General features: G+C 58.8%; 48 protein-coding genes (1 of these 48 only partly in view). 26 read left to right on the top strand and 22 right to left on the bottom strand.

Annotation, left to right across the window (positions count from 1 at the left end):
- Window positions 1-517: 517 nt before the first annotated feature.
- On the top strand, window positions 518-880 hold the full coding sequence (locus Q0864_RS05585) for a DUF1801 domain-containing protein (protein WP_298566777.1): 363 nt from the start codon (window positions 518-520) through the stop codon (window positions 878-880).
- 38 nt (window positions 881-918) lie between these two features.
- Window positions 919-1,890 (top strand): NAD(P)-dependent alcohol dehydrogenase, encoded by a 972-nt coding sequence (locus Q0864_RS05580; RefSeq protein ID WP_298566776.1) that lies wholly within the window; start codon window positions 919-921, stop codon window positions 1,888-1,890.
- A 12-nt stretch (window positions 1,891-1,902) separates the two neighbouring features.
- Here the strand turns inward: Q0864_RS05580 and Q0864_RS05575 are convergent, their stop codons facing one another.
- Window positions 1,903-2,856: an NAD(P)-dependent alcohol dehydrogenase gene (locus Q0864_RS05575; RefSeq protein ID WP_298566775.1), complete on the bottom strand. Its 954-nt coding sequence runs from the start codon at window positions 2,854-2,856 to the stop codon at window positions 1,903-1,905.
- A 555-nt stretch (window positions 2,857-3,411) separates the two neighbouring features.
- Here Q0864_RS05575 and Q0864_RS05570 point away from each other — a divergent pair.
- The 3 genes from Q0864_RS05570 to Q0864_RS05560 all read left to right on the top strand — a co-directional run bounded on the left by Q0864_RS05570 (window position 3,412) and on the right by Q0864_RS05560 (window position 11,763).
- A complete protein-coding gene (locus tag Q0864_RS05570) occupies window positions 3,412-6,966 on the top strand; it encodes a hypothetical protein (RefSeq protein ID WP_298566774.1) in 3,555 nt (1,184 codons plus the stop codon).
- Window positions 6,967-6,980: 14 nt separating this feature from the next.
- Complete coding sequence (locus Q0864_RS05565) at window positions 6,981-11,111, top strand: hypothetical protein (RefSeq protein WP_298566772.1); 4,131 nt, start codon at window positions 6,981-6,983, stop codon at window positions 11,109-11,111.
- Between the two features lie 286 nt (window positions 11,112-11,397).
- Entirely contained in the window at window positions 11,398-11,763 is a 366-nt protein-coding gene (locus tag Q0864_RS05560; RefSeq protein ID WP_298566771.1) for a hypothetical protein, read from the top strand.
- Between the two features lie 13 nt (window positions 11,764-11,776).
- Here Q0864_RS05560 and Q0864_RS05555 read toward each other — a convergent pair whose 3' ends face one another.
- On the bottom strand, window positions 11,777-12,871 hold the full coding sequence (locus tag Q0864_RS05555) for a DUF6456 domain-containing protein (RefSeq protein ID WP_298566770.1): 1,095 nt from the start codon (window positions 12,869-12,871) through the stop codon (window positions 11,777-11,779).
- Window positions 12,872-13,114: 243 nt separating this feature from the next.
- On the opposite strand from Q0864_RS05555, the gene Q0864_RS05550 reads away from it, so the two are divergent.
- Complete coding sequence (locus tag Q0864_RS05550; RefSeq protein ID WP_298566769.1) at window positions 13,115-13,408, top strand: DUF6477 family protein; 294 nt, start codon at window positions 13,115-13,117, stop codon at window positions 13,406-13,408.
- 82 nt (window positions 13,409-13,490) lie between these two features.
- On the opposite strand, the gene Q0864_RS05545 is transcribed toward Q0864_RS05550, so the two are convergent.
- Window positions 13,491-15,032: a trimethylamine methyltransferase family protein gene (locus tag Q0864_RS05545; protein ID WP_298566768.1), complete on the bottom strand. Its 1,542-nt coding sequence runs from the start codon at window positions 15,030-15,032 to the stop codon at window positions 13,491-13,493.
- Between the two features lie 186 nt (window positions 15,033-15,218).
- Here Q0864_RS05545 and guaA point away from each other — a divergent pair, with 186 nt between their 5' ends.
- The 9 genes from guaA (at window position 15,219) to Q0864_RS05500 (ending at window position 23,874) form a co-directional block, all read left to right on the top strand.
- Window positions 15,219-16,778 (top strand): glutamine-hydrolyzing GMP synthase, encoded by a 1,560-nt coding sequence (guaA, locus tag Q0864_RS05540; protein WP_298566767.1) that lies wholly within the window; start codon window positions 15,219-15,221, stop codon window positions 16,776-16,778.
- 273 nt (window positions 16,779-17,051) lie between these two features.
- Window positions 17,052-17,870 (top strand): FkbM family methyltransferase, encoded by an 819-nt coding sequence (locus tag Q0864_RS05535; RefSeq protein WP_298566766.1) that lies wholly within the window; start codon window positions 17,052-17,054, stop codon window positions 17,868-17,870.
- A 59-nt stretch (window positions 17,871-17,929) separates the two neighbouring features.
- Window positions 17,930-18,214: a putative quinol monooxygenase gene (locus tag Q0864_RS05530; RefSeq protein WP_298566765.1), complete on the top strand. Its 285-nt coding sequence runs from the start codon at window positions 17,930-17,932 to the stop codon at window positions 18,212-18,214.
- Window positions 18,211-19,077 carry a DMT family transporter gene (locus Q0864_RS05525; RefSeq protein WP_298566763.1) on the top strand — a complete coding sequence of 289 codons (867 nt, stop codon included), beginning with the start codon at window positions 18,211-18,213 and terminating at the stop codon, window positions 19,075-19,077. Before Q0864_RS05530 ends, Q0864_RS05525 begins: the two co-directional genes overlap by 4 nt.
- Before the next feature lie 193 nt (window positions 19,078-19,270).
- Window positions 19,271-20,326 carry a hypothetical protein gene (locus Q0864_RS05520; protein WP_298566762.1) on the top strand — a complete coding sequence of 352 codons (1,056 nt, stop codon included), beginning with the start codon at window positions 19,271-19,273 and terminating at the stop codon, window positions 20,324-20,326.
- A 148-nt stretch (window positions 20,327-20,474) separates the two neighbouring features.
- Window positions 20,475-21,335 carry an ATPase gene (locus tag Q0864_RS05515; RefSeq protein WP_298566794.1) on the top strand — a complete coding sequence of 287 codons (861 nt, stop codon included), beginning with the start codon at window positions 20,475-20,477 and terminating at the stop codon, window positions 21,333-21,335.
- Window positions 21,336-21,381: 46 nt separating this feature from the next.
- Window positions 21,382-22,320 carry a homoserine O-succinyltransferase gene (gene metA / locus Q0864_RS05510; protein WP_298566761.1) on the top strand — a complete coding sequence of 313 codons (939 nt, stop codon included), beginning with the start codon at window positions 21,382-21,384 and terminating at the stop codon, window positions 22,318-22,320.
- A 74-nt stretch (window positions 22,321-22,394) separates the two neighbouring features.
- Window positions 22,395-23,264, top strand: a complete 870-nt coding sequence (gene ppk2 / locus Q0864_RS05505; RefSeq protein ID WP_298566760.1) for a polyphosphate kinase 2 — start codon at window positions 22,395-22,397, stop codon at window positions 23,262-23,264.
- Window positions 23,257-23,874: a TetR/AcrR family transcriptional regulator gene (locus Q0864_RS05500; RefSeq protein ID WP_298566759.1), complete on the top strand. Its 618-nt coding sequence runs from the start codon at window positions 23,257-23,259 to the stop codon at window positions 23,872-23,874. The genes ppk2 and Q0864_RS05500 overlap by 8 nt, the downstream gene beginning before the upstream one ends.
- A 26-nt stretch (window positions 23,875-23,900) precedes the next feature.
- Here Q0864_RS05500 and Q0864_RS05495 read toward each other — a convergent pair whose 3' ends face one another.
- From Q0864_RS05495 to Q0864_RS05450, 10 genes are read right to left on the bottom strand one after another with little or no spacing between them, the layout of a single operon-like run.
- Window positions 23,901-25,121 (bottom strand): cysteine desulfurase, encoded by a 1,221-nt coding sequence (locus tag Q0864_RS05495; protein WP_298566758.1) that lies wholly within the window; start codon window positions 25,119-25,121, stop codon window positions 23,901-23,903.
- Window positions 25,122-25,135: 14 nt separating this feature from the next.
- Entirely contained in the window at window positions 25,136-25,735 is a 600-nt protein-coding gene (locus Q0864_RS05490; protein WP_298566757.1) for a YIP1 family protein, read from the bottom strand.
- 3 nt (window positions 25,736-25,738) lie between these two features.
- On the bottom strand, window positions 25,739-26,227 hold the full coding sequence (locus Q0864_RS05485) for a YIP1 family protein (RefSeq protein WP_298566755.1): 489 nt from the start codon (window positions 26,225-26,227) through the stop codon (window positions 25,739-25,741).
- A gap of 18 nt (window positions 26,228-26,245) precedes the next feature.
- A complete protein-coding gene (locus Q0864_RS05480; protein WP_298566754.1) occupies window positions 26,246-27,535 on the bottom strand; it encodes a SufD family Fe-S cluster assembly protein in 1,290 nt (429 codons plus the stop codon).
- Window positions 27,532-28,296, bottom strand: a complete 765-nt coding sequence (gene sufC / locus Q0864_RS05475; RefSeq protein WP_298566753.1) for a Fe-S cluster assembly ATPase SufC — start codon at window positions 28,294-28,296, stop codon at window positions 27,532-27,534. The genes Q0864_RS05480 and sufC overlap by 4 nt, the downstream gene beginning before the upstream one ends.
- 10 nt (window positions 28,297-28,306) lie before the next feature.
- Window positions 28,307-28,618 (bottom strand): heavy metal-binding domain-containing protein, encoded by a 312-nt coding sequence (locus Q0864_RS05470; RefSeq protein ID WP_298566752.1) that lies wholly within the window; start codon window positions 28,616-28,618, stop codon window positions 28,307-28,309.
- Window positions 28,619-28,646: 28 nt separating this feature from the next.
- Complete coding sequence (locus Q0864_RS05465) at window positions 28,647-28,859, bottom strand: hypothetical protein (RefSeq protein ID WP_248362944.1); 213 nt, start codon at window positions 28,857-28,859, stop codon at window positions 28,647-28,649.
- A 36-nt stretch (window positions 28,860-28,895) separates the two neighbouring features.
- A complete protein-coding gene (sufB, locus tag Q0864_RS05460) occupies window positions 28,896-30,419 on the bottom strand; it encodes a Fe-S cluster assembly protein SufB (RefSeq protein ID WP_298566751.1) in 1,524 nt (507 codons plus the stop codon).
- Window positions 30,420-30,446: 27 nt separating this feature from the next.
- On the bottom strand, window positions 30,447-31,490 hold the full coding sequence (locus Q0864_RS05455) for a cysteine desulfurase family protein (RefSeq protein WP_298566793.1): 1,044 nt from the start codon (window positions 31,488-31,490) through the stop codon (window positions 30,447-30,449).
- Window positions 31,491-31,549: 59 nt separating this feature from the next.
- Window positions 31,550-32,011 (bottom strand): Rrf2 family transcriptional regulator, encoded by a 462-nt coding sequence (locus Q0864_RS05450; protein WP_298566749.1) that lies wholly within the window; start codon window positions 32,009-32,011, stop codon window positions 31,550-31,552.
- Between the two features lie 188 nt (window positions 32,012-32,199).
- Here Q0864_RS05450 and Q0864_RS05445 point away from each other — a divergent pair, with 188 nt between their 5' ends.
- From Q0864_RS05445 to Q0864_RS05435, 3 genes are all read left to right on the top strand, one after another.
- Complete coding sequence (locus tag Q0864_RS05445) at window positions 32,200-32,853, top strand: alpha/beta hydrolase (RefSeq protein WP_298566748.1); 654 nt, start codon at window positions 32,200-32,202, stop codon at window positions 32,851-32,853.
- A gap of 11 nt (window positions 32,854-32,864) precedes the next feature.
- Window positions 32,865-33,086: a hypothetical protein gene (locus tag Q0864_RS05440; protein ID WP_298566747.1), complete on the top strand. Its 222-nt coding sequence runs from the start codon at window positions 32,865-32,867 to the stop codon at window positions 33,084-33,086.
- 498 nt (window positions 33,087-33,584) lie between these two features.
- On the top strand, window positions 33,585-34,133 hold the full coding sequence (locus Q0864_RS05435) for a hypothetical protein (protein WP_298566746.1): 549 nt from the start codon (window positions 33,585-33,587) through the stop codon (window positions 34,131-34,133).
- A gap of 103 nt (window positions 34,134-34,236) precedes the next feature.
- Here the strand turns inward: Q0864_RS05435 and Q0864_RS05430 are convergent, their stop codons facing one another.
- The 3 genes from Q0864_RS05430 to ctaA form a co-directional block, all read right to left on the bottom strand.
- Entirely contained in the window at window positions 34,237-34,854 is a 618-nt protein-coding gene (locus Q0864_RS05430; RefSeq protein WP_298566745.1) for a transglutaminase-like cysteine peptidase, read from the bottom strand.
- Between the two features lie 401 nt (window positions 34,855-35,255).
- The gene (locus Q0864_RS05425) at window positions 35,256-36,734 is read right to left on the bottom strand and encodes a carboxypeptidase M32 (protein WP_298566744.1); all 1,479 of its coding nucleotides are present in this window, start codon (window positions 36,732-36,734) and stop codon (window positions 35,256-35,258) included.
- Window positions 36,735-36,743: 9 nt separating this feature from the next.
- Window positions 36,744-37,892 carry a heme A synthase gene (gene ctaA / locus Q0864_RS05420; protein ID WP_298566742.1) on the bottom strand — a complete coding sequence of 383 codons (1,149 nt, stop codon included), beginning with the start codon at window positions 37,890-37,892 and terminating at the stop codon, window positions 36,744-36,746.
- 234 nt (window positions 37,893-38,126) lie between these two features.
- Here ctaA and gyrA point away from each other — a divergent pair, with 234 nt between their 5' ends.
- The 4 genes from gyrA (at window position 38,127) to gluQRS (ending at window position 43,652) form a co-directional block, all read left to right on the top strand.
- The gene (gene gyrA, locus Q0864_RS05415; protein ID WP_298566792.1) at window positions 38,127-40,856 is read left to right on the top strand and encodes a DNA gyrase subunit A; all 2,730 of its coding nucleotides are present in this window, start codon (window positions 38,127-38,129) and stop codon (window positions 40,854-40,856) included.
- A 133-nt stretch (window positions 40,857-40,989) separates the two neighbouring features.
- On the top strand, window positions 40,990-41,379 hold the full coding sequence (locus tag Q0864_RS05410) for a VOC family protein (RefSeq protein ID WP_298566741.1): 390 nt from the start codon (window positions 40,990-40,992) through the stop codon (window positions 41,377-41,379).
- A gap of 43 nt (window positions 41,380-41,422) precedes the next feature.
- Window positions 41,423-42,769, top strand: coding sequence for a methylenetetrahydrofolate--tRNA-(uracil(54)-C(5))-methyltransferase (FADH(2)-oxidizing) TrmFO (gene trmFO, locus Q0864_RS05405; protein ID WP_298566740.1), 1,347 nt, complete (start codon window positions 41,423-41,425; stop codon window positions 42,767-42,769).
- Between the two features lie 19 nt (window positions 42,770-42,788).
- Entirely contained in the window at window positions 42,789-43,652 is an 864-nt protein-coding gene (gene gluQRS, locus Q0864_RS05400; protein ID WP_298566739.1) for a tRNA glutamyl-Q(34) synthetase GluQRS, read from the top strand.
- Here the strand turns inward: gluQRS and hisI are convergent.
- On the bottom strand, window positions 43,649-44,008 hold the full coding sequence (gene hisI / locus Q0864_RS05395) for a phosphoribosyl-AMP cyclohydrolase (RefSeq protein ID WP_298566738.1): 360 nt from the start codon (window positions 44,006-44,008) through the stop codon (window positions 43,649-43,651). The genes gluQRS and hisI overlap by 4 nt on opposite strands.
- A 73-nt stretch (window positions 44,009-44,081) precedes the next feature.
- Between hisI and Q0864_RS05390 the strand changes: the two genes are divergently transcribed.
- Both Q0864_RS05390 and Q0864_RS05385 read left to right on the top strand, forming a co-directional pair.
- On the top strand, window positions 44,082-44,522 hold the full coding sequence (locus Q0864_RS05390; protein WP_298566737.1) for an iron-sulfur cluster assembly scaffold protein: 441 nt from the start codon (window positions 44,082-44,084) through the stop codon (window positions 44,520-44,522).
- A gap of 54 nt (window positions 44,523-44,576) precedes the next feature.
- Window positions 44,577-45,989, top strand: coding sequence for a methyl-accepting chemotaxis protein (locus Q0864_RS05385; protein WP_298566736.1), 1,413 nt, complete (start codon window positions 44,577-44,579; stop codon window positions 45,987-45,989).
- A 187-nt stretch (window positions 45,990-46,176) separates the two neighbouring features.
- Here the strand turns inward: Q0864_RS05385 and Q0864_RS05380 are convergent, their stop codons facing one another.
- From Q0864_RS05380 to ligA, 3 genes are all read right to left on the bottom strand, one after another.
- Window positions 46,177-46,299, bottom strand: a complete 123-nt coding sequence (locus Q0864_RS05380) for a hypothetical protein (RefSeq protein WP_298566734.1) — start codon at window positions 46,297-46,299, stop codon at window positions 46,177-46,179.
- Window positions 46,300-46,435: 136 nt separating this feature from the next.
- Window positions 46,436-48,526: an ATP-dependent DNA helicase RecG gene (recG, locus tag Q0864_RS05375; protein WP_298566733.1), complete on the bottom strand. Its 2,091-nt coding sequence runs from the start codon at window positions 48,524-48,526 to the stop codon at window positions 46,436-46,438.
- Window positions 48,527-48,529: 3 nt separating this feature from the next.
- Window positions 48,530-50,659 carry an NAD-dependent DNA ligase LigA gene (gene ligA, locus Q0864_RS05370; protein WP_298566732.1) on the bottom strand — a complete coding sequence of 710 codons (2,130 nt, stop codon included), beginning with the start codon at window positions 50,657-50,659 and terminating at the stop codon, window positions 48,530-48,532.
- 199 nt (window positions 50,660-50,858) lie between these two features.
- On the opposite strand from ligA, the gene Q0864_RS05365 reads away from it, so the two are divergent.
- Both Q0864_RS05365 and Q0864_RS05360 read left to right on the top strand, forming a co-directional pair.
- The gene (locus Q0864_RS05365) at window positions 50,859-51,602 is read left to right on the top strand and encodes a DUF502 domain-containing protein (RefSeq protein ID WP_298566731.1); all 744 of its coding nucleotides are present in this window, start codon (window positions 50,859-50,861) and stop codon (window positions 51,600-51,602) included.
- Window positions 51,599-52,234, top strand: a complete 636-nt coding sequence (locus tag Q0864_RS05360; protein WP_298566730.1) for a LysE/ArgO family amino acid transporter — start codon at window positions 51,599-51,601, stop codon at window positions 52,232-52,234. The genes Q0864_RS05365 and Q0864_RS05360 overlap by 4 nt, the downstream gene beginning before the upstream one ends.
- Here Q0864_RS05360 and Q0864_RS05355 read toward each other — a convergent pair.
- Window positions 52,231-53,292 carry a patatin-like phospholipase family protein gene (locus tag Q0864_RS05355; protein ID WP_298566729.1) on the bottom strand — a complete coding sequence of 354 codons (1,062 nt, stop codon included), beginning with the start codon at window positions 53,290-53,292 and terminating at the stop codon, window positions 52,231-52,233. The two genes, Q0864_RS05360 and Q0864_RS05355, sit on opposite strands and share 4 nt — an antisense overlap.
- Window positions 53,289-53,399: the end of a 3-hydroxybutyrate dehydrogenase gene (locus tag Q0864_RS05350; protein WP_298566728.1), read on the bottom strand. 675 nt of this gene lie beyond the right edge of the window; only the last 111 of its 786 coding nucleotides appear in the window; its start codon lies beyond the right edge, outside the window — the gene reads right to left on this strand; the stop codon is at window positions 53,289-53,291. Before Q0864_RS05350 ends, Q0864_RS05355 begins: the two co-directional genes overlap by 4 nt.

Below are 53,399 nucleotides of genomic sequence, written 5' to 3'. Positions count from 1 at the left end.
CCAAGATGTCCACTATCGATGGTGGACACTATCAGCACTCTCCATTAGCCGTCAGAGCAGGCAGACCGGACGGATACGATTGAAGCTATCGCGGTGCATCAAAGACATCAGCGAACTCATCTGATGTGTCCTCGACCATGCAAGTCACGACAGCATTGCAGTGGGACGTTCCAAAAAATGACAGATGTGAAACGTTGCGCCAGCTGGCGGTTTGCAAGCTTCGGTTTGGTGGTGATGGAGAACATGCACGGTCGCTTACAACAGGATCACACCAAGCGACCAATCCAGACGCGAGATGCTTTCCCGACCCCCTACCCTTACCGACGCTGGATATGATCGTCCGAAATAAGTTAAGATCTTGATGAGTGCGGCTTGCTGATCGTGATGGTCACTGACGCGATCGCACCTTTTGGCCCGAAGCTTGACGCGTTTGTGGGTGACAGCCAGCCCGCCAAGGTCGTCGCACCTCCCGCAACTCTGGGTCGACGCAAACCGAAATCGCGACATGAGGCATCTAATGGCACACAAGCACGATACCATCGACGACTATATAAGCCGTTGCAATCCAGCGGTCAGGCCGTTGCTGGAAGAGTTGAGAAGCTTTGTTCTCACGACGCTGCCAGGCGCGACGGAAGGCATGCAATACGGCGCGCCGATTTTTCGAAACGCGCACGGGGTCCCGGTGATCTATCTGTTCGGTTCGGAAACGCACGCGAATTTCGGCTTCTTGAGAAGCTCTGATTTGACCGATCCCGACGGTATTTTGAAGGGGTCTGGAACGCCTAGCAAACATATCCGCGTGCAACTGGGCAAGCCATTCGACAAGGCCTTGCTGAGCGAATTCGTCAGGCAATGCGAAACCATAAAGACAAAGAGCTGACAGCCCAATCGGCCCAACAAAAAGATGGTAGAGAAGCAATGACCGACGCAGCGACAATGAAAGCCGTCGTCTTTCACCAATACGGCCCACCGCAAAAGCTTTCCGTTGGGCAGGTGCCTGTCCCGGCCCCGGCACCGGGTGAAATCCTGGTGCGCATTCATGCGACGACCGTTAACCGCACCGACACGGCCACGCTGCGGGCCCACCCGTTCTTTGCCCGCGCCATGACGGGGCTTCTGCGCCCGAAGATGCAGACGCTCGGGATGGATTTTTCCGGGACCGTCGAGGCACTGGGCGACGGCGTGACCGCCTTTCAGCTAAGCGACCGGGTGTTTGGCATCTCGCCAGACATGTTTGGCGCGCATGCCGAATTTCTTTGCCTGCTCGCTGACGGGATGGTCGCCCACATTCCTGAAAACCTTCGGTTTGACGAGGCTGTGGTCGGTGAAGGTGCATGGTATGCCAGTTCGACAACCGGACTGCTTTGCGAGGGGCAACGGTGCCTGATCTACGGCGCGTCGGGGGCCATCGGCACCGCTGCGGTTCAGCTTGCCAAATCACGGGGCGTGGAGGTGACGGCCGTCGTCGGCCAACGGCATCTGTTGCTTGCGGAGCGGCTTGGTGCGGACAGAATTATCAACTACGAACAGGAAGATTTCACACAGATCGGCGAAACCTTCGATTTGGTTTTTGATGCCGTGGGAAAAACATCTTGGTTCGCCTGCCGCAAGTTGTTGAACAAGAACGGAATTTTCACTGCAACCGATCTTGGCCCCTATTGGTCAAATATCCTTCTGGGTCTGTGGTGCACGATCACGGGCAGCCGTCGGGTGCGCATCCCATTCCCGCAAGTTTCACCGGAATTCATCCGACACCTCGCAACTCTGATGGCAGAGGGGCGGTTCAAGGGCGTCTTTGACCGCAGCTATCCTTTGGAAGACATCGTCGAGGCTTTTCGGTATGTGGAAACGGGGCAAAAGACCGGCATTGTCGTGATCAACATTCCGTAGCGTGGGCTCGTTTCAGGGCCTGATCACCAATTTGCCTTTCACGTCGCCAAGACCGGTGCGCCGCAAAGCTTCGGGAACCGACGACAGTGGCAAGGTGGCTTCCAGATGCGGCGTTAATTTACCTTCGACGGCCATTTGCGCGACCCTTTCGGTCAGGTTCCGGCCACTGGGAACAATCAGCATCCCGATGGATTTGTTCTGAAAACGAAAGCGCAGACCACCGAACACGAGGGGCAGCAAGGCACTCACATTGCCGCCGACCGCCCGGTAGACGCCGCCGTTGGACATAGCTTGGGCGATATTGCCCGGACCGCGCGTGGCGACCATATCCAAAATGCGGTTCCATTGCTGTCCTGAACTCGCGAAATCCTGCTCGCGATAGTCAATCACCTCATCGGCCCCCAAGGATTTGAGCCACTCGATCTTGCTGGCGTTGTCCACCGCCGTGACATGCGCGCCCGCCGCTTTCGCAAGTTGCAGCGCCATGGTGCCCGATCCACCGCCGGCGCCATTTATCAAGAACGCGTCACCGGGTTTGAGCCCTTCCGTTCCCGCAACCGCGATGCCACCAGCCTGCGGTAAACACGCGGCAACCTCGTCGCAGAGCTGGTCCGGAACCTTGGCCATCTCGGCGACAGACACGCAGGCATATTGCGCGAACCCACCGCGGTGCATGACCACATCGCCCATGACCCGGTCGCCGATCTGAAAGTCAGTGACATTCGGGCCAAGCTTGTCGACGACGCCAACAATGTCAGATCCCAGGACTTGGTGCTTCGGCTTCGTCAAACCGCCCACGAGGCGCGCATACAGGGGCGATCCAATCAGATATTCCCAGTCGGAAAGGTTTACAGCGCAGGCCAAAACCTTGACCCGGATCTGTGATTTGGCAGGTTCCGGGACCGGAATATCGGCAAGTTGCAGGTGTTCCGGCCCTCCATACCTATCCTGAATGATGGCTTTCATCGGGCCTCCTTGGCATCCGCGACGTTCGGCAAATGTGCTTGCATGACCAGAGTGCACTGGTTCAAGGGCGCGTTCAATCATTCTCCATCAAGGCGAGGCTCAGGCACAAGCCGGGACGCGGTGTGCTCTGATCAACTTGCCCCCCTCCGCCTGAATTCTCGTTCCGCGCAGCCGCCGGGCACAAGGTTTGGGCGCGCGCTTTCGGCCATAAACCGCCGACAGGGTTGCGGGAAAAGTTGACCGTTCAAGGAAATGCTGCGACACTTTTAGGTAGATTAGGCAATGCGGTAGCAACCACTGACTGAGCGCGAGAAGTTCTAAGGAAGTCAGTATGGACGCCGCATGACCGAGGGTTAAACCCGGTCAGATGATGCTTTTTCAACTCGGTGAGGCGTGTTCGAAGTTTTCGCATCATTCGCGGCGGTTTCCGCGTGCTTACTGGGCCCATTTGGTTTGAGTGCGGTTTCTTTGATGTGGTCCAGCCGTTTTGAAGAATGGAACAGGCCCAAATCTGCAGTTTCTTTTCGGGCCTCGTGATAACCGGGAGGACATCTTTTGGCCCGCAATCCAGTTTCCGGAAACATCATTGATCGCCTGACGACACTTGGCGATATCAGCACCAATCTTAGTTCTCTCGCGGTCGATTTGGCCGAGCTGATCAACCCGCCGCCGGTGCACCTTTCGGCACTCAGGATCGACGACTTCCTGTCGCTGGACTTCTTTCTTTACAACATGAGGCTTTCACCGGGCGACAACCCGATGGCGGTTCGCCGCAATCAAGCGCGCCCGGCCTATTTGGTGGCGCAGTTTCAAGGCCAGGCGTTCGGCGAAAAAGCCTATACCTGGTCCGGCAATCAAGCGACATCTGAAGTGCCCGATGCCCCACCCGAAACCCTGACCAAGGCGATCTTGGCGGGCCCAAGCCGGCTGGCCTTTCGCATGCCCTTGGTGGTGACAAAGCTACCACTGACCTTCGAGGCGTTCTTGCAAGCCTGCCGGACCTGGCCAATGAGCCTCGACAACCTCGCGGCACCCTTGCCACAAGGCTTTTCCGAAGATTTGCCAATTCCGGGCTTGTTGCTGGGCATTTTCAACAGCCTTGTCCTGTCCTCGGCAACCGCCCGCTCGGTGCTCGAGGGGGCAGGATTTCGTGATATGCGGCCCGGATTTGGCGAGGCCACAGTCGGTGACCGGGCGGCGGCTGTCGAACGCGCGGCACGTCTGGCCGGGCGCGCCGTTCTTGATCGGGTCCGTCGCGACCTTGCCGCTGGCGCATTGAACGAAAAAGACCTCGCGGCCTTTGCCGACCAGCAGGTTCGCATCGCCGCGCGAACAGCACGGCTTTCGCCGTCCGACCGCCCGGCCGTCCGCGCGCTGGTAGATCTGGAAGTCGCAGAAGAGGTCGCCCGGCCAAGTTTCGGCGCGGTGCGACCGCTGGTCGTGTCCGAGCTTGCCAGGATCCCTGGTTTTCTTCAGCTGTTTCTGAGACCACACAAGCCCGCATTGACCGTAACCGCGCTTGAACTGCCCTATCGCCTGTATCAAAGCCCAATCGAGCCGTCCGGCTGGACCCATGCGTTGACCCCGGTCAAACGCGGTCCGCGAACCGAACTGTGGCACACGCGGCTGGCGACGAAGGTGAACGGCACCGCAGACGAGGCCGCACCGGATCACCCGATGCTGCGGGCGATCTGGTCGCCCGACTACCAAAAACCGAACAATCCACAACCCTTCACGATGCCCATGACCGCCGAGGACCGGAGCGATATCGTGCGCCTGACCGCGGGCTTTGACGAACAAACCATCGAAGGCGACAGCACGACGCCGACGCCCTATATCCCGAAACCGGTTACGTCATACCGCACGATGCTGACGGCGCTAGGCGCCTGGCTCGACAGCGAAGGCATTTGGTCACGAGCGCCCGAGAACCCCTTGGTCACGACAGAAGCCTGGCGTCACCTCTCTGCGATGGGCCGCGACTATTACGTGCGCATCATCAAGCGCGGCTCGCTTTACGGTTTTGGCCACGGAGCGTCGATCGTGACGGTCAGCGAACGCATGTTCGAACACATCCCCGGATCAAGCGATCGGGCGGCCTATTTGCGCAAATACGACTTTATTATCGTGCGCGAACCCGTGCGCCTGTACCCCGGTGATGGTCAATTGTTTGAAGGGCGCGATTTCCCGTTTCGCAAGGTCGAGATCCTGACCCAAGTGACCCCGCTTCTGCTGCCGCCGGGCTCGCATCCAGACCAGGTGGTCGGGGCGTTGTCCGCACAAGCCAATGGCAAGAAATTGTTCTGGCCGATGTATGATCCAGGCAACGGATCTAAGCAGCATGTGAAGTTCAAAATCCGCGCGACGGATATGTCGGGGCGCGAAGTGTCGTTCTCCATGCCCCTGATCTTTGTGCGCAGTGACATGAACAATTCGGCGATCTTGACCCAAGTTCACCCGGCCTACGGTGCCGACCCACGTGCCACGGTGCCGCTGGACGGTCAAATGGTCGAACTGGCGCCGCAGGTGGTCGGTGGTGACACAGAGGGCGACACGATCTTTCCAGTGCGTTCTATCACCTTCGGCGGCGCGGCACCCTCAAAGCCACTGCCACCAAACCGGACGCAATATTTCCCGATGGCGGCCGAACTCTCGGTGAATGCCCCGGCGCTTGACCAGCTCGCCAAGTTCGGCAAGCCGCTTTCGGTCGCGTTTGCCGACATTTACAAGTCGAGCGGGTTCGCAACGCCGCAAAACACCGGTCAGGTGTTCCTGAAAAAAATTGGCGGCGACACCGATCTCAGCTTCGGCGGTGGTGGTTCAGGGTCAGATGGTGTCGGCGGCATGGTGGCCCCGAACATGGAAATTACCGCGCTGTCGCGCAGCTTTGGCCCGGTCGGTGGTAACGACAGCGCCTTTGCCGGTGGCAGTTTCGATCCCGCCGACTTCTTTCCCTCGGCCAAACTGTTCGGAACCATTGATCTGAAGGACATCATCGCACCGGTGGCGGTGAGCCTGATTGGCGCAACGGTGCCCAAACTCAAGAAGGTCGAGTTTCCGGACCGGATTGAGGTTGGTTTCGAGTTCAAGCGCGAAGACATTTCGTCACCCCTGCCGATCCTTGTGACCGGCGCTGGTGGCGGCACCGATTTGACCATCAGCGCCAAGGCCGTGTCGCATTTCACCGTTGATGATCCAACCAACCCGGTCGGCACTTTCAACGGCGGCGCGCCTGATCCGGGCCTGAAAGACCCAGAAGTGATCGTCAACGCCGAGCTTACCAATTTCAAGCTGAACCTCTTTGGCTGCGTGATCATCTGGTTCGACAAATTACAGTTCAAGATGAAGGCGGGCGAGAAACCCGATGTCGACCCAAAACTGCATGACAGCGACCCTGTGGTCTTTGGCGGGCCCCTGGAATTTATCAACGCCTTGTCGGATGTTATTCCGTCAAACGGGTTCTCTGATCCGCCGATGATCGATGTAAGCCCATCGGGGATCGGCGTGGGCTATTCGCTTGCGATCCCGACTGTGGCGGTCGGTGTCTTCTCGCTGCAAAACATGTCGATCGGCGCGATGTTGCGGCTGCCCTTCGACGGCGATCCGGTCTCTATCCGCTTCAATTTTTCCGAACGCCAAAAGCCGTTCCTATTGACCGTCTCGCTCTATGGCGGCGGTGGCTTCTTTGCGCTTTCGCTTGACAATTCCGGGGTGCGGGAGGTCGAAGCGGCGTTCGAGTTTGGCGCCATGGCAGCGATCAACCTCGGGGTGGCGTCGGGCTCGGTCTATGTCAAGGCTGGCATCTATTACCACTGGGCAGATGATACGGTGGAGCTTGAGGGGTATCTCGAAATGGGCGGCGAGATGTCGGTGATCGGCATCATCTCTGTCTCGCTCAAATTCCACTTGTCCTTGGGGTATTACAAATCGGGCGGGAAGTCAGAAGTGAAGGGTCAGGCGACGCTGACCGTCGAGATCGAGATCCTGTTCTTCTCTGCCAGTGTGTCAGTGACCTGCGAGCGGCGCCTTGGCGGATCAGATGCAGACCCACTTTTCGTTGAATTTTATCCGGCGCAATCCGTCTGGGACGACTACGCAACCGCCTTCGCATAAACCGGGAGAGAGCTATGGCAGACAAAACCCAGCATATCATGTGGACGGCGCTTCCGAACGGCTATGAGCCGGGCAAAGGATACCGCGTATCGGTTCTGGTCACACCCGAATTGACGCGTGCGCCCGCCATCCCGGCGCGGCTTGACGAATTTCCGGATCTGATCGATTGGCCGGCGACGCTGGCCGGCATGAAGTTTTCCTTTCTCTACCACAACGCAGTGATCGAAAACCTGGCCCCTGTCAGCGCACCAAGCAGCACTGTCTGGGCAGCGGTGTTCCGGCCCGATACCTTCGTGCGCAGCCACCAGTTCGAAGACCGCCGCGGCACCGTGGTTCTGAGCTATCCGTTGAACACCGTGCACGATTTCGTGCGCGAAACCTATGCCAGCCTGGCATCGAGCGCGGGCACCGAATTGCCCGAAAGCACCGAGCATTTCAAGAACCTGCGCAAGCTTGCCGAGCCGCTTGCACACCCGGCTCAGGTCATAGAGGCGCTTCGCAATAAGGAAATTCCGCACGATACAAGCGATCCACGCACCGCGTGGGCATTGTTGCAGGCCTATCACCGTCCGCTTTCGGCAGAACAGACCGTCAATTACGTGAAAGACACATCCGGACCTGAAGAGGATCCCCGTGAGGACGCGCATTGGCGCACTCACAAGCTGATTGATCTTCCCAAGGAAGATGAGATCAAGGACCTGATCGATTTCCACCAGATTGTGGCCTCGACCAACCAGTATCACGGGTTCTTGCGTGATCTTGGGCTTGTGCTTGATTTCGTGCTGCCCGAAGACCACATGCCGGGCGGCGCGATGACCGACCGATTGCGGGTGCGCGTCAACTGGGCGCCGACACCCGAGGCGGCAAGTGGTGTCGAGACGGTGAAAGACACGCGCCCCTTCACCGTCACAAGGTTAGAGCCCGGCAAGGCGTTCCGCCCGGTCAATGCCTCTTCCGCGACGCCGATCATCGACGGCTATCTAAAGCTAGCAGACCACTACCGGCTCATTCAGGTCGATGTCGACGGCGCGGGCATCAAGACCAAGAACTTTGCGCAGTCTCTGATGACCATGCGGGGCGCGGCGAAACGCGAGCCTGATCCACGCGTCGGCGCGCCCGCGCTGCAGACCGGTGGGATCTTGCTGGCCGAACCGAAGCGCGCCGAAGGCCTGACCCAGGCCATTGACCGGTCAGGCAAGCATTTCGATGCTGAAACCGCAGGCGGCGACATCGACCTGTTCCAAGAGGATGTGATCCGCGGCTACCACCCGGAAATCTTCGACGAACATAGCGGCCAATGGCAGTCACTGTGCCGGCGCGACGGGTTGATCGACCTTGTCGACACCATGGCGGATATTTCGGTGAAAGATGAAGAAGGCGCGGTGCGGCTTGGCGTGACGCAGGCAGCCGATGGCAGCGACCCGGATGTGGTAAAGCTCTACGAAGGGCTTTTTGCGTGGAACGGCTGGAGCTTGTCGGCGCCACCACCGGGCTTAGGTATTCCCATCGATGATGATGCAAGTCAGGCCGAACCCCTGTCCAACAAAGCCCCGATGGGGATGCCATTCCAAGCCAATTTCACAGCACATCCAAGGTCCCTTCCAAGCTTGCGATATGGGCGCACCTACCGGATGCGGGTCCGGGTCAGCGATTTGGCGTTGAACGCGGCTGCCTGGACAACCTCAAAGACCGACCCCAAACAGGCGGTCAGCCAGCCGCTGACCTATCGGCGCTTTGAACCGGTGGAGCCGCCAGCTTTCGCATTGGGTCAGACCGGCGGCGTTGCTGAGAAACCTGGCGAGGGCGAGGCGATGGCACGGATCGCCATCCGCAGCTTCAATGAAATGCCCGCCGACAACACCGTTGCGATTGCGGCGACCGCGCGCCGGCAGGTCGTGGCCAACAGAACCTCGGTCAAACAGGCCGAGACGCACGGCATGTTGGACGATCCCGCCGGTCGGCTTAACCCGGCAAGCTACGGTATGCTTGCCGCGCTTGACGCGCCCTTGGATAAGGTCACGCTGAGCTTCGACGGCGTCGATCAAGACTATCCGGTCGCGGAAGACGGGTTTTCCCTGCCCTACCTTCCGGATCCTTTCGCCGAGAAGGTCGCGCTTCGGTTTCTGGGCCCTGCCGATGTCGGGGTGGGTGCGCTTGCCGATGTGGCCTACTACCCGACATCTGCCGCGACCGATTGGCCCAAGGCGGCCCCGTTTGAGATTGTCATCAAGGAAGATCCGGGCGCCCTGCCCTCCTTCAACAAGACAAAACGTATTCTGACCGTCCCGCTGGCCAAGGCCGATATCGTCCGCTTGCGGCTTTCCCATGTTCTCCCAAAAGGTGGGCTTGATCAGATGGGGATCTGGCAGTGGTTCGCGGATCGGTTTGGCTCGAACCCAGACTTGGTGGATCAGGTTCGCAAACTGGCGCTAGCAGGCGGCCATTGGATGCTGACGCCCTGGACCGAGATCGAACTTGTGCATGCGGTTCAGAAACCGTTGGTCCTGCCCGCGGTTCAAAAGCTCTTTGTGTCGCGCGGGCTTGGCCGGACCTATGCGCGGCTCAATTTCAACACGCCGGTTGACAGCCATTCGACGGACAAGCTCGACCTGTTTGGCCGGTGGAACGAGCCGACGGATCCGTTGAATAAAGACCGACCGCGCAACGTTATTCGCCGCGGCCATGCCAACGAACGAAAGCTTGACTATGCGGATGCGCCGGGCATGTCACCTCCGGGACGCAGCGACTATGTGCGCATCAAACACGAGTTTGGCGATACGAAATATCGGCGGGTCCTCTATCGGCTGGAGGCAACGAGTCGGTTCCGCGAATTCATGCCGGCGGCCGTCCGTGAACCGTTGGTTTCGGGTGAAACCAATCCGCAGATCAAAGTGATTTCCGACGAAGCCACCGGGTGGATTCCAAACAGCGCGCCGCCTCCGGCGCCAGAGGTGCTTTACGTGATCCCGACCTTCGGTTGGACCCGCCGCAAATCCGGCAAGTCGCGATCAAGCTGGCGCGACGGCGGCGGATTGCGGGTCTATCTGAACAGGCCGTGGTTCGTCAGCGGCCACAACGAAATGCTGGCGGTCGTGCTTCCGCCTGACAACGCGACCTCCGCCAAGATCGATGAAGAGCTCAAGTCCTTCGTGACGCAGTGGGGCACCGACCCGATCTGGTCAAGCACCAACATCGCCACCCCGTCGCCAGGGCTGGGCGCTTTCCCACTGGCCGTCAAACAGGGCCCGCTTGATCCTGCGCGCCTGCCCAAATTCGTGCCCGAAGAGGAAGCGGATCTGCCGGCAGGTCCATTCCAGCTTGATGGTCTCGTCAATCCAACGCGGCCCGGGGTGGGATCGGGTGGTTCATCCCCCTTGCCTACACCCATTCCGACCCGGCTGAACGTCGCGCCACATCTTGTCGGATACGACACCGATCGGAAACTGTGGTTCTGCGATATCGTGGTCGAACCGGGGCGCAGCTATTACCCGTTCATCCGGCTGGCGCTGGCGCGCTATCATCCGATCTCTGCCCCCGGCGCGCATATCTCGCCTATTGTAACGACTGAATTCGTGCAGCTTACCCCCGATCGGTTGGCCACGGTGGCACGCGGGGCCGGCAGGGTTCTGAATGTTGGGCTTTATGGCCACGCCTACACAAAGGGTCCGGCGGCAAGCGGATCCACGTCGATCGTAGCTCGCAGAAGCAATCCGGTGGTCAAGATCAGCGTCGAGTTGCTTGATGAAACGCTTGGCCCGGATTTCGGTTGGTCGGAGTTGACATCGGCTGTGGTGAAGAAAAAAAGGGCCAGCCGCAGCGCCCCGTCAGGCGACAAAACGCTGGATCGCGATGGATCACGGGGAAAGAAATCTGCAATGACCCTCGCGGCGCGTTCAGAGGAACTGCTCACAGCTCGCGATTTCACGGCTATCCTTGCGAACCCCGATTTGGTTGCGTTGTTGCGCCCGCCGGCGATCTGGGAAGGGACCGTGACGCTGCCGAAGCAAATGAAAAGAGGCTCCAAGCTGCGTCTGGCCATTCGCGAATACGAACCCCACCGCGTCGATACTGACCATGTATCGGTCCCGAAAGGCGCCCCCGATCCGCGCCTACGCCTTGTCTATGCGGAGTTCATCAAAGTTTGATCCATTAGGCGCCGGCGGTTGGGCCGCTTGGCCCCCGGTCCTATCAACATCATCGGATAGCCCACCCGTGCCACGAACGGTGCGCACTCGAACACCCCCAACCAGCGCAGAGGCCCGCGCGGTCAAAACGCGACGTCAATTTCAAATAAATGGGAAAAGCACCTTCTGGGTTAATTGAATAACCCTCACTCTCCTTATATGTGTAGGGTGATTGAAAATGAGCTTTCGCGGTTGTGCAATCTGCAACCGTAAAACAGCCAAAATTGTCCCTAGCGGGAAACGGGTAATGAAACACACCATGGTGATCAAGCCAACAACGCTGGTGCTTGGGGAACTGAGCGCACAAACCACATCTGCCTTTCAATTCGAAGGCTTGATGCAGCTTTCCTGCGATGAGATTACGCAATTGGATCGCAGCGCCTTTGAGGCGTTTGCGCCCAAAGTGGTGCTGTCACCCCTGTTTTGCGAGGGATTGGACTGTATCGACTTTGGTCAGTTTTTGACCGACATGAAATTTGACGGTCGCTATCTGATCCTTGCCGACGATCTGCCCAATCCCACGATGATTTCGCGCGAATTTAAGCAGCTTTACCCGACCCTTGAATTCGAGATTCTGACGACGAAGGAAATTTTCGCGCGTCTGGATCGGTAACGCCAAGCTGCGATCAATAGATCAGTTCATGTTCGTCCCCACCGACGCTGTCATAATACCGCGACAGATAGTTCAGAGCCACGCGAAGCATGTATTTACCCGACCGCGCAGGCATCGCCATGTCCGCCTCGATCCGCTCCATGCCCTTTTCGTGACAACACACAGCGATCGCAATCTGGCCAAGTTCCGGCCCAAGCGCCTGCATTGCGCTGGCGAACCGTTTGCGGGCGTCCAGTTTGCGGTCTGACGGATGCGTGGTTGTCAGTGCCGATCTGACCGCATCTTGAAGCCTGTCCCATGTGGCAATGCCGCTCAGTTCAAACTGCCCCAGAGCGAAATCACGGTGCAGGCGTTCGGCGGCACTCACAAGTGTCGGCGCAAGGTAAGGTTGCCCACGCCCGGTCGACCGCCCCAGCACCCGCACCGGGCTGTCAGCACCAATCGGACGCCCGGACCGCGTTCTTGCCTTGGCCGCCTTTGCCGCACCGACAAAGCTGGCGCCGTCCGGAATGCCCGAAAACCCGGTTGAGGCTTCGGCGAACCCAGTCGCGCGCCCTTCTTGTTGTGCCAACATCTTGTTGAGCGCAAGTCGCCCCTCGGTGGTGATGTGATAGCGCACCACCCGACCCGACGCGCCGCCTTCGATCCAACCGCGCAATGCCATGACCTCGACAATTTCGGTCGGACCCTTGGCCACCGTCAGCGGGTCGCCGTCGTCTCGGGCGCACAACACCACGGCGGTGTCGACACCTTGGCTGACGGCCATGACGGCCCGGTCTTTCATCATGGCCCGCAACAGGCGCACCATATGTGGGGAAACAGTGTCGTCTGCGTCCGGGTCAATCGGGGCCGCGGTGGCATAAACAGGTTGGCCGTCGCGCACCCCTGCCCCCAGTCGTGTCAGCAGGGCATCGACCAACGGATCATCACGCAGAGATTCGGTCTTTCGCACCTGTCTGAGCACCGTCGAGGCGTGCACCCCCATGTCGCGGGCAAGGGAACGAATGGAGGCACCCTCTTCCGTGTGTTTCAGGTAAAGATGAACCTCATCGGGCAGCCACCGAACCATTTCATTGCTTTCGATCCCCGATGCCATCGCATTCTGCATAGAAGCCCCTTCCAATTGGCGTTCCGTGGACACACGACATCCCGACGCGCAACCACAGGTTGTGTGATAGCCGGTAACGAGTATCATTTGATTGGTTACCGGTTCGTTAATTGACCGTTGTCCAGACCAGTTTTGTTATTGCTTTGGCAATATTTGTTAAAGCGACCGTGCGCCGGAGGCGTTCGAACGCAACACCCGGTAAGGTTGAGTAATAGTCAGCGGGAATCACTGAAAGGGTATCCCATGACTGACGCAACATCACTTCTCAAATCACTTCGTCGCCCCCGTCTTCTGGTGCGCGCCGCCCGCTTCGGGCTGATGGATTACAACCGCGATAGGGATTTGAAAAAGCTTATGAAAACGCCTGCGACGCCCAGCCCGGCAAGGGCCATCGACGGGCTGTTGCAGGAAGAAGCACGGCTAGAGGATACACGGAAAGCCGGCGACGCCTCTTATTCCGTGTCCCACCATGTCGAGGTGCTGATCGCGCTGATGGCCGAAATGCGTCTGCTGCCAAAAGGGCCACGGGCGGTCTGAACGCCCCAAGACCGGTAAGAGGATCGTTAAATCCTCTTACCGTGTTCTTAATGTTGCTGAACAAAACCGGAACGGTTGAGGCTCAGCTAAAGGCGTCGGGCATCGAGTCCTTTTTTTCCTGAACGTAGTCGCGAAGCCCATCGGCAATACCGGGGTCAAGGGCGGGTTGTTGATAGTCTGCCAACAACTTCTCCACGCGGATCGAGGCCAGCGCTTGCGTGTCGCGCGCGCCTTCTTCGTCCCAGGTTTCAAACGGCTTGTAATCCAGCAGTTCGGTGCGCCAGAACGCTGACTTAAAGTTCGCCTGCGTATGGGCGCAGCCAAGATAGTGTCCGCCCGGCCCAACCTCGCGGATGGCGTCCATCGCTTGCGCATTCTCATCGACCGCAATGCCCTGGGCCAAATGGTGCAAGGTGCCCAGCTGGTCGGCATCCATCACGAATTTCTCGAAGCTGGCGACCAGACCGCCCTCCAGCCAGCCGGCCGCATGCAGCATGAAATTCACGCCGGACAGCAGCCCCGTGTTCAAGCTGTTTGCCGTTTCATACGCCGCCTGTGCGTCAGGCAGTTTCGATCCGTTGAACGACCCGGCCGATCGGTATGGCAACCCTAGCCGGCGGAACAATTGCCCGGCCCCATATGTGATATGGGCTGCTTCGGGTGTGCCAAAGGTTGGTGCGCCAGAGTTCATGTCGATCGAGGACACGAACGCCCCCGCAATGACCGGCGCGCCTTTGCGCACCAACTGGCTATAGGCCACACCCGCGAGCACCTCGGCCAGAACCTGTGTCAGCGTGCCAGCCACAGACACCGGCGCCATCGCGCCGCCCACGATGAAGGGCGAAATGATCGAGGCTTGGTTGTTGGCGGCAAACACCTCCATCGCGCCCATCATCACATCGTCATATTGCATGGGCGAGTTGATGTTGATGAGCGACGTCATCACCGTGTTTTGCTGCACGAAGTCTTTGCCGAAAAGAATCTCGGACATCTCGACGCTGTCTTGCGCGCGTTCAGGCGCGGTCACCGACCCCATATAGGGCTTGTCAGACAAGGTCATGTGGGCGAGCAGCATATCAAGGTGGCGCTTGTTCACCGGCACATCTGTCGGTTCGCACACGGTGCCGCCGGAATGGTGCAGCCATTTGGACATGTAACCCAGCTTCACGAACTTGCGGAAATCCTGCATCGTTGCATAGCGGCGCCCCCCGGCGGCGTCGCGCACAAAGGGCGGGCCATAGACGGGGGCGAGCACCAGATTGTTGCCGCCAATTTCAACGGATCGTTCGGGATTGCGGGCATGCTGGGTAAACTGGCTGGGCGCCGTTTTGCACAACTCACGCGCCAAACCACGCGGAATGCGCACCCGTTCCCCGTCAACATCGGCCCCCGCCTCTTTCCACCGCTCAAGCGCGGCCGGGTTTTCGACGAAATTGACGCCGATTTCCTCAAGCACCGTTTCGGCGTTGTATTCGATGATCTCCATCGCCTCTTCGTTGAGGATTTCGAGATTGGGAATGTTGCGCGTGATGAATTTCGCGCATTCGATGCGAACAGCGGTGCGTTCAGCGCGACGAGCAGCGCCGCCGCCCCCGCGACCACGACGGGTGGGTGCCTCGGTCATGGTAATCCTCCAAAATGTCCTGTTGATTTGTGAATATCCCGCGGCCCCCGCTAAATCCGCTCGCAAGCGTCCTTCAGGGGGCAAAAGCGACATCGGGCGCTGAAAGCCACAAAAAAATGCCGGATGGTTGGTGTAGATACGCGTGCGGGACTTGCTTTGCCCCGGCCCCTGCCCTAATCCGACGACATGACAGATCAAAGCCACGACCGCCTTCTTATCATCGACTTCGGCAGCCAGGTGACGCAACTTATCGCGCGCCGCCTGCGCGAGTTGAATGTCTATTGCGAAATTCACCCCTACCAGAAGGTCACGATGGATTTCGTGCGCGAGATGGCCCCGAAAGCGGTGATCCTGTCGGGCGGACCAGACAGCGTGACCCGCGAAGGGTCACCACGCGCGCCGCAAGAAATTTTCGACTATGGCGTGCCCATCCTTGGCATCTGCTATGGTCAGCAGACCATGATGACCCAGTTGGGCGGCAAAGTGGAAAGCGGACACGGCACAGCCGAATTCGGCCGCGCCTATGTGACCCCCAGCGCCAAGCTCGACCTGTTGGACGGCTGGTTTGACCAGGGCGTTGAGCAGGTCTGGATGAGCCACGGCGACCATGTCTCTGAAATCGCTCCGGGTTTTGAGGTTTATGGCACCTCGCCCAACGCGCCCTTCGCGATCACCGCCGACGCCAGCCGTCATTTCTATGCGGTGCAGTTCCACCCGGAAGTGCACCACACACCAAAGGGCGCGAAACTTTACGAGAATTTTGTGAAACTGGCCGGGTTCACGGGCGACTGGACCATGGATGCCTATCGCGACGAGGCGATCCGCGTCATTCGTGAACAGGTCGGTGACAAGAAAGTGATCTGTGGCCTGTCCGGCGGGGTCGACAGTTCGGTCGCCGCGGTTCTGATTCACGAAGCCATTGGCGATCAGCTGACCTGCGTTTTCGTCGACCACGGGTTGCTGCGCAAGGGCGAGGCGGAAGAGGTCGTCACCATGTTCCGCGACCACTATAACATGCAGCTGATCCACGCGGATGAGCAGGAGCTGTTTTTGGGCGAGTTGGACGGGCAATCCGACCCGGAAACCAAACGCAAGATCATCGGCAGACTGTTCATCGACGTGTTCCAGAAACATGCCGACCAGATCGAGGGCGCAGAGTTCTTGGCCCAAGGCACGCTGTATCCGGACGTGATTGAAAGCGTCAGTTTCTCGGGCGGACCGTCGGTTACGATCAAATCGCACCATAATGTCGGCGGCTTGCCTGAAAAGATGGGCCTGAAGCTGGTCGAGCCTCTGCGCGAGTTGTTCAAGGACGAAGTGCGCGCCTTGGGCCGCGAGCTTGGCCTGCCGCAAAGCTTCATCGGGCGCCACCCCTTCCCCGGCCCCGGTCTTGCCATCCGCTGCCCCGGAGAGATCACCCGCGCTAAGCTGGACATTCTGCGCGAGGCCGACGCTGTCTATATCGACCAGATCCGCAAGCACGGTTTGTATGACGAGATCTGGCAGGCTTTTGTCGCGATCCTGCCCGTGCGCACCGTGGGTGTGATGGGCGATGGGCGCACCTATGATTATGCCTGTGCACTGCGCGCCGTCACCTCGGTGGACGGTATGACGGCGGACTACTATCCGTTCAGCCATGAATTTCTTGGGGAAACCGCAACCCGGATCATCAATGAGGTCAAGGGCATCAACCGCGTCACCTATGACGTGACCTCGAAGCCACCCGGCACGATTGAGTGGGAATGACCCCGCAAGTATGCCTCTGTTAAAGTGACCGCATTTGCGTTGTCCAAGCAATCCCGCGACACTCCAATAATCGTCCTAAAGTAGTATTACTGCTTGCAACTCGCTTCACGCGGGTGGCATGATGGATGTGCAAAGACCAGCAAGCACGCAACATTCTGCGCGGGTAGAACCCTTATGAAGTCACGTTTGACCAGGATCGTCACCTTTGTCACATCACGACTCCGGGGACGGATGGTTCTGAAGTTTCTACAGAGATATCAAAGCGTTCCCTTGGTGCACCGGATCACTCGGTTTTTTGATCCAAATTACATCCGAAAGGTTTCCGTCTTTCACTACCAACCCAAGCTTGCCATGTTGACCTGGCAGGGAACGCGGTTGTGGGTTGATGTGAACGATCACATCGGTTTTCGCAGCTTCATCCGCCAAGAACCGTTCGAGATGATGGTCCACACCATCGCCACGAAAATCGGTATTACCGAAGGTGACGTCATTCTGGACATCGGTGCCAATATTGGCACCGCGAGTGTGCCAATCTGTCGAGAAACCGGGTGTGAACTTGCTGCGATCGAGGCCTCAAAAGACACGGCGTCCCTCTTGCTCAAGAATATCGCGCTGAACCAGATTAAGGCGCATGTGGATATCGTGGCGTTGACGTCGCAGGCTGATGACGGGGCATTTCTGAAGCTCTATTTGCGCGATGGCAACCGCGGCGCGAATTCATTGCTCGCGGATTGGAACCCGTCAAAGGCGGACGCAACATACGAGCTTGCTCCGGCGACCACGCTTGATCGCTATATTGACGGCGCAAGGTATGCGGCGCGGATCGCCCTGATCAAAATTGACGTCGAGGGTGCCGAGCTTGACGTCATCAAGGGCGGTCAAAAGTTTCTGGCGTCAAACACAGCACCCATCTTGATGGAATACCGGGTCGATGCAGGTGCGAAGGTGCGTGACATGCTGGCGCAGGCGTTGGATTTGATGGCCGAAAGATATGACGTTTTCGGGCTGGATACCGCGGGAAACAAAACCATGTTTGACCCGACAAAACCCTATGAAAACATCCTGTTCGAACCCAAGACGCAAGGCGCATAGTCGTAAGCCGCGGTCACGACCCTTCTTGTCAATCTATGTGGCTTCGGTATGGTCCGCTCATGCCAAAGATACGCCTGTCAGGTCATATCGAAGTCCCCAAGGGCCGGATTGCCGCGATCAGATCGGCGCTCCCCGCCCATATCGCTCTGACCCGAGCGGAACCGGGTTGCTTGGCCTTCGACGTCACCGAGGATGAAACCCGGCCGGGCCGTTTCGATGTGAGCGAACTGTTTGCCTCACGCGAGGATTTTGACGCCCATCAAACCCGCATGACATCAAGCCCTTGGGCCAAAATCACAAAGAACATCCCGCGTCATTATAACATCGAAGAGGTCGTCTCGTGACACCGACCCTGCGCGCCGCGTTCTGGATGACCGGGGCGATTGCATCGTTCACGGCGATGGCCGTGGCCGGGCGCGCGGTCAGTCACGCGTTGGATACATTCGAAGTGATGCTTTACCGGTCGTGCGTCGGGGTCGTGATCGTGGTGGCAGTGCTCGTGGCGACAAGGCGACAACACGAGGTCAGAACCAGCAATCTGCGTCTGCACTTGTTGCGCAATGCGGCCCATTTCGCCGGGCAGAACCTTTGGTTTCTGGCTTTGACGCTGATCCCGCTTGCACAAGTTTTTGCCCTGGAGTTCACCTCGCCTTTGTGGGTCGCCGCCCTCGCCCCGGTTTTGCTAAACGAGCGCCTGACGGGCACAAGGTTGCTGACAGCACTGATCGGTTTTGTCGGCATCCTGATCATCGCCCAACCTTGGGCGACGGGCGGTTTGTCGGTTGGAGTGACCGCTGCGGGCTTGTCGGCCATCTGTTTTGCGCTGACCGCGCTGGCTACGCGAAAACTGACGCGGGCGGAAACGACGTTGTCCATCCTGTTCTGGCTGACCGCCATCCAACTGGTGTTTGGCGTGATAACGGCAGGGATCGACGGCGACATTGCATGGCCGACGCTGGCCCTGACCCCTTGGCTTTTGTTGATCGGCGGGGCGGGTCTGCTTGCTCATGCCTGCTTGACGACGGCCCTGTCGCTTGCGCCCGCCTCGGTTGTAATTCCGATGGACTTTGCAAGACTGCCGGTGATCGCGGTGATCGGCGCCTTGCTTTACGGTGAAAGCGTTGGCGTATCTCTGATCGTCGGGGCGGGCTTCATCATCGGGGCGAACCTGATCAATCTGCGCGCTGAGCACCGCTCCTCAGGCTGACCCGGCCAACTGAACTGTCCTGCCGCGTGTTTCAGACCCAAAAAAGCGTGTCCTTCCCACATCGTTTCAAAAGTTATGAACGGCTGAACCTTATCTGACCCAAGGTAACGATTGACCAAGATCAGGCGCGCCAAATAGCTTAAATTTCATGTAGCAGCTACATTCAGGACAGTTTGTGTCTCAGGGAGGAATGATGAACAAACTTACACTCACGACAGCCGCGTTGTTTACGGCAGCAGCGACGGGCGCGCATGCCGGGATTGACCGGTCCAATCAGGATATCTCGATCCTGTTCGAGGAAGGCAACTACCTGTCGTTCTCGTTTGGCAATGTCAGCCCGACAATCGAAGGCACCGGCGCAGGCGTCTTTCCGATTTCGCAATCGGCAACCGACTTTTCGATGTTCGCGATGGGTTACAAAGCCCAGCTGAACGATCAGATCAGCCTTGCGTTGATTTGGGACCAGCCCTACGGCGCCGACATCAACTATATTGACGCCCCTCTTGCGCCGGGCATGGCGAAAGTGGACAGCTCGGCTTTGACCGGCATCTTGCGCTATGAAATGGGCAATGGCTTCTCGGTCCATGGTGGTTTGCGTGCTCAGAAAGTGTCCGGCGACATCATCTCGTCCCTTGGTGCTTTGTCCGCAACCAGCGGCACCGAATGGGGTGGCCTGGTCGGTGTGGCTTACGAAAAGCCCGAGATTGCCCTGCGCGTCGCGCTGACTTATTTCACCGCTGTTGATCACGAACTGACCGGCGTGCGCGCCGTGCCGGGCTTCATTGACCCGGTCACTGGCTCGGTGGAAATGCCCGAGGCGATCAACCTCGACTTCCAAACGGGTATCGCCGAGAACACGCTTTTGTTCGGGTCGATCCGTCATGCCAAATGGGGCGGTATCTCGCTCGACACCACGGGCGCACTTGGCGACGCGACCTGGGTGACCTTTGACGAGGACGTAACCTCCTACAAGCTCGGCTTGGGTCGTCGCTTGAACGAAAACTGGTCGGTTTCGGCTTCGCTGGGCTATGTTGATGGCTCGGACACCGGCACCACGTTCCTGGCACCTGCCGGGGCGGCCACGTCGATTGCACTGGGCGCAAAATACACCCAAGGCAATTTCGACATTTCGGGCGGTGTCCAATACACCAAATTTGACACCAAGACCGTCACATCAGGCGGCCTGCCGGTCGTCTATGACGATGGTGATGCCGTGTCCTTCGGTGTGAAGATGGGCCTGCGTTTCTAATCGAACGACGCCACAGAAGACCTGAAACGCCCCGTGCTCGTCGCGGGGCGTTTTGCATAGAGCACATCGCCCGGTTTCCTGATGAGAAGCATTTGACCCGCCCGTTCCTGCCCCTTACCAAGAGGCGAAGAGAAACTTGGTGAATGACATGCTGTATCAAAGCTCGGACGACTGGCATAACGCCCCGCACAAGCGGGTGCTGTTCTTTGGTATGTCCGGTCTCGGTAAAACCTATCTTTCCAATATGTTGCGTGATCAGGGTGATTGGTTTCACTATTCAATCGATTACCGGATTGGCACGCGCTACATGGGCGAACACATCGCCGACAATTTCAAGGCCGAGGCTATGAAGGTGCCGTTCCTGCGCGACCTTCTGTTGTCGGATTCCATTCGGATCACCTCGAAGATCAGCTTTGACAATCTCAGCCCCGTTGCGACCTACCTTGGCAAGCCGGGCAGCCCTGCAAAGGACGGCGTCCCGATTGCTGAGTATCGGCGCAGGCAGGACCAGTTCAAGCAGGCCGAAATTTCGGCGCTGATGGACACGGCCGCCTTCATTGAACGCGCTGAAAAGATTTATGGCTATCCCCATTTCATCTGTGACACCGGTGGCTCCATTTGCGAATGGATTGACCCCGCCTTGGGGGAGAATGATCCCCTGCTCGAAGAACTTGGCCGCCATTGCCTGTTGATCTGGTTGCGCGGCGACGACGCCCACAGCCAGGAATTGGTGCGCCGCTTTGACCGTGCGCCAAAGCCGATGGCTTATCAGCCCGCGTTCCTGGAACGCGCCTGGGCGGATTATCTCAATGAAATGAAGCTTGAAGCGAGCGATGTTGATCCAGACGCCTTTATCCGCTGGACCTATGCGAAAGCCTTGGAACACCGTCAGCCCTTGTATCAGCACATGGCGCGCTATGGCATCACGCTTTGCGCCCACGAGGTTGCTGCAATCAAATGCCCCGAGGATTTCGATCGAATGATCGCCGCGGCCATTGACGCTGCCTGATCTGGACCTAACTAGTTATTAACACGCAATTCCAAGGACTTTTGCCATGCCAATTAAGATCCCCTCGTCTCTGCCGGCCGCTGATGTGCTGACGGAAGAGGGCGTTATGGTCATGTCAGAGGATCAGGCGGCCAAACAAGATATCCGCCCGATGCGGATCGCACTTTTGAACCTGATGCCCAAGAAGATCGAGACGGAAACGCAGTTTTCACGCCTGATCGGGGCGCACCCGCTGCAGATCGAACTGACGCTTTTGCGCCCGTCCGAGCACACGTCCAAGACCACCAGCCAGGCCCATATCGGAGCCTTCTATCAGCCGTGGCAAGAGGTGCAGGATCAGAAATTCGACGGGCTGATCATCACCGGCGCGCCAATTGAGCATATGCCGTTCGAACAGGTCACCTATTGGGATGAGATCAGCCAGATCTTTGACTGGACCCAGACCAATGTGCATTCGACCTTCGGCGTGTGTTGGGGGGCGATGGCGATGATCTATCACTTCCATGGGGTGGCGAAACATATACTGGATGCCAAGGCTTTTGGTTGTTTTCCGCAGCGAAACATGGACCCGGCATCACCCTATTTGCGAGGATTTTCAGACAGTTGTGTCGTTCCAGTTAGCCGCTGGACCGAAATGCGTCAGGCCGAGATCGACGCCGCAAACGGTTTGACCACGCTTCTGGGGTCGAACGAGGTTGGTCCCTGTCTGGTCGAAGATAAAGCCCATCGCGCGCTCTATATCTTCAACCACTTTGAATACGACACGGCCACCTTGAAAGGTGAGTATGACCGCGATGTCGCCAAAGGCGTGCCGATCAATGTGCCGATCAACTACTATCCAGATGAAGACCCCAGCCGGATGCCCGTCAACCGGTGGCGCAGTCACGCCCATTTGCTGTATGCCAACTGGATCAACGAGATGTATTTGACCACGCCCTTCGATATCGACCAGATCGGGTCCAGCGTCGAAGATCGCCGTGGGTGATGTGACCAAGCCCTCGCACCGATTGCCATTGCGAGGGCTACGTCCCATACTGTCGTGAAATCAGGAGTTTGCGCATGTCCCTGCCCTTCGAAGGTGCCATATCAGAGTTCTACACAAAGACCGCTCCGGCGTCTGTGCGCGAGGCAATCAAGGGCGCTGGCAAGAAGCAGATCTTGTCCGACAGCTATCCCTATGAAACGCTGATGTCCAAATCGGACTATGAGGACGAAATCGAGGCGCTTCAGCTTGAATTGGTGAAATTGCAAGCGGACGTAAAGGCCACGGGCAAACGTGTCGTGGTGGTGTTCGAGGGGCGCGACGCCGCAGGCAAAGGCGGCACCATCAAACGGTTTCGCGAAAACCTGAACCCCCGCGTCGCGCGGGTTGTCGCCTTATCCAAGCCCTCGGACCGTGAGGCGGGCGAATGGTATTTCCAACGCTATGTGCGTGAACTGCCGTCGGCGGGTGAAATCGTTCTGTTTGACCGCAGTTGGTACAACCGCGGCGTGGTCGAAAAAGTGTTTGGCTTTTGCGAGGACGACCAGCGCGCGGCCTTTTTCCGGCAACTGCCGGAGTTTGAGGACATGCTGGTTGATGAGGGCATTCATCTTTTCAAAATCTGGCTGAATGTCGGTCGCGCCGAGCAATTGAAACGCTTCTTGTCGCGTGAAAAAGACCCGTTGAAGCAATGGAAGCTGAGCTGGATTGATGTCGAGGGGCTGAAGCGCTGGGATGAGTATTCGGACGCGATCAAGGAAACCTTCGAACGCAGCCACCGTCCCCGCGCGCCCTGGACGGTGATCCGCTCAGACGACAAGAAACGCGCGCGGTTGGCGGCGATCCGGTCCGTCTTGCAACATATTGATTATGCGTCGAAAGATGGAAACGTCGCGCATGCGCCCGATGACAAGATCTGTGGCGGACCCGAGATCTGGGATGGCTAAACGCGGCTATCATCACGGCAATCTTCGCCAAGCTCTGGTCGATGCGGCCTTGGCCTTGATCGAAGAAAAGGGCCCGACCGGTTTCACCCTGTCAGAAGCGGCGAAACAGGCGGGCGTTACGCCGGCAGCCGTCTATCGCCACTTTGCCGGCCGCGAGGATCTGATCGCCGAGGCGGCGCGGCAGGGGTATGAGATTTTCGCAGACCTGATGGAATATGCCTATGACAAGGGCAAGCCATCTGCGCTTGCCAGTTTCGAAGCAACCGGGCGGGCTTATCTTGCCTTTGCCCGCAAGTACCCCGGCCATTATGTTGCGATGTTTGAAAGCGGTGTCTTGATCAATCAATCGCCCGATCTGGCGTTGGTTGCGGGGCGTGCGATGGGTGTGCTTGAAAAAGCCGCAGCAACGCTGACCGAGAATATTCCCGAAGACAGGCGCCCGCCGTCACGTATGGTCAGCGCCCATATCTGGGCAATGAGCCACGGGGTGGTGGAGCTGTTCGGGCGTGGCAGTCCGGGGCAAAAAAGCCCCTTTCCACCCGAGGATCTTCTGGAATCCGGAATTGGCGTTTATCTGCGCGGCTTAGGACTGATCCAGACCGACGAATAGCGCGAAAACGCCATGGCGCGCAGGTGTCAGGCCAACAGCTTGTGACAAAGCTCCAGCCCCTCGATCAGCCGGTCCACCTCGTCTTTGGTGTTATAAAGCCCGAAAGAGGCGCGCGCGGTCGCAGAGACGCCCAGATGTTCCATAAGCGGTTTGGCGCAATGGTGACCCGCCCGCACGGCGATGCCCTTTTTGTCGAGGATGGTCGAGATGTCATGCGCATGCGCCGCGCCCTCCATCGTAAACGAAAAGATCGCAGCCTTTCCCGGTGCGGTGCCCTGGACATTCACCCAATTCAGCCCGGTCAGACGTTCGCTTGCATAGGCGGCCAGCGACGCCTCGTGGGCGGCGACGTTTTCCATACCCAGATCCATCAGATAGTCCAGCGCGGCCCCAAGCCCGATGGTCTGCACGATACCGGGGGTGCCGGCCTCGAATTTCAACGGCGGCTCCGCATAGGTCACCCGGTCCTTACACACCTCGTTGATCATGTCGCCACCCCCCAGAAAGGGTTGCATCTCGGCCTGACGGTCAGCCCGCACATAGATCGCGCCGGACCCGGACGGGCCATAAAGCTTGTGGCCGGTGATGGCGTAGAAATCGCAGCCGATATCCTGCACATCGACCGGCATATGCACAGCCCCCTGCGAGCCATCCACCATGACGGCAACACCGCGCGCGCGCGCGCCGGCGCAGATCGTTTTCACATCGACCACCGTGCCGAACACATTCGAACATTGCGTGACGGCAATCAGCTTGGTGCGCGGGGTGATCGCGTCCAGAACCTTGCTTGGGTCAAGCGACCCATCCGGTTCCGGGTCGATCCATTTCAGCACAACCCCTTGGCGTTCGCGCAGAAAATGCCACGGAACGATGTTGGCGTGATGCTCCATCGTCGACAGAATGATTTCGTCGCCCGCGCCCATGCGTGGCGCAGCCCACCCGTAGGACACCATGTTGATGCCCTCAGTGGTGCCGGAATTGAAGATCACCTCGTCCTCGGATCCGGCGTTGAGAAACCTTGCCACAATGCCACGCACGGCCTCGTATTTCTCGGTCGCGAGGTTGGACAGAAAATGAAGCCCCCGGTGAACGTTCGAGTATTCCTCGGCGTAAGCGCGGGTCACGGCATCGATAACCACTTGCGGTTTTTGCGCCGATGCGCCGTTGTCGAGATAGATCAACGGCTGACCGTTGATCTGACGCGACAGGATCGGGAATTCAGCCCGGACTGTATTGATGTCGAACATCTGCGGAACTCCGGTCAATTGGGGGCAGGCAAAGTGACAGGTTCAACGCCAAGAAGAACCAGAACGAAAGACAGGGCAAAGATCGCGACAGTCATGAACAAAAGGATCGACACGAACACCAAGCCGGTCGAGGCAAAGCCGTGGCTTTCGGCCGTGAACTGGCTCAGCACCCAGAAAAACATGATCGCAGAGCCCAGCATCGTGATCATCGCAAGGCCGGGGGCGAACAGGGTCAGGATCAAGGTCAGAAGCTGAAGACCGAGAAAGATGAACTCCATCCAGACCACTGTGGTTATGGCGTCTGACAGAGTTCCCTGCCCGCCAAACATGCGCCCGATCAGATAGATCGCCCATGCCAAACCGAACATGAAAACCGCTTCGATCAGACCAAGAAGGATCGGGCTGGACAAAAGCGGCCCCATCTGCGCGGCATCGACCGGGAAAAGCAGACCGGCAAAAACGCTGATCGCCGTGGCCAGAACGACCATCAGGGTCAGCGCCGTCCACAAGGTTTCACGCGGCAGGTTGAGGTTGAACAGGTCACGGGCGACCTTGCGCGGCTCGGGCACCGTTTGCAGGGCCATGCCGAAAAGATATCCGGGTTCAAATCGCATTGGTTACACCTTAGCCCCGCGTTCTGCTTCGCGCAGGTTTATCGTCCAAAACAGGAGAAAAGCAAACAGCGCGGCGATACCGGTTACGGTCATCTGCACACCCGGCCCCATGAACCCGGCCACAAGCCCCCACAGCAGCCAAAGCGGCGTCGCACATAGCAAAGCCCAGAACAGCGCGAACCGAGCGCCATAGCTGCTTCCCTGCCCGCCCAGAACGCGCGCGGCAATATGGCTTAGCGTGCCCAAAGCATAAAGCACCAGCGGCATGATGAAGATCCAGGCCAGCAAGGTTGCCCCCATCAGCATGTTCAGCTCTTCGCCCGTTTCATGAGCCTGACGAGCCAATCGGGGCATCTGCGCCGCAAACACCAGCAAACAGGCGCCCATCAGAACCGCAAGCGCACGATCTTCGCGCGGCCCAATGCCCAAGCGGCGTTGAAACACCGCACGCGGCGCGCGGTAGCTTCTTAGCACGTCCTGAATGACTGACATGGGCGCCTCCGGGCCGGGTTAACCGCGCCGCCGCGCAAGCCAGGCGTCCAGACGGTCGATGATCTCGGCGGCGACCGCTTCATCCTCGATTTCCTCGATCGCATCGGCCAGAAAGGCCAGCACAAGCAGGTCGGTGGCGATATGCGTCGGCACGCCGCGCGAGCGCAGGTAAAACAGCGCCTCTTCGTCAATTGCACCCGATGTCGAGCCATGGCTGCACGCCACATCATCGGCATAGATCTCAAGCTCTGGCTTGGCCAAGAACTGCGCGTCGTCGTCCAGCAAAAGCGACTGCGATTTTTGATACCCGTCGGTTTTCTGTGCGCCGGGCTTCACAAGAATCTTGCCTTGGAAGACGCCCTTTGCGCCGTTTTTTAGGACCTTCTTGAACACCTGACGGCTTTCACATGACACCGCATCGTGGGTCACGAAAACCGTGTCGTCATGATGAAAATCACCCGCCGCGCCATCGCCAAGCGCAGCCCCTGCCACATGTGCAATGGCATCGTCGCCAACAATGTCGATAATGCACTCATTGCGCGTCAGCTTGCCGTTTACAGTCATCGTGAAGCTTTTGAACACAGCGCCCGTATCGACGCGCGTGAACATATGCGTCACCGCCTGACGGTCATGGTCGCGCCCCTGCGCGCGCACGTGGTGAAATTCAGCGCCCGGGCCGATATCAACCTCGGTCACCTTTGAAAGGCGCGCAGCTGCTGCGCCGTTTTCCAGCAACGTCAGTTTCGCCCCTTCTTCCAGCCGCACCACATTGTGCAAGATCGCGTCGGAATTCGCATCCTTGTGCTGGTAGATCAAGCTGACGGGTCGGCTCACCTTGCCGGTGACACGAATGACCACACCATCGGTGGCCATCGCGGTGTTATGGGCCGCCAACGGGCGCACGACGGGGGTTTGCCCCTTGGTTTCCAGAACCCCGTAAAGGTCTTTGGCCCAATGAATGTCTTTCCCGGCCGCACTGGCAAGGCGTTCAATCTCAAGCCCTTCGCCGTCAAGCTCGTCCGAGGCGTCCGCGTCAAACACACCGTCCACAAAGACGATCTTCAACCGGTCAATCGCATGGAAAACCAGGCTTTCGCCCTCATAGTCGAACACCTCGGCCATGTCGGGCGTGGCCGAGATCAAGCTGTCAGGGCGAGTCCATTTCCAGTATTCGTCGCGCCGTGTAGGCAGACCCATATCTGCCAGCCGCGCGGCCGCATCAGCGCGAGCTTCCGCAGCCCAAGCGCCGGACACCGGGCGTGCATCGGCACTGATCAGTGCAGGTGCTTTTTTGGGGGCCGTGTTCATGCCTCGACCTCCATCTCGGCAAGGATGTCGGCGTAGCCGTTGTTTTCAACCTCAAGCGCCAGTTCGGGACCGCCAGATTTCACGATCCGGCCATCCGCCATGATGTGCACCACATCGGGTTTAATATGGTCCAGAAGGCGTTGATAATGCGTGATAACCAGGAACGAGCGTCCTGCATTGCGCAGCGCATTCACGCCTTCGGACACGAGCTTCATGGCGTCCACGTCCAGACCGGAATCAGTTTCGTCCAGAATGCACATCTTGGGTTCCAGCATCGCCATCTGCAGGATCTCGTTGCGCTTTTTCTCACCGCCCGAAAAGCCCACATTGACCGGACGTTTCAGCATGTCGGCGTCGATTTTCAGCTCTTTCGCCTTGGCACGGATGAATTTCAGGAAGTCGGCGGCCGACATTTCCTCTTCTCCGCGCGCCTTGCGCTGCGCATTCACGGCGGTGCGCAGGAAGGTCATGTTGCCAACACCGGGAATTTCCACCGGGTATTGAAACGCCAGAAACAGGCCAGCGGCGGCGCGTTCTTCGGGGTCCATGTCCAACAGGTCTTCGCCGTCCAGCGTGGCACCGCCTTCTGTCACCTCGTAGCCGTCACGGCCCGACAACACGTAAGACAGCGTTGACTTGCCCGAGCCATTGGGCCCCATGATTGCGTGCACTGACCCAGCGGGCACCTCAAGGTCGACCCCTTTCAGGATACGCTTGTCTTCTTCTTCAAGTTTGACGTGCAGGTTATTGATTTTCAGCATTTTTATATCCTTACGAAACAGTGACAGCCGTGCCCGAGGCCGACACCATCAGCATATTGTTGATCACTTCATAGTCGAGGTCCACGCCCACGACCGCGTTGGCGCCCAAGGACGCCGCGTGTTCTTCCATCTCGGCCAGCGCGGTACGCCGCGCCCGGCCCAGTTCTTCCTCATACGCGCCCGAGCGTCCGCCCACGATGTCGCGCACCTGTGCAAAGATATCGCGAAAAATGTTGGCGCCCAGAATGGCCTCGCCCGTGACGATGCCGTGATATTTCACAATGGGATGGCCTTCGACCGAGGGGGTTGTTGTGACAATCATTCGAAGTGCTCCAATTCAACCTGCCGCATCACCGCCACCGATCAAGAACAGCGAGCGCACCGCGCGCCGTGAGCCAGCCAAGGAAAATACCCCCGCCGACCCAATACATCGGGTTCAGTTGGTCCAATTTGTGCAGGTTTACATAGATGATCCCCGCTAAACCGCCGATCGCCGGAAACACGTATGGAATGACGGTCTCGAAACCCTCAAGGATCGCTCTCATCTTGCTTTGCTGTTCCATCGACTTTCCTCTGACTGACGCACCGACCGGGAGTTTCTATCCCACCGATCCTTCCAGCGAAATCGCCACAAGCTGTTGGGCTTCCATGGCAAATTCCATCGGCAGCGCCTGCAGAACTTCCTTGGCAAACCCATTAACGATCAGGGCCACGGCCTCTTCTTCGTCCATGCCCCGCTGGCGGCAATAGAACATCTGTTCTTCATCGACTTTTGAGGTGGTCGCCTCATGCTCGACCCGCGATGAGTTGTTCTTCACCTCGATGTAAGGCACGGTGTGCGCCCCGCATTTGTCGCCGATCAGCAGGCTGTCGCACTGGGTGTAATTGCGCGAGTTCTTGGCGTTCGGGTGCATCGACACGAGGCCGCGATAGGTGTTCTGCGCTACGCCTGCCGAAATCCCCTTGGACACGATCCGAGATTTTGTGTCGCGCCCCAGATGGATCATCTTGGTGCCGGTGTCGGCCTGCTGGTGGTTGTTGGTGATTGCGATGGAATAGAACTCGCCCTGGCTTTCGTTGCCGCGCAGGATGCAGGACGGGTATTTCCACGTCACGGCCGAGCCTGTTTCGACTTGCGTCCACATCACCTTTGACCGGTCGCCCCGGCAATCGGCGCGTTTGGTCACGAAGTTGTAAATGCCGCCCTTGCCGTTTTCATCACCGGGATACCAGTTCTGAACCGTCGAGTATTTCACCTCGGCGTCTTCTTCGATGATGATTTCGACCACGGCGGCGTGCAGTTGTGCAACGTCGCGCTTGGGGGCCGTGCAGCCCTCAAGATAGCTGACGTATGATCCTTTGTCGGCGATGATCAGCGTGCGCTCGAACTGGCCGGTATTTTCCGCGTTGATGCGGAAATAGGTCGACAGCTCCATCGGACAGCGCGTGTTGGGCGGGATGTAAACGAACGACCCGTCCGAGAAGACGGCCGAGTTCAGCGTCGCATAGTAGTTGTCCGACACAGGAACGACAGACCCGAGGTATTTTTTCACCAGTTCGGGATGATCACGGATTGCTTCCGAGATTGAACAGAAGATGACGCCTGCCTTCTTCAATTCCGCTTGGAAGGTCGTGCCGACAGAGACAGAGTCAAACACCGCATCTACGGCCACCTTGCGGCCTTCGGCCGGCACGTCTTCGGCGCCTTCAACGCCGGCAAGGATCATTTGCTCTTTCAGCGGAATGCCAAGTTTTTCGTATGTCGCCAACAGCTTAGGGTCAACGTCTTCAAGTGACTTCGGCTTCACTTCCATCGACTTCGGGCGGGCATAGTAATACTGGTCCTGAAAGTCGATTTCGGGATAATCCAAAAGCGCCCAGTCGGGTTCGACCAGCTTTTGCCACCGTGCAAACGCCTCAAGACGCCATTCGGTCATCCATGCTGGTTCTTCATTCTTCTCAGAAATCAGGCGCACAATATCGGTGGTCAGCCCTTTGGGGGCGTATTCCATCTCGATATCGGTTTCCCAGCCGTATTTATACTTTCCGGCCAGCGATTTCACCGCTTCGACGGTTTCCTCTTCAACGCCTTCTTTGACGTTCACCTCATCTACACCGGCCATGTCACCCTTTCACCGACCGCACACGCCTTAACGGCCCCGCGCCCGGAATTTTTCATATTCACGGCTCCAGGCATCTGCAAATGCCAAAGCCTCGTCTTCGCTCGTATCAGGGCCAAGCGAGACACGCAAAGCGCATCCCGCTTGTTCCCGGTCAAAGCCCATTGCAGCAAGTGCCGCGCTGGTTTTTACCTTCCCGGATGAACAGGCCGACCCTGCGGAAACCGCAAAACCGGCCAGGTCCATCACCATCACCTGTGTCTCGCCCTTCCAGCCCGGAGTAACGAAGCACGAGGTGTTGGGAAGCCTGTTCGCGTCTTTCCCGACAAAAATAGTCTCTTTTGCCGATTCCGCAATGGTGTTTTCTAGAATCTTTCTAAGTTTTTCGACGCGCCCCACGACACCCTGCTCCAGATCAGACTGAGCCGCACGAGCGGCGGCCGCAAATCCCGCAATGCCCACAACGTTTTCAGTCCCGGAGCGGCGGCCCATTTCTTGCCCGCCTCCCTTGATCTGCGCGGCGATCTCGGTGCCGCGTTTGACCACAAGCGCGCCAACCCCCTTTGGCCCACCCAGCTTGTGCGCCGAAACAACCGCCATCGTGGCACCGCACCAGTTAAAGGCGAACGGGATCTTGCCAATGGCTTGCGTGGCATCCGTCAGGAACAAGCCTTCGGGCAGGGTCTGGATTACCCCGGTTTCAGAGTTCGCCAGTTGAAGGGCCGACGTGGCGGGATCGTCGACCGTCACCGTCCCGTTTCCATCCACAGCCAAACGTTCGTCACACCAAGACCGCACCGCATCATGTTCGATCCCTGCGCAGGCGATCCCTTTGCCAGCCAGCGCCAGCGCCGCCGCTTCGGTCGCGGACGAGGTGAAGATCACGTCTGCCCCATCGGCCCCGAGCGCGGCAGCCACATCTTTACGTGCCTGCTCGATCAGCCCCTTCGCCGCACGTCCCTCTGCGTGGACGGAAGACGGATTTCCGACCAGATCCATCGCCGCAACCATTGCCGCCTTGGCTTCCGGTCGCAACGGGGTTGTCGCATTCCAATCTAGATAGGTCCGGCCCACCGGCATCACCTCGTGTTGTAAGACGAATTTCATAGCGCCCTTGGCTGGGGCGTTGGCGGTTAATCCTCGTCCACCACAGCGAACAAGGTTGGCACAGCAGGACATGGGGTCAGCTCGTTTTTCACGACGTCCGACAGGCGCGTCTGATGCAGGAACACATAAACATGGGCTGACAGCCCTTCCCACAACCGGTTGGTCATCGACTGCGCTTTCGACCCGGACATGCCGCCCGATGCGCCGGCGCCTTTGTGCATTGCCGACACCGTCTCATCGACCGCGGTCAGGATTTCGGACACCCGGATGTCTGACGCAGGGCGCGCCAGTTTATAGCCGCCACCGGGCCCGCGCACGCTGTCCACCAGCCCGGCGCGGCGCAGTTTTACGAACAATTGCTCTAAATAGGGCAGGGAAATGTCCTGACGTTTCGCAAGATCCGTCAGCGACAAAAGGACGTCTTCATCCTGCATCGCAAGGTCAGCCAATGCCACCATGGCATAGCGCCCTTTTGTTGACAGCTTCATCGCGTGCTCCCCCTCAAAAACATTGACCTTTCGGGCATTGACCACTAGGTCACTTAGGACTGGCAAACACGGGCCACTTGCCCGCATTACAGCCACCCCCGTATTATGGTGCGGGTCCGGACGCGTCAAGAAAGCTGGCAACGACAGCGCGACGCAGGATCCGACTGGAAAAAAGAGGCTCAGACTGCATGCCCGAAGTGATTTTTCCCGGCCCCGAAGGCCGACTTGAAGGCCGTTACCACGCCCAAAAGGAAAAAGACGCCCCGATCGCCATCATTCTTCATCCGCACCCGCAATTTGGTGGCACGATGAACAACAAGGTCGTCTATAACCTGCACTATGCGTTCCACAACATGGGCTTCAACGTGCTTCGGTTCAACTTCCGTGGCGTTGGCCGCAGCCAGGGCGAATACGATCAGGGCGTGGGCGAATTGTCCGATGCGGCCTCGGCGCTGGATTATCTGCAGTCCATGAACCAGAACGCCAAGCATTGCTGGGTCGCTGGCTTTTCCTTCGGCGCTTGGATCGGCATGCAACTTTTGATGCGACGCCCGGAAATCACCGGCTTTATCTCGGTCAGCCCCCCGGCCAACATGTATGATTTCAGCTTTCTGGCGCCCTGCCCCAGCTCTGGCCTGATCATCAATGGCACCGCCGACCGCGTCGCGCCGCCAGCAGACACGCATATCCTTGTGAACAAGCTTCATGAGCAGAAGGGCATCACGGTGACCCATACCGAAATCGACGGGTCCGGCCACTTCTTTGAAGATGATCACATGGATACGATGATCACGCATGTGGACGAATATGTCCGCCGCCGCCTGACCGAAACGAGCCGCTGAACGAGACGACCATGGATCTTCTGGAGCAAGTTGCCGACGCGTTGGCCAAGGATGTGCTGGAGGCCGAACGGCTGACCGGCAACGAAGAATTGGTGGTCGAGATCAAGAAGACGGTCGGATCGTCTTCGACGACGCTGGAAGAAGCCTTCATGACCGCCATCCGCATCCGCCGCGCAGAGGCTCGTGGTCGTGATCTTCTGAAGCAGCTGATCAAGTCAGAGATGAGCGTTTAGGGCGACTCATGGGTTCGTTTATTGCGAACAATGGAAACAAAAAGAACGAATCCGCCCCTATTGTTCTGTAAAGCAGCACAAAAATAACAACCTTAACGTGTTAACACGACAGTTTACAACAAGTGTTGCAAATAGTGCTCACCAAACTAAGTGATTGTAAATGCGCCACTTCCAAGCGGTTTTCCGCCCAAAGTGCACGCTCGGCATAGACTGTTTCGAAAAACCCATTCGCAATCATGTCTCAAATGTGTCAATAATTTAGCCAAATAAAGAGAGTTTGCTCTCTACTGCTTGCACATTTGTTTGGAAAAATTTGCCGGAGGGGTCAAAATGGTTTCCACAAGAAAAGCGCTGACAGCGCTCCTATCAACTTGCACATTTCTAACGATGGCCAGCGCACCCGCGCTTGCTGAATCACAGGTTCGATGCACTATCGCAACGGCCGAAGCGTCGCTGGAGACAGAAACGCTTTGCACCTGCGACGTGGTGACACCGGGCATGCTGAGCTACATCCAGCGACAGGATGAATTCCTGTCCGTTCTCTCGAAAACGACCGAGGAATGTCCGGGCTTTGCTGCCGTTCTAGGCAACATGCCGACGGCGTCGATTGCGCCAGAGGAAGGCGAAGGCCGTGATCGCGTAAGCAGCATTGTTGCGAAAGTCATTGCGCGTGTAACTGGCAGTGGCGGCAACGGCGGCGGCGGCGGTAACGGCGGCGGCGGTGGTAACGGCGGCGGCGGTGGTAACGGCGGCGGCGGCGGTAATGGCGGCGGCGGCGGTAATGGCGGCGGCGGCGGTAATGGCGGCGGCGGCGGTAATGGCGGCGGCGGCGAAGGCGGCGGCAACGATGACGGTGGAGATACTGGCGGCAACGGTGACGGCGGCGATACCGGCGGCAACGGCGACGGCGGCGAAGGTGGTGACACCGGCCCGCGTGACGGCGGCGACCGCGGTTGTTCCGTCGGTGGCGGCGATGGTGGCGGACAGCTTTTGGTGCGTGCCAGGGTCCGTTCAGGCTGCGATGGTGGCGGATCCTACCCGCAATAGCGCCGAGCCGGTCTTAGACTGGATCGCTACAAAGTAAAAAAGGCGCGCAATATTGCGCGCCTTTGTTCGTTAGACCTGAAAGTATTTCAATTCTGAGCGCGGCTCAGCCGCCCAGAAACACGTTTACCCAACGTGACGGGCTGTTGGGATCTTGCATCCGGAGAAACACATAGCGCGTTTCTTTCCAGCTTCGGATCTTGTTGGTCATGTTGTCCAAAATCATGTCGCCTTTATCGGTGCGGAACACCAAGACAGCGTGGGAATTTCTTTTGCGATCCAGAACCGTAGCAATCAAAAGACGCTGCGGATCGATCCCTTTGCTGACCAATGCGCGTTTCTTTGCAAGGGCGTAGTCCTCACAATCGCCACCGCGTTTGGACGGGATGGTCCAGCGTTCGGCCACGCCGTATTGCTGGCTGTCCTCTACAGAGCGGGTGGTCCGGTTGACTTGCAAGTTGATCGCGTGCGCCAGCTTGATCTGCGCCGAGGTTACGGCTTTTGACGCCCGCGACTTGGCGCAGGCCCAATTGTAAGACCGGCACAGATTCTGTGCACCCGGAGGTGCCGCCGTCCGCCCCTTCGAGGCCAGGAAGGGTGACGCCGAGGCGGTGGTGGGCACAGAAGCCAACAGCACAAAGGCACTGAGCAACGAGGCAGCGACACCCATCAGAGTGGTGCGGCCGGTCCTTTGGCGCGTTCGGACACGGGATATCATCGTCATTCAGGTTCACCTCATCTATGCCACACGATCGACTTGCAGGGGCAAGACGTAAGTGAAGCTGCGTTTCGACACGAGCTACGGGAGGGTAGCCAAGACACCGTATTTGGCGAAAGTGACCGAAAGCTGGCCTGCGTGGGACTTAACTGCATCATTTTCACGCCACAGCCTAACGCCTGAACCGTTAAGCGCGGATTACCGCCGAAATCACTTGTTCCGCACGTTTTCCATGCGCATTATTCTGCCGAAACCCGCCATGCGTGCATCATTTGTTCCGCTCAAACTGGGAAAGAATGTGGCAGCGGTTGTCACATTCGGGCGCGATTGCCTCAATCCGAGCGGTGGTCAGGGCAGGCTGATTCTTCCAGGCGGAAGACCCCGACGGCGCATGCCCGCGCCCTGCCCTACAGCCGGTAAATCTCTGAAAACTTGGCTTCGAGGTAGGACAGAAGCGGCTCCACCGACACCGGTGCTCCAGTCGCCAGTTCGACCGTTCGTTTCGGTGTATGAAGCGCGCCGTGCCGTTGCACCTTGTCTTTCAACCAGGCCGTGGCATATGTGGCGTCGCCTGCGGCAAGGTGCGCATCCACATCAGGCAGATCGGCACGCAGGGCGCTGTGAAGACAGCCCGCATACACATTGCCAAGACTATATGTCGGGAAATACCCAAACAGCCCTACTGCCCAATGCACATCCTGCAACACCCCGTTCGAGGCGCGATCGACCTGATAGCCGAAATCCGCTTCGAAGCGCGCGTTCCACGCGTCCTCCAGATCCGCTACATCCAGCTGCCCTGCGATCAGCCGACGTTCAAGGTCGAAGCGCAGCATCACATGCAGGTTATATTGCACCTCGTCGGCTTCGGTGCGGATAAACCCCTTCTCAAGTCGGTTTACCGTGCCATAGAAGGCATCCGCATCGCTGGCCGGGGCATAGCCGAAACGCTGTTCCATCTGCCCGTAGAGCCAGCCCGTGAAGGCCTGCGAGCGTCCGATCTGGTTTTCATACAGCCGTGATTGGCTTTCGTGCACCCCCATCGACGCACCGCGTCCAATCGGAGTCAGCAGATAGGCGCGGTCCACATTCTGCTCATAGCAGGCGTGCCCGACCTCGTGGATGGTCGAATAGATGCAGTTGAACGGGTCATGCTTGTTGGTGCGCGTGGTGATGCGCACATCCAACCCAGAGCCTGAGCTGAACGGATGGACGGCCGTATCAAGCCGCCCATGGGTCATGTCATAGCCGAAGGTCTTCGCCAGCTTGCGGGCCAGTTTGATCTGCTTTTTTGCCGGATAGGCTCCTATCACCTTCTGGGGTGGGTGAGCTGCCCCAAGGGCCGCGTCGCGCAGTCGGACCAGACGGGGGCGCATCGCGTCGAACATCCCCTGTATCTCTGATCCCGAGGCGCCGGGCTCATAGTCATCCAGCAGCGCATCATAAAGATCGCCGCCAGCGGCCAGCGCCGCAGCCTCTTCGCGGCGCAGCGATACGATCTCGGCCAACACAGGTTTGAACGCGGCGACATCATCGGCCGCGCGGGCCTCGGCCCAGCGGCGTTGCGCGGCCGAGGTTGCGCGCGCGATCGCGGTCGACAACGCGACGGGCACCTTGTCAGCACGGTCCCGGGCGCGTTTGATTTCGCGCAGTTGGGCTGCATCTGTGGGCGACAAGGTGCTTGCGTCGATGGCGGCCAGCCAGTCGCGCACCTTTGGGTCGATCCGACGGGCGTGCAACACATTCTCGATGGCGGCCATTTCGTCGGCGCGCTGCGCCCCTGCCCCGTCTGGCATCACCGTTTCCTGGTCCCAGCCAAGCCGCCCGGCAATCTCGCTCAGCGCCTGCGTGTCACGCTGGAAACGCATCAGGTCGTCGAATGCTGTCATGGTCATCGCCTAGCCTCGGATAGATTGTTCGGCGGGGTAGCCTGCCAGGAAACGCGCGTTCAGGATCAGGACCCAGGTCAGGATCGCGCCCACCTGATGGGTGATCGCAACATGCAAGGGCGAGGCTTGCAGAACCGTCGTGATCCCCAGCACCGCTTGCCCAAGCACCATCAGACCCGCCAGAGTGTAAGCCGTGCGCACCATTTGGTTGCCCGACCGGCGTGACACCCGCCACACGACGAAGGCAAAAATGACCAGCAGGTAGCCGACAATCCGGTGCATGAACTGCACAAGCCCTGCGTTTTCGAAAAAGTTTCGCCAGATCGGGCTTAGGTCGAACGCGTCGGGCGGAAAGATCTGTCCCGCCATCCAGGGCCAGTCCACGAACGAGCGCCCTGCGTCGATGCCCGCGACCAGCGCGCCCAACAGGATCTGCAGAAACGCAAGATGAAGAAGACCTGTGCCCATGCCAAACAGCTTGGTTTCGCGCAGGCGACGGGCGGTCATCAGGTCGGCTTCGCGCCGTCCAAGCAGCAAGATGAACCAGGCGATAAGCCCAAGGATGATGAACGCCAGACCCAGATGGATCGCCAGCCGGTAAGATGCCACATCCACCCGGTCGCCCGACAGGCCAGAGGATACCATCCACCAGCCGATAGCACCTTGAAGCCCCCCAAGCACGCCCAGCAACGCCAATCGTCCGGTCCAACCATTCGGGATTTTTCGGGCCGCCAGAAATCCGAAGAAACCGATCGCCCAGACCAAACCGATAAAGCGGCCAAGCTGACGATGTCCCCATTCCCACCAATAGATCGCCTTGAAGTCAGCCAGATCCATACTGCTGTTTTGCAACTGGAATTCGGGGATCTTCTGGTATTTTGCGAACTCGGCCGCCCATGCAGCGTCGGATGTGGGGGGCATGGCGCCGGTGAACGGCGCCCATTCGGTGATCGACAGCCCGGAATCAGTCAGCCGGGTCAACCCGCCGACCACGACCATCGCGGCGACCAGTGCAAACAGCACCAACAGCCATATCCGCACCGCACCGCGCGCCGCGCCGCCACCCGATCCGCGTTCGATCATCCCTGTGGCGACGGTCTTTCGGTCACCTTGCGTGTCCGTGCCGACCTCTTCAAAAATGCTGCGGGGCTTTGTCATCTGGCTCTCCCAATCGCTTCGGCGCGATATTCCTTTACTTGAGCCCGAATGCCAAGGGGGCAAGGGGCAGGAAAAAGTTGGAAATCCGAAGGTTATCGCCAAAGGTCCAGTCCTTTTGGTTGCCCCTGTCTCAACCCCGATGATATAGTCAGCACAACCATATATTGTGTGACCCACACCAAAACGGCGGACAACGTGACAGATACCCCTGAAGCACCTGAAAACGAAGGCGAAATGCCGCCTGAACGCCCCACCTATGATGGCCCGCAAATCTCGATCGAAGAGGAGATGAAAAGCTCCTATCTCGATTATGCGATGAGCGTGATCGTCAGCCGGGCGATTCCCGACCTGCGTGACGGTCTTAAACCGGTCCACAGGCGCATCCTGTATGCGATGTACGGCACCGGAAACACCCATGACAAACCGTATCGGAAATCGGCCCGACCGGTTGGCGACACGATGGGGAAATTCCACCCCCACGGTGACAGCGCGATCTATGACGCGCTGGTGCGCATGGCGCAGCCGTTCTCGATGTCGCTGCCGCTTCTGGATGGTCAGGGCAATTTCGGCTCAATGGACGGCGATAACGCCGCTGCCATGCGGTATACCGAAGTGCGGATGGACAAACCGGCCGCCTCCTTGTTGGCGGATATCGAGAAAGACACGGTCGATTTTCAGGACAACTACGACGGTAAAGACCTTGAACCGACCGTCCTGCCCGCGCGCTTTCCCAACATGCTTGTCAATGGTGCCGGCGGCATCGCGGTTGGCATGGCCACCAATATCCCGCCCCACAATTTGGGCGAAGTGGTCGACGCCACGCTGGCGCTGATCGAAAACCCGGATCTGAGCTCGGAAGGGTTGATGGAGTATGTCCCCGGCCCCGACTTCCCGACCGGCGGCATCATGCTTGGGCGCTCTGGTGCCCGCAAAGCCTATCTTGAGGGGCGCGGCAGCGTCATTATTCGCGCCAAGACCCGGATCGAGGAGATCCGCAAAGATCGCTATGCCATCGTGCTGGACGAGATCCCGTATCAGGTCAACAAGGCCTCGATGATCGAAAAGATCGCCGAATTGGTGCGCGAAAAGAAGCTGGAGGGAATTTCCAGCGTTCAGGATGAAAGCGACCGGATCGGCGTGCGCGTGGTTGTCGAACTGAAGCGCGATGCGACCGCCGAGGTCGTGTTGAACCAGTTGTTCCGCTATACGCAGATGCAGACCTCGTTCGGGTGCAATATGCTGGCGTTGAATGGCGGACGCCCAGAACAACTGACGCTTTACGATTTCCTGAGCTATTTCATAACGTTCCGCGAAGAAGTTGTCACGCGCCGCACGGCGTTTGACTTGCGCAAGGCACGCGAACGCAGCCATGTGCTGTGTGGTCTGGCCGTTGCCGTTTCGAACGTGGATGAGGTCGTCGCGACCATCCGCGCCTCGCATGATCCGGCCGATGCCCGCGCCAAGCTTATGGAACGCCGATGGCCGGCGCATGACATCGCCGAATATATTCAGTTGATCGATGATCCAAGCCACAAGATGAACGAGGATGGGACCTATAACCTGTCCGAAGCACAGGCCCGCGCCATCTTGGAATTGCGCCTGCAACGCCTGACGGCGATGGGGGTGAAGGAAGTCACCGACGAACTGCAAGATCTTGCCGCCAAGATACGCGACTACCTGGATATTCTGCGTTCGCGCGACCGGATCATGGCGATCATCTCGGATGAACTACGCGAGGTGAAAGACGCCTTCGCCGTGCCGCGCAGAACCCAGATCGTGGACTGGTCCGGCGACATGGACGACGAAGACCTGATCGAGCGCGAAGACATGGTCGTGACGGTGACCGAAACCGGCTATATCAAGCGCACGCCTCTGGCCGATTTCCGCGCGCAAAAGCGCGGCGGCAAGGGGCTGTCCGGGATGCAGACCAAGGAAGAGGATGTGGTGACCACTTTGTTCGTGGCCAACACCCATACGCAGCTTTTGTTCTTCACCACCGAAGGCATGGTCTACAAGCTGAAGACATGGCGTCTGCCGCAAGGGGGACGCACCGCCAAGGGCAAGGCCATCGTGAATATTCTGCCCATCCCGCCCGGTGTGTCCGTGGCGGCGATCATGCCTGTGGATGCGCCTGAAGAGGATTGGGACGATCTGCAAATCTTCTTTGCGACCACCGCCGGTGGCGTGCGCCGTAACGCGCTGTCAGACTTCACCAATGTGAAATCAAACGGCAAGATCGCCATGAAGCTTCCCGAGGGCGTCGAAATGGTCGATGCGCGGATCTGCACCGATGAAGACGACATCATGCTGGTGACCGCATCAGGGCGTGCCATCCGGTTCCCGACCACCGAAGTGCGTGTGTTCAAGGGCCGCGATTCGATCGGCGTGCGCGGCATCAGGCTTGTGAACGACGGCGACAAGGTCGTGTCGATGTCGGTGATCCGACATTTCGAAGCGACAGCCGACGAACGCGCCGCCTACCTCAAGATGCGTCGCGCCATGGCGGGGGCTGATGATGAAGGTGCCGACGAGCCCGAAGGCGACATAACGCCCGAGCGGTTTGAAGAAATGCAAGCCGCCGAGGACTTGATCCTGACCATCACCTCTGGCGGTGCGGGCAAGATCAGTTCGTCGCATGACTATCCGGTGCGTGGACGCGGCGGTCAGGGTGTGGCCGCGATGGACAAGGCGATGCGTGGCGGCACCCTTGTGGCGTCGTTCCCGGTCGCGCAGGAGGACCAGATCATGCTGGCCACGTCCAAGGGCCAGTCGATCCGGTGCCCCGTCGACGGCATCAGCTTCCGGTCACGCGGCGCAGGTGGCGTCAAAGTGTTCAACACCGGCAAAGGCGAAGAGGTCGTGTCGGTCGCGCGGATTGCCGAGCAGTCGGATGAGGATACCAGCGACGAGCTTGCCTCTGACACCGAGGTCGTGAGCGAAAGCGATGCAGGGACAGACACCTGACGTCGCAGCACCATTCAGGACACCATGGATCGCGTGACCATTGTCACCGGACCCATGGTGTCCTTTCTCCGCCGTCTTGGCTTGACGTTTTCTCAAGCGACACGCCTTGCACCACGGCGAAGTGAGGTCACACGTGAACAACAGACTTGGCCTGATTGCCTTCCTGACCGACGATTATGATCGCGCGATCTCTTGGTTTCAGGAGGCGTTGCAGTTCGTTTTGCTGGAAGACACCGACATGGGCCACGGCAAGCGTTGGGTGCGCATGGCGCCTCAGCACGACGCACAAACCGCGTTTCTGATCGCGCGCGCTACAGGTGATCAGCGGCGCGCCGTCGGAAATCAGGCCGGCGGGCGCGTCGGGCATTTTCTGTTCACAGATGATTTCGACGCGATGTATGCCCATATGACGAAGGCCGGCGTCACCTTCCGCGAAGAGGCCCGCCACGAACCCTATGGGACTGTCGCCGTGTTCGAAGATCTGCACGGCAACCTTTGGGATCTGCTGCAACCAAAACGCTAATGCGCCTCTTCCCTTTTCGCACGCGTTCGCCTATCTGCGGCACATGACTGAAAAGACCCTTCATATTGTCGGCGGCGGCATGGCCGGATCCGAAGCAGCGTGGCAAGCGGCGCACATGGGCGTCGATGTGGTGCTGCATGAAATGCGCCCGAACGTTGGCACCTTTGCCCACCAATCCGGCGATTTCGCTGAAATGGTGTGCTCCAATTCGTTCCGTTCTGACGACGACGAACAAAACGCTGTGGGCTTGCTGCATTGGGAAATGCGCAAGGCCAACGGGGTCATCATGGCAACGGCCGACGAAAACCGCCTGCCTGCCGGTGGTGCGCTTGCCGTCGACCGCGAGGCCTTTGCGCAAGCCGTCACCGCCAAGCTGCGCGCCCTGCCGAATGTCCGGGTCGATTACGGCGAGATCACTGACCTACCCGATGACGGCAGCTGGATTTTCGCCACCGGTCCGCTCACCTCACCCGCGCTTGGCGAAGCGATTGCACGCGAAACCGGCACGGACCGGTTGGCGTTTTTCGATGCCATCGCCCCCATCGTCTATGCCGACAGCATCGACATGGACGTGGTTTGGGCGCAGTCGCGTTATGACAAGGGCGACACGGAAGAAGAGCAGAAGGCCTACCTTAACTGCCCGATGACCAAGCCGCAGTATGAAGCGTTCATCGACGCGCTTCTGGCCGCTGACAAGACCGAATTTCACGACGGCGAAACCGCCACCTATTTCGACGGCTGCCTGCCGATCGAGGTGATGGCCGAGCGTGGCCGTGAAACGTTGCGTTTTGGACCGATGAAACCCATTGGTCTGACAAACGCCCATAAACCCGAAGACAAGCCCTATGCGGTGGTTCAACTTCGCCGTGATAACGCATTGGGCACGCTTTATAATATCGTTGGCTTTCAAACCAAGATGAAATACGGGGCGCAGACCGATGTATTCAAGACGATCCCAGGGTTGGAGAACGCTTCCTTCGCGCGTCTGGGTGGGATTCATCGCAACACCTTCATGAATTCGCCGACGCTGCTGGATGACCAGATGCGCTTGAAGTCGCGTCCCAACCTGCGCTTTGCGGGACAGGTGACCGGGGTCGAAGGATACGTGGAAAGTGCCGCAATGGGCTTGCTGGCAGGTCGCATGGCCGCGGCCGAGATCCTTGGCCGCCCCCTTCCGAAGCTGCCGCAAGACACCGCTATGGGTGCCCTGATCCATCACATCACCGGCGGCGCTGAGGCGAAAACCTTTCAGCCGATGAACGTCAACTTCGGGCTGTTTCGCCCCGTTGACGGGTTGAAAGGCGGGCGACGCGGTCGAAAAGACCGCTACAAAGCCTATACGGACCGCGCGAAAGCAGCGTGGACCGATTGGCTTTCGGCCTTTGACTGACATGAAGTGTGGAGCGTAAATGTCTGTATTCACGACACGTTTCGCGCCATCGCCCACAGGGCCGCTTCATCTGGGTCACGCTTACTCGGCGTTGCTAGCTTTCTCGATGGCCCGCACCGCGGGTGGTCGTTTTTTGTTGCGCATAGAAGACATCGACCGGGCGCGTTCCAAACCGCATTGGGAAACGCAAATTTTTGATGATCTGCAGTGGCTGGGTGTCCGCTGGGACGCCCCCCCGATCCGCCAACAAGATCGCCAGCCTGCCTATGATACGGCCCTGCAGACCCTTTGGGCCAAGGGCTTGCTTTATCCATGCCACTGCACGCGCCGCGACATCGCCGATGCCGCCAGTGCCCCTCAGGAAGGTGCGTCGCCGGCGATTGGTCCCGACGGGGTGATCTATCCCGGCACCTGCCGCCCGGCCACGCCCCCCACCGGTCCGTTGCCCCGTGATACTGCCTTGCGCCTCGACATGGCGCGGGCGACGGCGTCCAAGACCTATCGGTTTTTCGAAACCGGCGCAGGTCCTGACGCTGAGACCGGGTCCATCACCTTCAGCGGCGACGACGCAGTGCGCGACATAGGCGATATCGTGTTGGCACGCAAAGCGATGGGAACCTCCTATCACCTAGCCGTTGTGGTGGACGACGCGGCACAAGACATCACGCATGTGGTTCGCGGTCAGGACCTGTTCGCCGCCACCCGTATCCACGTGATCTTGCAAGAGCTTCTGGGCCTGCCCCAACCAATCTTCCATCACCACCGACTGATCCGTGACGAAACAGGCAAGCGCCTCGCAAAACGCGATGATGCGCGCGCGATTTCGATGTATCGCGCTGAAGGCAAATCGCCGGACGACATCCGAAAGATGGTTGGGCTTTAGGCCATAGGCTCCATCAACGTGACAGCTTCGCCATCCCTCACGGCCGTGTAGAAACAACTTCGCCGGTTTGTATGGCAGGCAGGGCCTGTCTGCCGCACCTGAACCAGCAGGCAATCACGATCGCAATCGAGGCGGAAATCGACCAGCTCTTGCACATGGCCCGAGCTTTCCCCTTTCACCCAAAAGCTCTGACGGGATCGCGACCAGTAGGTCACGCGCCCGGTCTCAAGCGTGCGCCGCACGGACTCTTCGTTCATCCACGCCATCATCAGAACCTCGCCACTGTCGACATCCTGTGCGATGGCCGGGATCAGACCCGTCGCATCATAGATCAATTCACGCGCGTCGAATTTCATGGCCCGTCCTTTCCAATCTTCCACCTGCCCCTTATGTAGTCCGATACAACAATAGGCGAAAGGCGGGATGACAATGAGCGACAGTGACCTGATCAAGCTCTATTCTAAGCAGATACTGGCTCTGGCCGCTGCCATTCCGCATCTTGGAAAGCTTGACGCACCAGACGCCGAGGCTAAGGCACGCTCCCCCCTGTGCGGGTCCATGGTGTCTGTCGGGCTCACTCTTAAGGACGATATCGTGACCGGGTTTGCCCAAAACGTAAAAGCCTGTGCGCTTGGGCAAGCCTCGGCGGCGGTTTTGGGCAAGGTTGTGATCGGGCTTGATGCGCAAACACTTGCGCGGGGCCGCGAAGAATTGCACGCGATGTTGGCAAAGAACGGCCCCGTGCCATCCGCACCCTTCGAGGGCTACGAGTCTTTGCTGCCCGCGCGCGAGTTCAAAAACCGCCATGCCTCGATCTTGCTACCGCTGGATGCCACGCTTGCAGCGATTGAAAAGGCGCGCAGCAGTTAAGCACCTGATAAGACCTCTGCTGTATCACCGAGCCACGTGAAACATGTGGCGGTCATGATCGAAAACCAAGCTTTCCCAATTCCGGACGCATCAAAGCAGGGCCTTGATGACATCGCCCGCGCGGCGGCGGAACTTGGCTTCAAGATCGTCGATGTTGCTGGATTTCTGGCAGATGTCGATATGATGGCCGGCCAGCAAAAACAGTCGATCGAGGCACTTACCCGGCAGTCCCAGCACGTTCTCGCATCGAACGCGACAGTTCTAACCACGCTGCATGACCTGATGAGCCGTGCGCAAACCAACGCGCAATCCGCCAAAGCCACAGCCGATCAGGTCGAAACAAACGCCCAGCAGGCACAAGGCATCGCGCAATGGGTCAACGCGCTGGCCGACCAGATGGCACAGATGACCGACACCTTGCGCAACATCCACAAAAGCAACGAACAAATCGCGTCGATTGCCGCGCAGGTCAACATCCTTGCGGTGAATGCCAAGATCGAAGCCGCTCGCGCAGGTGACGCGGGGCGTGGCTTCGCGGTTGTCGCCGCAGCAATCAACGAATTGTCCGCCAAGACAACCAAAACCGCCGAGAATATATTCTCGGATGTGGATGCGTTGACACGGACTGTAGGCACCCTGAACAGCCAATCCGCGGATGTTGCGACTGAGGCTGGGCGCGTCATAGAAAGCTCGGTCGCGATCACGACCGCAAGTCAAGATCTGGCCGAACGGGCTGCGAAAAACGCGCACGCGACCCGCCAAATAAAGACCGAGGCTGAAACCGTCGGCGCATTGGTTTCCGACTTTCTGCCCGCGTTCGAAAGTATCAGCGGGTGCGCGGCCAAAACCGCCACCGGTGTTCACCATGTCAGCCAGCAAACCAATGGTATGATCGACCTGTCTGAACGGATGGTCCAGCTTACGGTCGGGCTGGGTGTGGTGTCCGGGGACCGGCAATTCATCGAACGGGTCCAAAGCGACGCGCGCCAAATTGCGAAACGGTTTGAGCACGCTTTGGACACGCAGTTGATCACCGAAGCCGCGCTGTTTTCAGAAACCTACCACGTGATCCCAGGAAGCAATCCACAACAGGTGATGGCACCATTCACACGTCTGACCGACAGCATATTGCCCGAGATACTGGAAGCCGCATTGACCAGCGACGCGCGCGTTGTGTTTTGTGCTGCGGTCGATCAACGCGGCTACCTGCCCACACACAACAAGTGCTTTTCGCATCCCCAAAGTGACGATCCGGTCTGGAACATGGCGCATTGCCGGAACCGAAGGATTTTTGACGACCGTGTCGGCCTGAAAGCCGGGCAATCCACCGCCCCGTTTCTGCTGCAAGTCTATCGTCGTGACATGGGCGGCGGGCAATTCGCGTTAATGAAGGACCTGTCGGCGCCAATCGTGGTGAACGGCCGCCATTGGGGCGGCTTGCGCATGGCCTATTTGGCCGATGCATAAAAAAACCGCCGCACTCCTGGCAGGGAGGCGGCGGAAGGTAGCGGGACGGGTTTTCGGGGTCCGGTGTGGGAAAGAGGCAGTCACACCGGGTCTTGGGACAAGTGACGGGCAGTGAACCGTCATGATACATCGCATTTGGGACATGATGCAGTGTCCGGACCCTCCGCAGGCAGAAACTGGATTGGGGTTAGATCGCCCCGGGCAGATGAAGCGCTCCAAAAAGAACAACCAACAGGCACATGCCACCGACGGCATCCTGCCAAATTGTGGCGGATGATCGGGACAATACAGCTTTCATTTCGTTCAGCATGACAAACTCTCCTGCGCTCTGTTTCGGTGGGGTCTTCGTGAACCACATCACCTTTGTTGCTATTTTGTTCGCATATTTGCGCGCGGTTTGTAAAGAACTTTTTAAGAACATTTGTGAACTTATGAGAACAAATGGGCTAACCCACTGAAATCAAACGAATGGCTTCGTCCTGCCGCATCAGCCACAGTAGAACGCGTGCCGCATGCCCCCGTGCGGTCGTCAGATCGGGGTCTTGATGCAACAGAAGACGCGCGTCTTTCTGGGCCACGGCCATCAAAGCCGCCTGATGTTCAAGATCTCCAACCCAGAACCGTGGCAGACCGGACTGCGCGGTCCCCAACACGTCCCCGGCCCCGCGCATTTCCAAATCCGCCTCGGAAATCACGAACCCATCTTCGGTGTCGCGCATCACCGACAGGCGTTTCTCGCCGCTTTCGGTCAGGGGCGGGTGATACAGCAGCAAACAGGTCGACGCCGTCTGCCCCCGGCCCACCCGTCCGCGCAGCTGGTGCAGTTGGGCCAGCCCGAAGTGCTCGGCGCGTTCGATCACCATGATCGAGGCATTGGGCACGTCCACGCCAACTTCGATCACCGTCGTTGCTACCAACAGCCGGGTGTCGCCAGCGACGAAGGCGGCCATTGCGGCATCTTTTTCGGCGGGCGGCATTTGCCCATGCACCAGACCAACCACGCCCTCGCCCAGGTCTGCGCGCAGAAGCTTGAACCGTTCCTCGGCGGCCGTCATGTCCATCACTTCGCTTTCTTCGACCAAGGGACAAACCCAATAGGCCTGTGCGCCGTCGTCAATCGCGCGGCGCAACCGTTCGATCACTTCGTCAATGCGGCCGTCGGACACAAGCACGGTCTTGATCGGCTTTCGCCCCGGTGGCTTTTCATCCAGCACCGACACATCCATATCGCCATACTGGGCAAGCGCCAAACTGCGCGGAATCGGTGTGGCTGTCATCACAAGCACGTCCGAGGCCTGCCCTTTTGCCCCAAGCTCCATGCGTTGCGAGACACCAAACCGGTGCTGTTCATCCACGACGGCAAGTCGAAGGTCTTGGAAAACGACATCTTTCTGAAACACCGCATGGGTGCCGACAAGAATGTGAATGTCGCCCCGCGCCAAGGCTTCAAGCTTGGATCGCCTTTCGGCCCCCTTGTCACGCCCCGTCAGCAGTGCGACCACGACCCCCGCCGCTTCGGCCAACGGGCGGATCGCTTCAAGATGCTGAGCGGCCAAGATCTCGGTCGGGGCCATCATGACGCCCTGCCCGCCGGCCTCGACCGCGACCAGAAGCGACAGCAAAGCGACCAGCGTCTTGCCAGAGCCCACATCGCCCTGCAGCAACCGGTTCATCCTTTGACCCGACGCCATATCGGCTGCAATTTCTTCGACCGCACGACGTTGTGCTGCTGTGGGCGCATAGGGCAAGGCCGCCAATACCTTCTCCTGCAACTGCCCGGTGCCAACGCTGAGCCGTCCCTTGCCACGGCGCACCTTTGCGCGTGCAAGCGCAAGTGTCAGCTGATGGGCGAAGAACTCGTCATAGGCCAAGCGGCGGCGCGCGGGCGATTGGGGCGACAGGTCATCGGCGCCTTGTGGGGTATGGGCCTGTCGCAATGCCATGTGCCAGTCCGGCCAATGTTCGCGCGACTTCAACTCCGGGTCGATCCATTCCTTCAACACAGGCAAACGGGTCAGCACCTCGCCGACTCCCTTGGCGATGGTGCGTCCGGTAATGCCCGCAGTCAGCCGGTATACCGGTTCGTAATCGGGTATTTCATCAACATCATTTGGCGGCAGGATGTAGTCGGGATGCGCGATCTGCAAGGCACCATCAAAGGCCTCGACCTTGCCCGAGATCACACGGGTTTCGCCTTCAGGCAATTGCTTTGAAAGCCAGTTTGCATTTGCGTGGAAAAACACCAGATCGAAGGTGGTCAGGGCGTCTTTGACCTCGATCCGATAGGGGGCGGTTCGTGTGCGACCCGGGCGGTGCTTCAACACCTCGATTTCGACCGTGGCGATTTCGCCAAGCTGCACCTCGGTCACCGAGGCGCGAAATTTGCGGTCGATCCCTGCATGCGGCAACCAGAACAGCAAATCGCGCGGGAGCGTAATACCAAGCGTTCCCAGACCTTTGGCCGTCTTTTCGCCAATGCCGCCCAGCGTTTCAAGCTTGGCAAACAGGGGAAACAGAATTTCGGGTCGCGTCGCCATGATCTAACCGTCTCCGATCAAGGCCAACCAGCCGTCTTCGTCAAGCGTTTTGATCCCAAGCTCGGCGGCCTTCTTGGCTTTCGAACCAGCACCGGGTCCGGCCACCAACAGATCTGTCTTGGCCGAGACCGAGCCTGAGACCTTCGCGCCCAATGCTTCGGCGCGCGATTTGGCTTCGGCGCGTGTCATCTTTTCCAATGTGCCGGTGAACACCACGGTCTTGCCGGCGACGGGACTGCCATCAGTCTTGGGGGCCTGCACGGGTTGAACATCCAAAGCCGCGACCAGCCGGTCAATCGACGCCCGTTCAGCCTCTTGCGCAAAACTGGCCACCAACGACCCGGCCATCACGGCGCCAACACCGTCGATGGACACCAATTCATCCCATGCAGACGAGTCTGTCCCAGCGGCTGTCACCGCAGCCTCAAACGCGTCCCAGGTTGCGTAATGCCTTGCCAATAGATTTGATGCGCTTTCGCCAACATGCCGAAGACCAAGCGCAAAAATCAATCTATTCAAGGGGATTGTGCGGCGTTCTTCAATCGCTGCGAAGAGCTTCTCGGCGCTTTTTTCGCCCCAGCCATCACGGTTTTTCAACCGCGCGAGCTGCGCCTTGTCACGCGCGGCCAAGGTAAAGATATCCACTGGCTCGCGGATTGGCAGGTTTGGATCGTTGTAGAACGCCTCGACCTGCTTGGCCCCAAGGCCTTCGATGTCAAACGCGCCGCGTGATACAAAATGCTTCAGTTTCTCAACGGCTTGTGCGGGGCAGATAATGCCGCCTGTGCAGCGACGCACCGCGTCCCCTTCTTCGCGGATCGCGTCAGACCCGCATTCGGGGCAGTGTGTTGGAAACACATATGGCTTTGCATCCGCAGAACGTCGGTCCAGATCCACATCTGACACTTTGGGGATCACGTCACCGGCGCGATACAGTTCGACCCAGTCACCGATGCGGATGTCCTTGCCGCCGCGAATGGTGTCGCCCTTGCTGTCGCGTGCGGCGATATAGTCCTCGTTATGCAGTGTCGCGTTGGACACGACAACGCCGCCCACAGTCACGGGTGTCAGGCGCGCAACGGGGCTGAGCGCGCCGGTGCGCCCGACCTGAATGTCGATCGCTTCGAGACGGGTCCAGGCGCGTTCAGCCGGAAATTTATGCGCTATCGCCCAGCGGGGCGTGGTCGACCGAAACCCAAGTCGGGCCTGAAGGCCAAGGTCATCGACCTTATAAACGACCCCGTCGATGTCATAACCCAATGTGGCGCGCTGGGATTCTATTTCGTGGTAATGCGCCAATAGCGCTTTCAGGTCCGTGAACCGCCGGGTCAGCGTGTTGGTCTGGAACCCGAGCGTTTCCAGACGTTTCACAGCCTCCATCTGGGTGCTGGCAAGCTGGGCGGACAAGGCCCCCCAGGCGTAGGCGAAGAACCTCAGCGGTCGATCTGCGGTGATTGACGCATCCAGCTGCCTCAGTGATCCGGCCGCCGCATTGCGCGGATTGGCAAAGGTCTTGCCGCCACGTGCGGCCTGGCGTTCATTCAGCGCGGCGAAATCGGCATGCGACATATAAACTTCGCCGCGCACTTCCAACACCTCGGGCGCGTCGGTCAGGGTGTCGGGGATATCGGCGATGGTGCGCACGTTGTCTGTCACGTTCTCCCCAACAGCGCCATCGCCACGGGTTGCCGCGTGGACCAAACGCCCGTTTTCATACCGGATCGACAGGGACAGTCCGTCGATCTTGGGTTCTGCCGTGTAAGCAAGCGGCGCGGTGTCCGACAGGCCCAGAAAGGACCGCACCCGGCCGTCGAAATCAACCACGTCCTGATCGTCGAAGGCGTTACCAAGCGACAACATCCGCACCTCGTGGGTGATTTTGGAAAATCCCTCGGACGGGGCCGCCCCCACCTGTTCACTGGGACTGTCGGCACGTTTGAGGTCAGGAAACTTCGCCTCGATCGCGCTGTTGCGCCGTTTTGCCGCGTCATAGGCAGCATCCGAAATTTCGGGTGCATCTTCTTGATAATACGCTGCATTCGCGCGCGACAAGATTGCACCGAGCCGTGCCAGTTCGGCGCGTGCATCGTCTTTGGTCAGTTTGTCCAGGTCAATTTCGGCGGTCGCGCGCATGGCCCAAGCATACTCCTTTTCAATTGTGATAGGCCCGTGCCGCGCCTTCGTCCAGTCCCGTTGCAGCTCGATCGCCCGACATGACGACCGCAACCCTTTGAAAAAAGGCGCAATCACCCGTGTTTCAAGGCGTCGGCTATTGCCGAACCTGATGCGAGTCCCTAAGTTCCGTTGGGAAGCTCTGGGGAATGCGCATTCAATGACTGAAGACGACGATCACACACGGCGCAAATGGCGCCCGTTTGCTGGATTGCGCAACAACTTCCTTGCGGGTCTTGTCGTTGTCGTGCCGATCGCGGTGACCATGTGGATGATCTGGACCTTTGTAGGTTGGATCGACAGCTGGGTGCTGCCGTTTGTCCCAGCGCGCTATCACCCCGATGCGCTGATCAATCTTTTCTTTGGTGAAAGTGCCTGGTTCAAGATGATCTTTGGGGATGACGTTCGCGTCAACGTGCGCGGCGTTGGCGTCGTTGTCTTCCTGTTGTTTACCGTTTTTGTCGGCTGGATCGCCAAGGGCTTGATCGGGCGGTCCTTTCTGGCCTGGGGCGAAGGGCTGGTGGATCGGATGCCGGTTGTGCGGTCCCTGTATAACGGGATCAAACAGATCGCCGAGACGGTGTTCAGCCAATCCACCGAAACCAAGTTCGACAAAGCTTGCCTTGTGGAATATCCGCGCAAGGGAATCTGGGCGATTGCCTTCATTTCGACCAAGGCAAAGGGCGAGATCGACAAAAGCATTCCGGTAAACGAAGACATCGTCTCGGTGTTTTTGCCGACGACTCCGAACCCGACATCAGGGTTTTTGTTGTTCGTGCCGCGTCATTCGGTGATCGAGCTGAACATGAGCGTCGAAGATGCTGCCAAACTGGTCATCTCGGCGGGTTTGGTCTATCCGAACTCGAAAGACCCATCGCAACCCATTGAAACTGATGTAAAATGAACCTGGTGCTTGCACCCGCTCTAACCGGTTTTGCAACCGGGTTTTCCCTGATTCTGGCCATTGGCGCACAGAACGCTTTCGTGCTGCGTCAGGGGTTGATGCGCCAGCACGTGTTTTGGCTTTGCCTGTTTTGTGCCACCTCGGACGCGCTGTTGATCATGGCGGGCGTTGCCGGGTTCGGCGCCATGGTCGAAGCATGGCCCAGCTTGCCCTTGGTGATGGCACTGGCAGGTGCGGGGTTCTTGATCGTCTACGGAACAATGCGGTTTGCGGCCGCGGTGCGTGGCGACTACGCGATGGAGCTTTCCGGGCAGTCCCGCCCCCTGTTGGCCACGATTGCGATCGCGGCGGCGTTCACTTGGGCCAACCCGCATGTCTATCTGGACACTTTGGGGCTGATCGGGGCTATCTCGACCTCGTTCGGGGACTGGACGCAGCGGATCATCTTTGGGCTGGGCGCGGTAACGTCGAGCTTTGTTTTCTTCTTCTCGCTGGGCTATGGCGCGCGTTTTCTGGCCCCGGTCATGCAACGCCCCAAGGCGTGGCAGATGCTCGATGTAATCATCGGATTGACCATGTGGGCGATTGCGATCGGGCTGATCCGAGGCGTGGCAATCGGCACGATCGGCTAGCCGAACATCTCTTCCAGATCTACAGAGCCACGGGTGTTCAGATCATCCCTGTGCTGGTCAAGAAACTGCGAAGCGGCGTCTCGCCCTGCTGATTTCAACCGCTGCAACGTCACCGCCGAGGGCACCAGTTTGGTCGCCGTGCTAAGGTCGCGCATCAAAACATCATCCGAGATCATGTGAACGAGCACATCGCGCATTTGGCCGGGCGCCAGTTGTCCTGCGGAAATCAGTCGTTTGACGAAATTGATCGCCCGAAGCTCGCGCAGAAGCGACGAATTAAAGCTGATCTCGTTGATCCGGTTCTGGATATCCGCCCCAGAGGTTGGAACATCGGGACGGAAAAGCGGGTTGATATTGACCACCACAATGTCGGCCGGCAGCGCCGGGTCAAACAGGGGGAACAGGGCCGGATTGCCCGTATATCCACCGTCCCAAAAGGCTTCGCGATTCCCGGTGCTTGGGTCGTCGATCTCGACCGCCTGAAAGACGGTGGGCAGGCAGGCCGAGGCAAGGATTGCATCGGTCGAAATCTCGTGCCCATCGAAGACACGGATCTTGCCGGTGCGAACATTGGTGGCGGACACGCAAAAGCGCGGGCCGATATCGGCACAGACACGATCAAAGTCGAACTTCTCGACCACCGATTTAAGCGGATTGGCGTAGAACGGCCCATAGGAATAAGGGCTGATCACCCGGCTGGCCATATCGGCCCAGGCAAACGCCGGCGAGGCTGCGATGGCTTGGCTGATAAACTCGTTATGTGGGGCAAACTGGGCAAACCATGTTGTCAGGCGCAGATCATGGACGCCCGCCACGCTATGCCATAGCCCATCCAGTTGGGCGCGTGCGGCGTCGCGGTCCTGCCCCTTACCGTCCGCCACCAGCCCTGCTTTCAGCGCCGCACCGTTTAGGGCCCCGGCCGAGGTGCCCGAGATGCCGGCAATCTCGATCTGTTCGTCTTCCAGCAACCGGTCAAGCACGCCCCAAGTGAAGGCGCCATGTGCGCCCCCGCCCTGAAGTGCCAGATTGATGCGTTTGGGTTTGGGTCGGGTGCTCAAAGTGCAGTCCAGCCGCCATCAACAGACAAGGTTGTGCCGGTGATCTGTGCGGCTGCATCCGAACACAGAAAGACCGCCGATCCACCCATTTGCTCGACGGTCGCAAA

This window comes from uncultured Aliiroseovarius sp. (genome assembly GCF_947497285.1).
Lineage (GTDB): Bacteria > Pseudomonadota > Alphaproteobacteria > Rhodobacterales > Rhodobacteraceae > Aliiroseovarius.
The sequence above is the reverse complement of the archived record's forward strand: the minus strand, read 5'-3'. Positions and strand labels throughout refer to the sequence as shown.

Excerpts from the sequence above, each read along its gene's own strand:
- Q0864_RS05585 (WP_298566777.1), top strand. The coding sequence starts at position 518 with ATGGCACACAAGCACGATACCATCGACGACTATATAAGCCGTTGCAAT.
- Q0864_RS05580 (WP_298566776.1), top strand. The coding sequence starts at position 919 with ATGACCGACGCAGCGACAATGAAAGCCGTCGTCTTTCACCAATACGGC.
- Q0864_RS05575 (WP_298566775.1), bottom strand. The coding sequence starts at position 2,856 with ATGAAAGCCATCATTCAGGATAGGTATGGAGGGCCGGAACACCTGCAA.
- Q0864_RS05565 (WP_298566772.1), top strand. The coding sequence starts at position 6,981 with ATGGCAGACAAAACCCAGCATATCATGTGGACGGCGCTTCCGAACGGC.
- Q0864_RS05560 (WP_298566771.1), top strand. The coding sequence starts at position 11,398 with ATGAAACACACCATGGTGATCAAGCCAACAACGCTGGTGCTTGGGGAA.
- Q0864_RS05555 (WP_298566770.1), bottom strand. The coding sequence starts at position 12,871 with ATGCAGAATGCGATGGCATCGGGGATCGAAAGCAATGAAATGGTTCGG.
- Q0864_RS05550 (WP_298566769.1), top strand. The coding sequence starts at position 13,115 with ATGACTGACGCAACATCACTTCTCAAATCACTTCGTCGCCCCCGTCTT.
- Q0864_RS05545 (WP_298566768.1), bottom strand. The coding sequence starts at position 15,032 with ATGACCGAGGCACCCACCCGTCGTGGTCGCGGGGGCGGCGGCGCTGCT.
- guaA (WP_298566767.1), top strand. The coding sequence starts at position 15,219 with ATGACAGATCAAAGCCACGACCGCCTTCTTATCATCGACTTCGGCAGC.
- Q0864_RS05530 (WP_298566765.1), top strand. The coding sequence starts at position 17,930 with ATGCCAAAGATACGCCTGTCAGGTCATATCGAAGTCCCCAAGGGCCGG.
- Q0864_RS05520 (WP_298566762.1), top strand. The coding sequence starts at position 19,271 with ATGAACAAACTTACACTCACGACAGCCGCGTTGTTTACGGCAGCAGCG.
- Q0864_RS05515 (WP_298566794.1), top strand. The coding sequence starts at position 20,475 with ATGCTGTATCAAAGCTCGGACGACTGGCATAACGCCCCGCACAAGCGG.
- metA (WP_298566761.1), top strand. The coding sequence starts at position 21,382 with ATGCCAATTAAGATCCCCTCGTCTCTGCCGGCCGCTGATGTGCTGACG.
- ppk2 (WP_298566760.1), top strand. The coding sequence starts at position 22,395 with ATGTCCCTGCCCTTCGAAGGTGCCATATCAGAGTTCTACACAAAGACC.
- Q0864_RS05500 (WP_298566759.1), top strand. The coding sequence starts at position 23,257 with ATGGCTAAACGCGGCTATCATCACGGCAATCTTCGCCAAGCTCTGGTC.
- Q0864_RS05495 (WP_298566758.1), bottom strand. The coding sequence starts at position 25,121 with ATGTTCGACATCAATACAGTCCGGGCTGAATTCCCGATCCTGTCGCGT.
- Q0864_RS05490 (WP_298566757.1), bottom strand. The coding sequence starts at position 25,735 with ATGCGATTTGAACCCGGATATCTTTTCGGCATGGCCCTGCAAACGGTG.
- Q0864_RS05485 (WP_298566755.1), bottom strand. The coding sequence starts at position 26,227 with ATGTCAGTCATTCAGGACGTGCTAAGAAGCTACCGCGCGCCGCGTGCG.
- Q0864_RS05480 (WP_298566754.1), bottom strand. The coding sequence starts at position 27,535 with ATGAACACGGCCCCCAAAAAAGCACCTGCACTGATCAGTGCCGATGCA.
- sufC (WP_298566753.1), bottom strand. The coding sequence starts at position 28,296 with ATGCTGAAAATCAATAACCTGCACGTCAAACTTGAAGAAGAAGACAAG.
- Q0864_RS05470 (WP_298566752.1), bottom strand. The coding sequence starts at position 28,618 with ATGATTGTCACAACAACCCCCTCGGTCGAAGGCCATCCCATTGTGAAA.
- Q0864_RS05465 (WP_248362944.1), bottom strand. The coding sequence starts at position 28,859 with ATGGAACAGCAAAGCAAGATGAGAGCGATCCTTGAGGGTTTCGAGACC.
- sufB (WP_298566751.1), bottom strand. The coding sequence starts at position 30,419 with ATGGCCGGTGTAGATGAGGTGAACGTCAAAGAAGGCGTTGAAGAGGAA.
- Q0864_RS05450 (WP_298566749.1), bottom strand. The coding sequence starts at position 32,011 with ATGAAGCTGTCAACAAAAGGGCGCTATGCCATGGTGGCATTGGCTGAC.
- Q0864_RS05445 (WP_298566748.1), top strand. The coding sequence starts at position 32,200 with ATGCCCGAAGTGATTTTTCCCGGCCCCGAAGGCCGACTTGAAGGCCGT.
- Q0864_RS05440 (WP_298566747.1), top strand. The coding sequence starts at position 32,865 with ATGGATCTTCTGGAGCAAGTTGCCGACGCGTTGGCCAAGGATGTGCTG.
- Q0864_RS05435 (WP_298566746.1), top strand. The coding sequence starts at position 33,585 with ATGCTGAGCTACATCCAGCGACAGGATGAATTCCTGTCCGTTCTCTCG.
- Q0864_RS05430 (WP_298566745.1), bottom strand. The coding sequence starts at position 34,854 with ATGACGATGATATCCCGTGTCCGAACGCGCCAAAGGACCGGCCGCACC.
- Q0864_RS05425 (WP_298566744.1), bottom strand. The coding sequence starts at position 36,734 with ATGACAGCATTCGACGACCTGATGCGTTTCCAGCGTGACACGCAGGCG.
- ctaA (WP_298566742.1), bottom strand. The coding sequence starts at position 37,892 with ATGACAAAGCCCCGCAGCATTTTTGAAGAGGTCGGCACGGACACGCAA.
- gyrA (WP_298566792.1), top strand. The coding sequence starts at position 38,127 with ATGCCGCCTGAACGCCCCACCTATGATGGCCCGCAAATCTCGATCGAA.
- trmFO (WP_298566740.1), top strand. The coding sequence starts at position 41,423 with ATGACTGAAAAGACCCTTCATATTGTCGGCGGCGGCATGGCCGGATCC.
- gluQRS (WP_298566739.1), top strand. The coding sequence starts at position 42,789 with ATGTCTGTATTCACGACACGTTTCGCGCCATCGCCCACAGGGCCGCTT.
- hisI (WP_298566738.1), bottom strand. The coding sequence starts at position 44,008 with ATGAAATTCGACGCGCGTGAATTGATCTATGATGCGACGGGTCTGATC.
- Q0864_RS05390 (WP_298566737.1), top strand. The coding sequence starts at position 44,082 with ATGAGCGACAGTGACCTGATCAAGCTCTATTCTAAGCAGATACTGGCT.
- Q0864_RS05385 (WP_298566736.1), top strand. The coding sequence starts at position 44,577 with ATGATCGAAAACCAAGCTTTCCCAATTCCGGACGCATCAAAGCAGGGC.
- Q0864_RS05380 (WP_298566734.1), bottom strand. The coding sequence starts at position 46,299 with ATGCTGAACGAAATGAAAGCTGTATTGTCCCGATCATCCGCCACAATT.
- recG (WP_298566733.1), bottom strand. The coding sequence starts at position 48,526 with ATGGCGACGCGACCCGAAATTCTGTTTCCCCTGTTTGCCAAGCTTGAA.
- ligA (WP_298566732.1), bottom strand. The coding sequence starts at position 50,659 with ATGCGCGCGACCGCCGAAATTGACCTGGACAAACTGACCAAAGACGAT.
- Q0864_RS05365 (WP_298566731.1), top strand. The coding sequence starts at position 50,859 with ATGACTGAAGACGACGATCACACACGGCGCAAATGGCGCCCGTTTGCT.
- Q0864_RS05360 (WP_298566730.1), top strand. The coding sequence starts at position 51,599 with ATGAACCTGGTGCTTGCACCCGCTCTAACCGGTTTTGCAACCGGGTTT.